Source organism: Luteibacter sp. (assembly GCF_035539195.1).
Lineage (GTDB): Bacteria > Pseudomonadota > Gammaproteobacteria > Xanthomonadales > Rhodanobacteraceae > Luteibacter.
The window spans coordinates 229,482-285,046 of sequence record NZ_DATLIW010000040.1 but is presented as its reverse complement, the minus strand read 5'-3'; the positions used below and the strand labels follow the sequence as shown (position 1 = coordinate 285,046).

Genomic DNA, 55,565 nt, shown 5'->3' with positions numbered 1-55,565 from the left:
ATCGTTCATCAGCCCCGCGTGAGGGATCCGCGGCGAGCAACCGACTCAACGACAACCTCGCCCGCGCGGAAACTCGCGACGGGCGGGAACGCGACTCCTGCGCGCTTCGAGGCATCGCCATGCGCATCGACAATCCCAACGGCTCCTTCGATTCCTATCCCTACCGCGTTCGGTTCGACACGCTGCGCGATATGGAAAACGCCCGCCGCCACAATTGGTCGCCCGGCTACTACGACACCGCCGAGGGCACCTGGGGGCGCCGTCCGGGCGACTTGATCGATGTCCCGCTCGCCGACGGCGAGCCGGGACCGGACCAGGGCGACGAATCGGATCGCGAGCCGATCGAGACCAAACCGAGCGGTCGGGAGACCTCGGACGTCTATTGAGGCGATTTGTAGATCACCCCACCCTTCATGACGAAGGAGACATGCGCGAGCGTGGCGATGTCCTGTGTCGGGTCGCCGGGCACCGCGACGATGTCGGCGGCGAGCCCCGCCCTCAGCTGACCGATGCGATCCTGTTGGCGCAGCACCTTCGCGTCGACGGCGGTGGCGGCAAGCAGCGCGCGAGCCGGCGACATGCCGTCGCGGACCATCCACACGAGTTCCTTGTAGTTATCGCCGTGGGTGAACACGCCGACGTCGCTGCCGTTGCCGATGGTCACGCCGGCATTCATGGCCAGCTTGAATGCGTGTGCCGCTTTCTGCATGGATTCCGTCGGCGGGGCGCCCGGCTTCCAGCCACCGAAATACTCCGAGGTGGCCGCGCTGGCTTCGAGCGTGGGCATGTAGGCCACACCGTGCTGCTTCATCAGCGCGAAGACTTCCGGCGTGCCGTCGTAGCCGTGTTCGATGGTGTCGACACCGGCCAGCACCGAGCGGCGCATGCCCTCGGCCGTGGTCGAATGCACGGCCACGGGCAGCCCCATGGCATGGGCGGCATCGACGGCCGTCTTCAGTTCTTCCTCGGTCAAGGTCGGCGTCGAGCCCTTGGCCTTGCCGCAGTGGTAGTCCGCGTAGAGCTTGATCCAGTCCGCGCCGTGGGCAGCCTGGTCGCGAACGGCGTCGAGCATCCGCGCGGCCCCACTCACTGGAATGGCGCCCTGCGGCAGATCGAGATCGTCCCGAAAGCCGAGCGGACCGGGCCCGTAGCAATGCGCGGCGACCGTCGCGCGCGTCGCGACGAAAAGATGCGGCCCGGGAATCAGTCCCTTGTCGATCGCACGTTGCACGTCGACGTCGGCGTAACCGGCACCCTCGGTGCCCAGGTCGCGCAGTGCGGTGAAGCCGGCCATCAGCGTGTCGTTGGCGTGCTTCACCGCCTCGACGGTGCGGAAAGCCAGGGTTTCCTGCAGCACCTGCTCGTTCCAGGGCGTTTCGTTGTACGGATGCAGGAAAATGTGGGAATGCGCATCGATCAGGCCGGGCAACAACGTCGTCCCCGGCAGATCGACGACCCGCGCGCCGGCGGGCACCGCGACATCGCCTGGCGGGCCGACCGCGACGATGAGGCCGTCCTGCACCAGCACGACCCATCCGGGATGCACCTGTTCGCTGCGCGCGTCGAACACGCGATCGGCCTTCAGCAACAACGGCCCATCGACAGCCTTGGTACCCTGCGCATGGCCCGCGGCAAGGCAGGTCGCCGCAATGGCGCAGATGGCGCGATAACGTGTCCGTCGGTTCACTGGCATTCCCCCCGAATGGGCCATGAGGATGGGCACCGTAGCGCCCGCCTCCGTTTGGACCGACGTGCTCGGAAGCCGCGCGGCGGCGTCATTATGTGGTACGCGAAGCCGTCTCCACTATCCAAAAGACGAATGGAAGAAGATATCGTATCGACCGCATCACAAGAATCCCTACCAAAATGGGCCGCGAGTCTATCGGCGGACCACTTGAACGTATGTAGTCCTGCGAATGCAAAAACGGCAGCATGCTATCGAGGCGCCGTTGTCCTCTGATCTCAGTGCGACGCACCGGGATGGTAAACACGCTCGACGTGCCCCTGCCGTTCCTCGGGCCAGAAGTACACGGTTCGCAGGTTGCCCGTGGTGTACCGCTCGGCTTCGTCGTTGAAGTGCTTCGACGACGGATCGCCGCTTTCGCCGCCCGCCGTGATAGCCCGGGCGCGAACCTTGTCGCCGAACTCCACCACCGCCACGAAGCTGTTTCCGCTGGTGCCGTAGTAGCGCTTCGTCCCCGGCCAGCGGTGCGCACCGAACGATGCGAGCGAACCCCAGCGCGACGAGGTGAACGGCACCGGGATACTCGGTTTGCTGTCGTCGAACGACTGCACGATGGCACCGTCGAACCGCTGGAAGCGATTGACCTCGCCCCAGGGCACACCCCAGCTGCCGAAGTCGTGCGCAAGGCGGTCGACCGCCTCGGCAAGCGCGTTCAAACGTAGCTGCGGGCCCGCCTTCTCGGCCATGACGTCATATATCGACAGGCCTTCCTGCGTATCGAACTTGCTGGCCTTGTCCCACAGGATGTCGCCCCAGAACACAGCCAATGAGGTCGGCATCGAGGCGATGCCCCAGCGGTAGTCCCAGCTACGCAACATGGCGACCGGGCCGGCGAGCGTCCGCTTCAGCGGATCGTCCGGGGACAACGCGTCGTAGTCGGCAATGAGCACAGGCAATTGCCGCGCGAACGCAGGCAGGTAAGGATCGAACGCCACGTCGATAAGCGACGCCAGGGTGAAGTCACGGCGTCCGGTTAGCACACGCGTCGCGTGCAGGCCACGGGGATTCTCGCCGACCGCGTCCATATAACGAGGAAAATCCGCCTGCTTCGGACTGTCGGGTCCGGCCGCGGAATACGGCCAGTCATTCGTATTGAATATCCAACCGGTCGGGGGATTGAGCAGGCGCGGTGCCTTGTCCAGCGGCAAGAGCCCTTGCCAATCGGTTGCCGGATCGCTTCCATCGACCGGCTTCGTATAGTCGAAACGGTCGTCGCGCTTCGGGATGAACTGCGGGTGCAGATAGGCGATGTTGCCTTTGTCGTCGGCGTAGATCGTATTGTTCGACGAGTTGGCCTTGAAGTCGGCCACCTTCATGAAGCTCGCGTAGTTATCCGCCTTGGTCCGTAGCCAGCTCTGCTGTAATGCTTCGAGCGGCTTGTTCATCAGCGCGACGGCGATCCACTTGCCGCCCTCGGTGCGCACGATGGGCCCGTGATGCGTCGCATACGTGGTGAAGTGGCGTGCCATGCGCGAACCATCGGCGGCCCGGTACGCCACGACGATCTCCCGCGACGTCACCGGCCTCAGCGCGTCGCCATAGCGATACGCAAGCTGGCCGCCTTTGTCGACGACGGTTTCGGCGAACTCATCCACCACATCGGCGCCAGTGGAGGTATGCATCCAGCCGATGTGCCTGTTGAATCCCTGGTAGATGAAGCATTGCCCCCAGGTCACGGCGCCATAGGCATCGAGGCCTTCGTCGCTCGACATCTGCAGCTCGGAGCGGAAGAAGAACGACGTGTGCGGATTGATCAGCAGCAAGGCGTGACCGTCGGCCGCGAGCTTCGGCGCGATGGCGATGCCGTTCGAACCGGTCGGCTCTTCCCAGCTGGACGGTGGCGTGAACTGCGCGAGCGCGCCTTGCGGATCCTTGCCGTAGAAAGCCTGCAGGCCCTTCGTCGAGACCCGCTCGATGTCGCCACCGATGCTGCCCTCGCTGAAGCTCAAGGCCATCCAGGGCTCGAAGTGGGTAATCACCCGTGGATGCACGTCCGGGTGCGTGGCGAGATAATAGTTGAGGCCGTCGGCCCAGCCGTCCATCAATGCGACCAGCCAGCGAGGGCTGCGTGCGTACATCGCCTGCAGCTGGACGGGATCGATGAAGAGCTTCTGGCGCAGGTCCTGCCAGAGAGCCGATTCCCCTTCGGCTTCGGCCAGGCGACCCAGTGACGTCAGGTAATTCGTCTCGATGCGATTGAAGTCGTCTTCGGCCTGCGCATAAGCCATGCCGAACACTGCCTCGGCATCGGTATGCCCGTGGACGTGGGCGATGCCCCAGTCGTCGCGCTCGATGGTCACGGCCTGGGCTTCGTGCCGCTGGCGCGTTGCATCGTCCGACGCATGAGCCGAGGGCACAGCGAATGCAACAAGCCATGCAGCGAGCGCGAACCTGCGCGACGACGAGCGGAATGCGCGCATCCGATCTCCCCTGGCAACCGACGATGACGTGCCTTGGGCACGCGATTTATGAGTATAGCCACTCAAAGAGTAATGATTCATCGTGGTTATCGGGGGCGGGCGCTGGGCATGCCGGGCCTTCTTTCGCATCTCGCACTTCGCCCAGGGCTCGCCTTCGGCCTCGCGGGGCTCGGCTGCGCCGTCGCTCTCTACACTTCGGCGTCTCGCGGGGAGACCTTGGCGCCCACCCTCGCTGCTCAGACAGGTCCTCCGCGTTCGGTGCGGAAGGCCGCTGCGCGGCCCATGTATCTATTTGGCCTACGGCCGCTCCACTTGTGCGGAACTCGCCTCGAGGGTGGACGCCAAGGTCTCTCACGACGACACGGTCAGCTGGCAGGAGAGCCGTTGTGTCGTGCCGTCGTCGGCCACGGCCGCGCCCGCAACTCCAGGTTGATGCGGAAGCGTGCTGGCACAGGTTGCCGATCACGCCCTTCCTCCTGTGCCGGCATGCCTGTCGACTATGCCGCCGCGCGCTTTGGCTCGACCCACGCGAGCCTCACGGTTCGGGAGAGTCTTCGGTGCCCACCCTCGAGGCGAGTTCCGCACAAGTGGAGCGGCCGTAGGCCATATTAAGACACCGGCCGCGAAGCGGCCTTCCGCACCGAACGCGGAGGACCTGTCTGAGCAGCGAGGGTGGGCACCGAAGGCTCTGCGCCGCCACATCCGAGCCCGCCGCGGCATGAGCCGTTGAACCGATGCCCTCAGCGCACCGGGACTTCCGCGATGAACCAAAATAGTGCCTGGCTGCCGGGAATGCGTACAGAAACCGTGCCGGCCGCCGCAGCCATATCGACTACCATCGAACACCCGGCAATGGATGCTGCCCGGATTTTCTCACTAATGATTAGTCAATCGATTGGCGTGTCTGTGATTGTTCCCGCCTTGAACGAAGAAGTGGTGATTCGCGCAACGATCGGTGCCTTGCTGGCTAGCGATGTCGTTCCGCTGGAGGTCATCGCAGTCGACGATGGATCCAGTGACGGCACAGCCGCCGTCCTCGGCCAGATGGCTCTTGAAGACCCTCGCGTGAAATGCATACGACTTCCATGCACGATGGGTAAGGCCAACGCGCTTAATGAAGGGGTCGCGGCGGCAGGTCACGAGCTTGTCGTGACCGTGGATGCCGATACCATCGTCGATTCCGGCTTCATTCGCGCCATCCTCGCTCCGCTCCGAGAGGGCCGCGCCGATGCAGTGGCCGGCAACATCAAGGTCGGCAATCGAAGGCATTTCGAAAGGCTGGCACAAGCTCGATCGCACGGGAGAGGTCGCTTCCAGCATCGCTCCGGGGAGGGCATGCCAACGCGTCCAGCGACCTTAGTTACGGCTTAGCGGTCGCGCGCGCCGTGAAGGACACGAAACCTGCGCGAAACCAATCCAGCGTACGTTCGCACCTCCAGGCTCGATCCTTCAAGAAACCGTGGATGCAAGATGCGGATCCATTACGTTGTGACGAGTCTCGAAAGCGGCGGCGCGGAGTTCAGCATTCCGGACATCGCCAACGTCATCCGGGGCCTCGGACACGACTTCCACGTCTTTGCCTGTGAACCTCGCGACCGTATGGCCGAGCCGCGACTGATCGAGGCCGGCGTGGCCTACACGTTGATGGCCGAACGCAAGGCCTCGAAGCCCGCGAGCATCTACAGATATGCGAGGGCCGTCAGGGCGTCGCCTCCCGACCTGATCTGGACCTCGCTGAGCCACGCAACCCTGGTCGGCCAGGTCGTCGGCGCGATGTTCGGCATCCCCGTGGTGAGCTGGAAGCACAGTGCCGATGCGAAATCCTACGTTCGCTGGTTGCAGCGCCGCAGCCAGTTGTGGATCGCGGACTCGCAGGATGTCGCGATGTACCTGCGGGAGTCGATGGGTGTCGAATCGGCCAGGGTAGCGACATGGCCCTTGTTCAGCCCGGCGTTTCCCGATGCGCCCGTGTCTCGCTGGGATGGCACGGGCCCCCTGCACGTGGGCAGTTCGGGTCGGCTTCATCCACAGAAGAACTACGACCTGCTCATTCACGCGCTGGATCGTCTTCGTAGCGAAGACCCCGAAACGTACGCGAGGATCGACGTATCGATCGCCGGCGACGGACCGCTCCGTCACGAGCTGCAGAACCTTATCGCGTCACTCGGCCTGCAGGACAAGATCAAACTCATGGGCTGGGTGTCCGACGTGCCGGCGTACCTGCGTGGCCTACACCTTTACGTTCAGCCGTCCGCGTATGAAGGCATGTGCATCGCGGCCCACGAAGCCATGGCGGCCGGTCTTCCGATCGTCGCCACGCCGGTCGGCGAGCTGCGCCGAAGCGTCCAGCCCGGCCACACCGGCATGTTGCTCGAGGGCGACATCGTCACCGCTATCGGCACGGCGATACGCCAGTTCGTCGCGCGACCGCAAACACTCGAAGACTACGGCGAGAATGCGAGGTCGTATGTGGAGCGGACCATGGGCGAAGGTGCGTTCGCCCGGAATGGGCGCAACGTGCTCGAACGAATAGAGAGTGACGTACTGAAAGGTCGATTCGGGCGGCCGCCCCCGCGCACGATCGACTCCGCCGTCCATTGATCGGCGGCGCCTGGCGTCAGTCCTCGCCGCACGCCAACGCGTGATCGAACGCCGCGCGCACCGCTGCCACCTGCGCATCGTTGCATTGTCGCGGTGTGGCACGCGGGCTATCCGGGTAGACCTCGGTAGTGGTCACGTAACGTGCGTCGGTGATGCCGGCACACAGGCCCAGCTTCTTGACGTCGTATTCGATCACGCCGTGCGCGACGACCGGCGATCCGATGATCTCGCCGTGCTCGTCCGCAGGTGCGATATGCGTCACCTTGGCGACCGCCTCGATGATCGCTTCCTGGAATTCCGGTTGCCGGTTGAACGAATCGTCGACGAGATAGAAGCCATCGGGTATCTCGCCGGGCTCGTACTCCTTGCCGTCGCGCGCGGCCACGGCCGGTCGAAACTCCGACTCGTCCGAGTCGGTGGTCTCATGCAGGTCGACATGCACCAGGATGCGATCGCTCAGCGGTGCCAGCAAGCCCACCAGCGCTGCCGATTCCGCTGCGGGGCTGCCTTCGCGGAAGTTGCGGTTCGGATCGATCGCGTCCGGATTCCAACGCTGGATACGCTCATAGGCCCAGGGGCTGACGCAGGGCGCGACGAGCAGGTTCGCCCGCCCGGCATAGTCGTCCGCATGGTCGCGAAAGAATTGCAGCGCACCCTCTACGCCGCTCGTCTCGTAGCCATGCACGCCACCGGTGACGAGCAGGACGGGAAGGTCATCGCGCCAGTGGCGGCTGCGGATGGCGAGCAGCGGGTACTGCCCCTCCGCGTAGTCCAGCGCGCCGTATTCGGCCACGTCGAAGCGTTCGCGCAGCGCGTCGATCGCGGTCAGGACATCGACGGCGTAGCTGCGGGTCTTCACCTGGCGCGCACGCCACTGGGCGACTTCCGACGCGCCCCAGGGTTGTCCGGGGGTGCCAATGGGGTAGGACGAGGATGTAGTCATAGGCCAGATAGTAGCCGGGAAGATCAGGCGTCCGTAAGGTTTTCATCCTAGGCTCGAACCATGGCGGCATGCCTGCCGCCGTCAGGAGGAGACGGGGCCATGGCACTACGAACGTGGGCATGCCTGTGCGCGCTGACCGTTTCGGCGCCGGCGTTCGCCGGAGGCGGACCGCTCGGCATCGATCATCGTCTCCACTACGACAACAGCGGCATCTGGAAACGCAGCAACCAGCAGGTTCTCGCCTACGGAACCGTCGTGACCATCGTTGGCGGCGCCGTCTTGCTGGGCGACGACAACAAGCTTGGCGACACCTTCTGGCGCACCGTGGACGCCGTGGTCGTCGGCAGTCTCGCCAGCGACGTCCTCAAGGTGAGCTTTCAGCGAAAGCGTCCAACCGACACGAACGACCCCAACAAGTTCTTCGCCGGCACGAAGAACAAGAGTTTCCCCAGCGGCGAGGTGACGCTCATATCGGCGGCGGTCACACCTTTCATCGTCAACTACGGCGGAGACCACCCCTTGGTCTACGCGCTCGCCTTACTGCCAGCCTACGACGCGGTCGCACGCATGAAGACCCGGGGCCACTGGCAAACCGACGTCCTGGCCGGCGCAGCCATTGGCACCGGCTTCGGCATCTGGGCTTCGCACCGGAAGTCTCCGCTCATACTGAGCTTTCTACCGGGCGGCTTCCAGGTGGGGTACATCCATCACTTCGACTAATCGGCAGGCGGCGTGTCGGCCCCTACTCGATGTTCTGCACCTGCTCGCGCATCTGCTCGATCAATACCTTCAGTTCGACGGCGGCATTGGTCGTACGCGAATCGACCGACTTCGAGCCCAGCGTGTTCGCCTCGCGGTTGAACTCCTGCATGAGGAAGTCGAGGCGACGGCCAACCGGCTCCTTCAGCGCCAGCACGCGGCGTGCTTCCGAGATATGGGTGGCGAGGCGATCGAGTTCCTCGTCCACGTCGATGCGGGTGATCTGCAGGACCAGCTCCTGCTCGAGGCGGCCCGGATCGACCGGCTGGCGGATATCGGCGAGGCGGCCCTCCAGGCGCAGGCGCAACGCGGCGCGGATCTCGGGCAGCCAGCCACGTACGTCGCCGACGATCCTCTCGATACCATCCAGGCGTTCGACCAGCATCTCGCCCAGCTTGGCGCCTTCACGGCCGCGGGTGTCGTTGAGCGCGACCAGGGCACGATCGAGCGCCGCGATCAGCGCCGCCTGGAGGGCGTCGGCGTCCGTTTCCGTCTGGCGCAGCACGCCAGGGAAGCGGAGCAACTCGGTGAACTCGATCGACATGCGCGGGAACCGGTGTTCGAGGTCCAGCGCCAACTCCGACAGGCGCGCCAGCATCTGGGCGTTGACCTGCAGGCCTTCGCTGGAGCCGGTCTCGCTGCGCAGGCGCACGGTGAGGTCCACCTTGCCCCGCGACAGATGGGCGCCGATCCGCTCGCGCAGGGCGCTCTCGAAGCTACGCAGCTCCTCGGGCAGCCGCGGGCTGATCTCGAGGTAGCGGTGGTTCACGGTGCGCAGTTCGCAGGTGAGGGTGCCAGTGGGGCCAGCGCTCTCGGCGGAGGCGTAGGCGGTCATGCTGCGGATCATGGATGGCTCGCTTGCGCGGCGGGAAAGACCGCAATGGTAAACTGACCCACCGTCCGCGCCCAAATCAGGTTATCCATGACTTTTTCCCGTCCGAGCGGCCGCGCCGCCGACCAGCTGCGCGCCGTCAGCATCGAACGCCACTACACCCGCCACGCGGAAGGTTCCGTCCTGGTGTCCTTTGGCGATACCAAGGTGCTGTGCACGGCTTCGGTCGAAGAGCGCGTCCCACCGTGGTTGCGCGGCAAGGGCGAGGGCTGGGTCACGGCCGAGTACGGCATGCTGCCGCGGGCCACCACCGACCGCACCCAGCGCGAAGCCGCGCGCGGCGGCCAGGGCGGCCGCACCATGGAGATCCAGCGCCTGATCGGCCGTTCCCTGCGCGCCTGCGTGGACCGCGCCGCCCTCGGCGAGCGGGTCATCACGCTGGACTGCGATGTGATCCAGGCCGACGGCGGCACGCGCACGGCCGCCATCACCGGCGCCTATGTCGCCCTGGTCGACGCCGTGGCGACGCTGACCAAGCGCAACGCCATCAAGCGCAACCCCATCCTGGGCGCCATCGCGGCGGTCTCGGTCGGCGTCTACAACGGCGTGCCGGTGCTCGACCTCGACTACGCCGAGGACTCCAACTGCGACACCGACATGAACGTCGTCATGAACGACGGCGGCGGCTTCATCGAGGTGCAGGGCACCGCGGAAGGCCACGCCTTCCGCCGCGAGGAAATGGACGCCTTGCTCGACCTCGCCGCCAAGGGCATCGACGAACTGGTGATCGCCCAGCGCGCGGCGCTGGAGAGCGCGCCGTGACCGAGGTCCGCCCTGCCACCGCCGGGGATCTCGACGCCATCGTCGCGATCCATCGCGCCGCGTTCGGCCGCGATGCGGAGGCGGACCTCGTCCGTCGCCTTGTCGCGGCGGGCCGCGCGACGATCTCGCTGGTCGCGGTGGACGAGGACGATGCCGTGCTCGGTCATGTGCTGTTTTCGCCGGTCACGATCGAAGAAGGCGACGACGGCAAGTCGCTCGGCCTGGCGCCCGTCGCGGTCCATCCGGATCACCAGCGCCAGGGCATCGGCCACGACCTGGTCGAGGAAGGTATCGGTGCCTGCTTCGTGCAGGACGCGCGGGCGGTCTTCGTCCTGGGCTCGCCGGCGTATTACACGCAGTTCGGCTTCGCCAAGGCATCCGCCCACGGTCTACGCGACGCCTACGAAGGCGGCAACGCCTTCCAGGTACTCGCGCTCACCATCGAGGGCCTGGCCGGGTACGGCGGCCGCGTCGACTACGCGCCCGAATTTGCCGGGAAGGGGGTCTGACCGATGCGTGTGGTACTGGCTTCGGGTAACGCGGGCAAGGTCGTCGAGCTGGAGCAGCTGCTTGCCGGCACCGGCGTGCAACTGGTGCCGCAGACGACGCTTGGCGTCAGCGATGCCGAGGAAACCGGCCTGACTTTCGTCGAGAACGCACTGCTCAAGGCGCGCCATGCGGCGCGCCTCACCGGCTTGCCCGCTCTCGCCGACGATTCGGGCATCTGCGTCGACGCCCTCGGCGGCGCGCCCGGCTTGTATGCGGCGCGTTACGCCGGCAAGCACGGCGACAGCGCGGCGAACAACGCCAAGCTGCTGCACGAACTCGCCGGCGTGCCGGCTGAAAAACGCAGTGCGTACTTCATCGCCGTGCTGGTCGTGCTGCGCCATGCGGACGATCCCGCACCGCTGATCGCGGAGGGCCGCTGGCACGGACGCATTCTCGACACGCCACGCGGCGAGGGTGGATTCGGTTACGACCCGCTCTTCCTTCCCGCCGGCCACGAACTCGGTGCCGCCGAGATGGATCCGGCCCTGAAGAACCGCCTCAGCCACCGCGGCCAGGCGCTCGACGTGCTCAAGGCGCGCTTCGCCGAACTCTCATGATCCTGGTCCCGCCACCGCTGTCGCTCTACGTCCACATGCCGTGGTGCGTGCGCAAATGCCCGTACTGCGATTTCAACTCGCACGGCGTACGTGGCACACCGGCGTATGCGGAGTACGTGGATGTCCTGCTGGCCGATCTGGACGCCGACCTGCGCGATGTCGGCGAGGCCATCGGCAACCGTCCGGTGGAGACCGTGTTCTTCGGCGGCGGCACACCGAGCCTGTTCGCCCCCGAGCTGGTCGGCCGCTTCCTGGCAGGTGCCCGTGAGCGGCTGGCCTTCGCCCCCGGCGCGGAAATCACCCTGGAGACGAACCCCGGCACGGTCGAGCACGGGCGTTTCGACGGCTATCTCGCCGCGGGCGTGAATCGCATCTCGTTCGGCGTGCAGAGCTTCGACAACGACAAGCTGCATCGCCTTGGCCGCATCCACTCCGCCCACGAGGCGGAAGACGCCGTTCGCCAGGCGCGCGACGCGGGCATCGACAACATCAATATCGACCTGATGTACGCCTTGCCCGAGCAGACACTCGAAGGCGCGCTGGATGACGTGCGCCGGGCCATGGCCCTGGCACCGACGCATATCTCGCACTACCAGCTCACGCTGGAGCCGAACACGGCCTTTGCCGCCAACCCACCGCCGCTGCCCGACGACGACGCGGCGTGGGCCATCCAGGAAGCCTGCGAGGAGAGTCTTGCCGCCGGCGGATACGGACAGTACGAGGTGTCGGCGTATGCGGCACCGGGGCGCCGCTGTGCGCACAACCTGAACTACTGGCGCTTCGGCGATTACCTGGGCATCGGCGCCGGTGCCCACGGCAAGATCACCGGCGCAACCGGTGTGCGCCGCCGCTGGAAGACCCGGCTCCCCGCCGCTTACCTCGCCTCCTCCGGGCAACCGGCCCGGATCGGCGGCGACCATCTGGTTGGCGCGGACGACCTGCCCTTCGAATACATGCTCAATGCCCTGCGCCTGATCGATGGCGTACCCGCGGCCGACTTCGCCGAACGGACCGGCCTGCCCGCACAGACGATCGCTCCGGCCCGGGCGAGCTGCATCGCGCGCGGCTGGCTGGTGGACGATCCGGCCGTCCTGCGCACCACGGCGCTGGGCCAGCGCTTCCTCAACGATGTGATCGAAGCCTTCATGGCCTGATTCCTGCCAATACCGCTCCTAGTCCATAAGCCCTAAGCCGTAAGCCTGCCGCTCAGCCGCTGGCGCCCGTAGGGTACGGACGCCTAAACTCGGTCTCAGGCAGGGGAGATCCGAGTCACATGAGCGCAGGTATGCAGCCTCCACACGGCAGGATGGAACAGGTCCCCGTTGTCTTGTCGCCGCGCGCGGAGCGCGAGGCGCAGCAGGGCCTGTCGTTGTGCCTGACCTGGCTCGACATGCCTTTGCGCGAATCGCTGCGCGATTTCAGCCAGCGCCTGTTCGCAACGGCCGAAAGCACCCGCAACCACCTCGAACAGCAGGAATGCTTCGAAAGCCGGAACATCATCGAGCGCGAAGGCCCGGCCTTCCGCCAGCGCTTCGCCGCGCACCTGTCGGAGCGCTTCCGTCACCTCGGTGAGTGCGCGGACGGCAAATCCGCGGCGGGCGAATCGCCCACCCTGGGCATGAACCTGGCCCTGGTGGACCCCGAGGAACAGGAACAGACCGGTGCCCTGAGCAGCATGGCTGCTCGCGGCGAAGCACGCAGCGCCAGCAGCCTGTTCGAGCTCGGCTACCGCATGGCGGTGCTCGCCGGTACGCCCCCCCTGGAGGGGGACGCGTTGCCCGCCGGGCCGCGCGCGCTCACCGCCGCACTCGAGGCGGCGGTCACGCCGCTGCCGCTGACCAGTGCGCATCGCCTGTTGCTTTTCCACGCCGTCGATACCCACGTGCTCGGTCATAGCGAAGCCTTCTACGGCGCGCTCAACGAGCATTACCGTACGCGCGGGATCCTCCCCGGCTTCCGCGTCTATCCCCATGTGCGGCTCTCCACGCCCGCCGCCGCCGAGCGCCGTGGCCGCCCCGGCGACGCAGCTTCAACAGGGGTCACGGCCGGCGGCGCCGGCGCGGGTCATGAAGCTACCCCGGTCGGGACGGCCAGCGAAGGCCACATCGGCGTGCTCGAAAGCCTGCGCGACCTCCTGGCCAGTCGCGTCGCGACCCAGGGCCGCGGTGCCGGCTTCGCGCCCGACCGCCTGGTTTCCGAGGACGAGCTGCAGACCGCCCTGTTCGCCCTGCAAGGCCATGTCTCCGAAGTCGCCGATGCCGCGCAGCGGGAAATCCGCAGCGCGCAGGCGTTGCGCGACGAACTGCTCAGCCAGCTCAACCGCGGCCGCCCGGTCGGCTCGCCGCCTGCCGAACTCACCCTGGAACAGGGCGACACGGTGGAACTCACGGCCATGCTGTTCCAGAACCTCGGCCAGCAACTGGGCGCCACCAGTCCCGGCCGCGCCGTGCTCGGCGGCCTGCAATGGCCGATGCTGCGCGCGGCCGTGAACGATCGCGGCTTCTTCGACCGTCCGGAGCATCCGGCGCGCCAGCTGCTCGATACCGTGAGCGAAGCCGCGCACCACTGGCTCGATCCGGCGGAAGGCGAGCCGGATGCCGCCCTGATCGACCGCCTGGAACGACTCGTCGTCGAGGCCAGCCACGCGCAGGTGATCGATCCCGCCTGGCGTTCGGAAATCGAACAACAGATCGCCCAGCTGTCGCGTAAAGCCCACGTGGCCGAGCGCCGCCAGATCGAAGCGATGGAAGGTCGCGACCGCCTCGAGCGCGCACGCCAGCGCGCCACCGAGATCATGGGCGAGCGCCTCGGCAAGGCCGCCGCGCCGCGTGGGGTGCTGCGCATCCTGCTGGAACGGACATGGGCGGATGTCCTGGCCCTGCATATTCTGCGTGGCGGCGAAACGGGCGAAGCCTTCCTGCACTGCCTCGGCGTCACCGACCAGCTCCTCGGCCGCCGCCCGATCAACGACGTGCAGAAGCTGCGCGTGGAAGTCGAGCGCGGCCTCGAACATCTGGGCATGCATCCGTCCGAAGCGGCCCAGGTCGCCGCCGGCCTGTTCGAAACGCCGGCCGTGCAGACCGACCAGGCGCTGACGCCGACCGATGTGGCCCTGCGCCTGAAGCAGCGCCCCCGGTTGGGCGAAGGCACCGCACACGGGGAAACGGTCGCGCCCGTCGAGCCGACACCACTCGATTCCGCCGCGCGCGCCGTCTACGAAGGCTTCGCCACGCTGCGTTTCGGCACCTGGTTCGAGTTCGTCCACGACGACGGCAACCTCAGCCGACGCAAACTGGCCTGGTTCTCGCCGACGACGGGACGCTGCCTGTTCGTCAACCAGCGGGGCGCCCGTACCGACGACATCGACCTCACGCGCCTGGCCCGGCTCATCGCCACCGGCGAAGCCCGGGAGTGGCGCGACCAGCGCCTGTCCTTCATCGACCGTGCCTGGCAAGCCGTGGCGCGCAGCCTGCGTCGCGACAGCCTGGGCGATACGCGCATGGCGGGCCACGCATGAGCCGCGAATTCGAACAACGCCGCGCCCCGCGCAAGCGGGTCACCTCGCCCATGCCCATCGTCGACGCCATGACCGAGCGCGTCATAGGCCAGCTCGGCAATCTTTCCGCCACCGGCATGATGGTGCTGGCCACACATGCACCGCGCAGCGGCGCCGTGCACCAGGTCAGCTTCATGCTGCCGGATGCCCAGCACCGCGAGCATCGTGTCGAGATCGGCATTCAGGAGCAGTGGCACGAACCCGCCGCGTCCGCCGGGCAGTTCTGGGCGGGCTACCGCATCGTCGCCGCCAGCGACGAGGATGTCCGCGCCATCGACGAGTGGATCGGTCCGCCGCCGGACTGAACGGAAGGTCGCGCCCATGCTTTACGACGCACCACACTGGGGCTCACCATCCCCCACCATGAGCGATGCCACCACCATTCTCGTCGACACCGACCTGGAACGCGACGACGCCGCGGCCGCCGCCACCGGCCTGTATCTGCGACTGGTCGGCGACGGCACCATCTCGCCGGCCTACGACGTGGAGAGCGAACCACGCTTCCGCGTGCTCGACGCGCGCCTCACCCAGGAAACCGGCGTGTACGCGATCGGCCTGCACGCCAGCAGCCACCGCTGGCGCGACGACGAACAAGGCGGCTCGCGACTGGTCGAGGGTGGCCCCGAAAACGGCATTTTCTGTCGCTACGACGGTAGTTTCACCATCCGCTGCCCGGAGTGCCGGCAACCGCTGGCCCCGGGCGACGAAGGCAGCGAGGCGCTGGAAGAAGCCCTCGCGGTCTGGTGCGACGCGCCCAACTCCGCCTACGTGGCCTGCCCCGGCTGCGCGGCCTGGACGCCGCTGACGCTATGGCGCTCGCCGGCTCACGACTTCGCGGTCGGCCACTTCGCCATCACCCTCTACGGCACGCATCTGCGCAGCCTGACCGACAACGACCACGATCATGCCGCCACCCTGCTCCGCCATCGCCTGGGCGACGTCGCAGGCGATTTCGCGGTGGTCTACGCCAGGGCCTGACTCGCCTCCGGCAGCGCTGCGCCCCCGTGGGAGCCGCTTCAGCGGCGAATGGGTGCTTGCGAGAACCCGGCCCGCTGCCGCGGGATCGCCGCTGAAGCGGCTCCCGCTAGAATCCTCACGACCTGGTTTCCACTCGGATCCTCAAGGCTTGGTTCTCCGGCCTCGGAGGCGCACCATTGGCGTTTGCCTTACTCCCCCCATCCCCGGAGATCGACGATGAACGATGCGCTGGCCGCGCTCTACCCTCAGCACCTTGCCACCTTGCGCGAGCGCACCGACACCGCGCTGGCGCGCGGCGGTTTCGAACACCTCGTCGTCCCGGCCGGCCGACCGATCACCAAGTTCCTGGACGACCAGGACTATCCGTTCATCGCCAATCCTCATTTCAAGCACTGGCTGCCGCTGGTCGACGCCCCGGGCAGCTGGCTGGTCTACACGCCCGGCGAGAAGCCCAAGCTGGTCTTCCTGCAGCCGCGCGACTACTGGCACGTGGTGCCGGAAGCGCCGTCGGGCTACTGGGTCGACCACTTCGACATCGTCATCGTGCGCAAGCCCGCCGATGCGATCGCGGAACTGCCGCAGTCGCTGGCCCGCTCGGCGATCATCGGCGACCAGTACTGCGCGCTGGACGAGGTCTGCGCGAACAATCCGCCAGCCGTGGTCGATCACCTGCATTACCACCGCGCCTTCAAGACGCCATACGAGATCGAGCTGATGCGCGAGGCGAGCCGTCGTGGCACGCGGGGTCACCGCGCAGCCGAACAGGCTTTCCGCCACGGTGAGAGCGAGCTCGGCATCCACTTCGCCTACCTCAAGGCCGTCGGCCAGATCGATGCCGAACTGCCGTACGCCAGCATCGTCGGCCTGAACGAGCACGGCGCCGTGCTGCATTACACGAACTTCGATCGCAAGGCGCCGGCCGAGAGCCGCTCCTTCCTGATCGACGCGGGTGCGAGCGCATCCGGCTACGCGAGCGATATCACGCGTACCTATGCCGGCAAGAACGTCGGTGAATTCCAGGCGCTGATCGATTCCGTCGATGCGGCCGAGCAGTCGTTCGTCGCGAAGGTGCGCGCTGGCCAGAGCTATCCCGAGCTGCACGTGCATGCCCATCACGTACTGGCGGGCGTGCTGCGCGAGCACGGCTTTATTCGCATGAGTGCCGAGAGCGCCGTGGAGTCCGGTGTGTCCTCGGCCTTCTTCCCGCACGGCCTCGGCCACGGCATCGGCCTGCAGGTGCACGACGTCGCCGGCTTTGCCGCCGGTGAAACCGGCGGCACCATCGCCAAGCCGGAAGGCCATCCGTACCTGCGTCTCACACGCAACCTCGAAGCCGGCATGGTGGTGACGATCGAGCCAGGCATCTACTTCATCGACATGCTGCTGGCGGAGTTGAAGAACAAGCCGTTCTCCAACGACATCGACTGGGCCAAGGTCGATGCGTTCCGCAAGTACGGCGGCATCCGCATCGAAGACGATGTGGTCTGCACCACGGGCGAACCGGAAAACCTCACGCGCGATGCGTTTGCGCTTATCTGAGCCGATCCTGTGTTGTGGGAGCCGATTCATCGGCGATCCCGCGGTAGCGGGCCAGGTTGGGGCAAGCACCCAATCGCCGCTGAAGCGGCTCCCACACGAACATCACTCTGTGACTCCGTTCAGGGCCCTTCGTGCTTCGGCATCGGGTCCCGCTTCAGTGTCGCTTCGTCGTCCGAGTGCACCTCGTACCACATCGCATTGAGGATGCCGAAGGCGGCGGCGAGGCCGAGGCCGAGGATCCAGGCGAAATACCACATGGCTGTTGCTCCTTCAGTACATGTTGTGCGATTTGCGCACGTGTTCGAGGGTGACCCGGCCGCGCATCACCCGGTAGACCCAGCCGGTGTAGAGCAGGATCAATGGGATGAAGACGACGGTCACGCCAAGCATGATCAGCAACGTGCCGCGGCTGGACGACGCGTCCCACACGGTGAGGCTCGAGGTCGGGTCGGCCGCTGACGGCATGAGGAACGGGAACAGCGCGAAGCCTGCGGAGAGAATGGTGCCGGCCACCGCCAGGCAGCTGCAGAAGAAACCCATGAAGCCGCGCTTGCCGACGAACAGCTGCAGACCGAGCGCTCCCAGAAAAGCCACCACCGGACCCGCCCAGAAGTAGGGATGCGTGAGATAGCTGGCGAACCACGACCCGCCGACAGCCACCTGCTTGCTCATCGGATTGGACAAGGCGTCCGTCACGACCGGGCCCGACACCGCATAACCGGGAATGCCATAGGCCAGCCAGATACCCGCCAGCACGAACAATACGATGTACACCGCCGAGGCGATGCGCGACACCTTGGCCGCACGTTCTGCGATCAGGTGATCGGCCTTCATCGCCGCCCAACTCGCCCCGTGCGCCAGCAGCATGCTCAGGCTGATCAACCCGGAGAGCAGCGCGAACGGGCGGAACAGCTGGAAGAAGCTGCCATCCCAGGTCATCCGCAAGTCGCCGTCGTAATGGAACGGCAGGCCGAGGAAGAGGTTGCCGAAAGCGACACCGCAGACCAGCATGACGATGACACCGGAGGCGATCAGGCAGGTATCCCAGACCGCACGCCAGCGTGGGTCGTCGACCTTCTCACGAAAGTTGAAGCCGACCGGGCGGATGATGAAAGCGACGAGCAGCACGAACATCGCCACGTAGAGGCCGGAGAACGAAGCGGCGTACAGCAGCGGCCACGCGGCGAACACGGCACCGCCGCCGAGGATGAACCACACCTGGTTGCCTTCCCAGGTCGGCTCGATCGTTTCCAGCAGCACGATGCGTTCGTGCTCGTCGCGACCGAGGATGCGCAGCAGCGCCGCGACCCCGAAATCGAAGCCGTCCATGATCGCAAAGCCGATCAGCAGGATGCCGATGAGGGCCCACCAGATCACCCGCAGTGTTTCGTAATCGAACATGGCGTTCTCCTCAGACCGTCTGCGCGGTGACGGGAATGGCGTCGGGCCGCTTCGGCCACATGCCCAGGCCATCCGGCCCCTTGCGTGCGAATTTGAGCATCAGGAAGCCGTCGACAAACGCCAGGGCCGTGTAGAACAACACGAAGCCGCTAAGCGATATCCAGATCTGCCCCGCCGTGAGCGACGAAGCGCCCAGGGCCGTTGGCAACACGCCTTCGATCGCCCAGGGCTGGCGCCCGTACTCGGCGACGATCCAGCCCAGTTCCGCTGCGACCCACGGCAGCGGCAGGCTCCACAGCGCCACCTTGAGGAAGCCGCGACCATCCAGTTGCCGTTTGCTCGAACGCCAGAACGCATAGGCGAAGAGGAAAATGAAGTACATGCCGCAGGCGACCATGATGCGGAACGACCAGAACAGCACGGGGACGTTCGGGATGGTGCTGTCCGCCGCACGCTGGATGTCCGCTGGCGTCGCCTTGCGCGGATCGTCCATGAACCGCTTCAACAACAGCGCGTAACCCATGTCCTTGTCATGCGCGGCGAGGATCGCCTTGGCCTGCTCGTCGCCCTTGTTCTCGCGCAACACGAGCATGGCGTCATAGGCCTTGATGCCGTCGGCGATGCGCAGCTTGGCATCGTCGACGAGCGCGGCGATACCGGGGATCGGCTGATCGATGGAGCGGGTGCCGATCAGGCCCATCACCCAGGGCACGCGGATGGCCGCGTGCGTTTCACGCGCCTTGGTATCGGGCAGACCGAACAGCGTGAACGACGCGGGCGCAGGCTCGGTCTCCCACATGGCCTCGATCGCCGCCATCTTCATTTTCTGGTTTTCGGACACGGTGTAACCGGACTCGTCGCCCAGGACCACGACCGACAACGACGCGGCGAGACCGAAGCTGGCAGCGACGGTGATCGAGCGCTTGGCGAAGTCCACGTTACGACCACGCAGCAGATACCAGGCGCTGATCGAAAGCACGAACATCGCGCCCATCGTGTAGCCGGCGCTCACCGTGTGCACGAACTTGGATTGCGCGACCGGGTTGAAGATGACCTCCTTGAACGAGGTGACCTCCATGCGCATCGTCTGCGGGTTGAAGGCGGCGCCGACCGGATTCTGCATCCATGCGTTGGCGATGAGGATCCACAAGGCGGAAAGGCTGGTCGCCAGGGCGAGGAACCAGGTCACCAGCATGTGCTTGAGCGGCGAGATGCGATCCCAGCCGAAGAAGAACAAGCCGACCAGGGTGCCTTCGAGGAAGAAGGCCATCATCCCTTCGATCGCCAGCGGCGCACCGAAGATATCGCCGACGTAGTGCGAGTAGTAAGCCCAGTTCGTACCGAACTGGAACTCCATGGTCACGCCGGTGGCCACGCCCATGGCGAAGTTGATGCCGAACAGCACGCCCCAGAACTGGGTCATGCGTTTCCATACCTCGCGACGTGTCATCACGTACACGCTTTCCATGATGGCGAGCATGAAGGCGAGACCGAGGGTGAGCGGCACGAAGAGGAAGTGATACAGCGCCGTCAATGCGAACTGCAGGCGCGACAGGCCGACGACATCGGGGTCGACGATCATGGCTTGGATCCCTGGGTAGAGGCGGAAGCGGGCGCGAGCATCCGTCCGACACCGGCGGGCGACACGTCCGCGCGGGGCAAGGGCCGGATGGCCACGTACCAGATGAGCATGAGCAGGGCGAGCTTGGCGACGACGATGACCGACAGCTCGAGGACCAGCCTCGGCAGGGGTTTCTTGTCGCGCCAGCGACGGCGCCCGGGTAGAACGTCGACAACCATGGGTGCGACTCCCTCGATTCCCTGAACATCTGCCGGGCATCGTATGCCGGGCGAGCCAACCGCGATCCATGGCCGATTGTCGCAACCGGCTGACCGCGTATCCTTCGGTTTCCCCTTCTCGCCCAAGCCTACCTCCGGGATGACCCTGAATAAAGTGCGCTACGCCTCAGTCGATGTCATACGCGGATTGGCGGTGGCGGCCATGATCCAGGTCAACAATCCAGGCGATTGGGGCCATGTGTGGTGGCCTCTTGAGCATGCCCAATGGAATGGCTGCACGCCTACCGACCTGATTTTTCCCCTGTTCCTCTTCGTCGTGGGCGTGTCGGTGTCGTTGGCCATCGTGCCACGTATCGAGGCCGGCGCAGAACATGCGCCTATTCGGCATGCGGCGTTGCGCCGCGCCGCCCGTATCGCCGGGTTGGGCCTGTTGTTGAACCTGATGGCCTGGATCGCGATACCCGAAGCACACCTGCGCCTTCCCGGCGTCCTGCAGAGAATCGGTATCTGTTTCGCCGCGGCGGCGTTACTTGCCATCGATACGCGGCCGCGTACGCGTGATGTCATCGGCGTGCTGCTCCTGACCGGCTACGGCGCACTGCTTCTCGCCGGTGGCTCGCTCGATCCCTGGGTCAACATCGTCAGTCGCGTGGATACCGCGGTGCTCGGCAACGTCGTCTACACCACGGACCCCGCGACCGGAAGGGGCCACGACCCCGAGGGCCTGCTCGCCACGCTGCCCGCGTTGGCGACCACTCTGCTCGGCATGCGCGCCGGGACATGGCTCCGTGCCGGCGACACGCGCCGCCTGCTCGTCGCAGCCGTCGTCTGCGCTGTGGCCGGTTGGCTGCTCCAGCCCCTTTGGCCGTTCAACAAGAATCTGTGGACGCCGAGTTATGTACTGTGGAGCGGCGGCTGGTCTTTCGCCCTGTTGGCACTCTTCCATGTGCTGATCGACAAACGTGGCTGGAAGCTTCCAGGTCGCGCTTTCGGCGTCAACGCCGTCGCGGCGTATGCGGGGTCCGGCCTGATGGTCTACCTGTTGATCTGGCTCGGCATCGCCGCACCGCTTTACCAGTTGGCCTTCGCTTCATGGATGACGCCGCTGTTCGGGCCCTATGTGCCTTCGGCCGCGTGGGGCGTGGTCTTCGTCGCGATCTGGTTGCTCATCGTCCGCTGGATGGACAAACGCGGGATCTACCTCAAAGTCTGACGAGATGGACTTGCGAGCGGCTGTGGGGGGCGGGGGCCACCCCGCTTTCGTCAGCGCTCGAGCGCCTCGGGGGACTTCGGCACCATCGCCGTCAGCACATCCGGCGCGCCCTTGGTGACGGCGACATCGTCTTCGATGCGGATGCCGATGCCACGCCAGCGTTCGTCGACGGTCTTGTCGCCCGGCGGCACGTAGATACCGGGTTCGACGGTGACGACCATACCTTCCTCGAGCACGCGGGGCTCGCCGTCGATGCGATAGTCGCCGACATCGTGCACATCCAGACCCAGCCAGTGGCCGGTCTTGCTGGGGAAGTAGGCCTTGTAGCTGCCCTCGGCGATCGCACGCCCGGCGCCACCCTTGAGGATGCCGACGGCGCAGAGACCCTCGGCAATCACGCGGACGGCGGCGTCATGCGCGTCGCCAAAGGAGCGGCCGGGACGCACCGCGTCGATCGCGGCCAGTTGCGCGTCGTGAACGATGTCGTAGAGCGCGCGCTGGGCGGTACTGAAACGACCACCCACCGGGAAGGTGCGGGTAATGTCCGAGGCGTAGCATTCGACCTCGGCACCGGCGTCGATCAGGAGCAGGTCGCCGTCTTTCAGCGTGGCGCGGTTCGCCTGGTAGTGCATGATGCAGGCGTTGGCACCGCCGGCGATGGTTGGCGGGAACGCCGGTACCGCACCCTGACTGCGGATGCTGCGCAGGATCTCGCCTTCGATCTCGTATTCGGCCACGCCGGGGCGAGCCAGCGCCATGGCGGCCAGATGCGCCGCGCCGGCCACCTCGCCCGCCCGACGCATCAGCGCGAGTTCGTCGCGCGACTTGAACAGGCGCAGGTCGTGCAGCAGGTGGCCGAGGGCGACCAGGTCCTTCGGCACGACACCACCGCCGCGCGCCGTGCGCAGGCGGCGCATCCAGCCCAGCAGCCGCGCATCGAAGTCCGGCTCCTGGCCGAAGTGGCAGTAGACCCGCGCCCTGCCCTCGATCATGCCGGGCAGGATGTCGTCGATATCGTCGATGGGAAAGGCGTCGTCGAGGCGCAACTCGCGCGCGGCGCGGTCGGTGCCCATGCGCTCGCCATCCCAACGCTCCCGCTCGGCGTCGCGTTCCCGGCAGAAGAGCACGGTTTCGCCATGGGCCCGACCGGGCAGCAGGGCGAGCACGGCCTCGGGCTCGCCGAAGCCCGTAAGGTAATGGAAATCGGAATCCTGCCGGTAGGGCCACGGGGCGTCGGCATTGCGCATGCGCTCGGGAGCCGCCGCGAGGATCAGGACCGACTCCTCGCCAGCCATGCGCATCAGCTCCCGGCGGCGCCGGGCGTACTCGGCAGCGGCGATCAATGCAGGGTGTCGCTGGCCGGTCGTGATACGCGACTGAATTCGGCGTGCAGCAGCAACGCGCCGGTGCGGACGTACTCTTCGATCTCGGTCAGGTTCTCGTCGTTGACGTCGTCGTCCTTGTCGAACTCGAACTCCGTCGTGGCGATGCCGGCCATGTCGGTAAGCACTTCGCGCGCTTCCTCGCTCATGGTCTTGTTGGCTTCCGCCGAACCGCCCAGGCCGAAACCACCGAGGAAACCCTCGGCCCACTCGCTCAGGCCCTCCGCACGCTCGCGAATCGGGGCGTCGTCGTCCGGCAACCACGGCGAGAAGGTCAGCTCGGGATCGGCCAGCCATTCCTCGGTCTGGTGACGGAGGCGGTTGAGCATGCCCTGCTCGTCCGCCGTCGGCGCCTGGTCCGGCTCGAGTTCGAGCGCCGCCAGCACCGACCCGTGCGGGAAACGGCCCCCGGCACTGATGTAACCCACCAGGGCGCCATGGAATTCGCTTACCGACATGGCCAGCTTGCACCGCCCGATGAGTTCGGCGACCTCTTCGGGATCGACGGTCTGATTGGCCGACATGGGGGTACTCCTCGAGAACGTTGCCCCGCAGTCTAATGCAGGTGCCTTCACGCCGTCCTTGGCCTCGATCGTCACCCCCTGCCGACAAGCGCGAACGTCCTGTTATAGTCCGCGCATGACGAACCCGGATGCCTTCAAAGCCGAAGTGGATGCCCTGAGCGCGACGCTCGACCGGCTCGTCGATACCGTTCGCCGTCTCAACGAGGAAAACCGCAGCCTGCGGCACAGCCAGGAACAGCTGGCGAACGAACGTGCGGGACTCATGGCGCGCAACGAACAGGCGCGCGGCCGTGTCGAAGCGATGATCCAGCGCCTCAAGGCGCTCGAGAACACGGGCTGATCTGTCACATGAATGCCACCGCCAGCGAACCGGTATCCCTCCGCCTTCTCGACCGCGAATTCCATATCGCGTGCGCACCGGAGGAACGGGCCGGCCTGATCGCCGCCGCCCAGTTCCTCGACGGCAAGATGCGCGAACTCAAATCCAATGCCAAGGTGCCCGGTTTCGACCGGATCGCCGTCCTGACGGCCGTCAGCATCGCCCACGAGCTGCTTTCGCTGAGAAAGGAGCACGAGTCGCAGGAACGGGTGCTGACCGACGGACTGGCTTCCCTTCGCAAGAAGCTTGATGGTCTGCTCGACGCACCGGTAAAATAGCCGCAGGCGTTCCCTGCGGTGTTCGCCAGCGCACTTTACATTTGCCTTGTTCCTACATACGACCCCGGGTCGGCTTTTCGTGGCTGTTGTGCATGTCCGCCTTCGTGCGGAAAGCCTGGATGCCGCGTAGCTCTCCCACCTGATCCTTTGGATCAAGGTCGTTTGGTGCGCAGCGGCATCGCGGAGAACGCCTCTCCTTAATCAGCCGATCGGCCCCCAGGCCGGTCAGCGCCCCTGTCGCGGCACCGGCTGGGGCGGCTCGACGGCAACCTTCGACCGTGCCGTTCAGCTGGGCTCCCCATGTCAAAGCTTCCCGAGAGACGCGAACTTCGAGCCGACCTCGTCCAGCGCCGACGCCAGCTGAAGCCGGCCGAGCGCGTTGCGGCGGCCCAGGGCCTGCGCCGTTCGCTCGAACAACTGCCCGAGTTCCTCACCGATAAACACGTGGCCGGCTACTGGGCCACGGGCGGCGAGCTGCCGCTCAACCTGGCCATCGCGCCGCTCGCCGAGCGCGGCCAGACCTTCTACCTGCCTATCGTGACCAAGTCGGGCGGCAAGCGCCGGCTGACCTTCGCCCCGTGGACCACGGGCGAGGACGTCGAATCCAACGACATGGGCATCCCCGAGCCCAGGGCCTCGGAGCGTACCGTCGAGGCCAGCAAGCTCGACCTCGTACTGGTCCCCCTGCTCGGCTTCGACCGCAAGGGCAATCGCCTCGGTTTCGGTGGCGGCTATTACGACCGCAGCTTCGAGTTCCTGCATGGCCAGGCGCGTCCGGCGCAGCCCCTGCTGGTCGGCGTGGGTTATCACTTCCAGGAACTCGACGCGATCACGACGGCCGAATGGGACATCTCGCTCGACTACATCGCGACGGACAAAGAACTGATCGACTGCACCGGTGGCGCCGTATGAAGTATTGGCTCATGAAATCCGAGCCGGATGCTTTCTCCATCGATGACCTCAAGCGCAAAGGCACCGAACCCTGGGATGGCGTGCGCAACTACCAGGCGCGCAACTTCATGCGCGACGGCATGAAGGTCGGCGACAAGATCTTCTTCTACCATTCGAACACCGAGATTCCGGGCATCGTCGGCATCGCTACCGTTGCCTCGCCGGCTTACCCGGACGAGAGCCAGTTCAACAAGAAATCCAAGTACTACGACGAGAAAGCGACCCGCGAGGAACCGCGCTGGGTGCTGATCGACGTGAAGTTCGAGCGCAAGCTCGCGCGTACCATTTCGCTCGAAGAACTGAAGAACCGCGACGAACTCGTCGACATGCCGTTGGTGCGCAAAGGAAACCGCCTGTCGGTCATGCCGGTCGCCAAGAGCGACTGGGATTTCATCCTCACGCTGGAAAAGCCATGAGCCAGGACAACGAGAAGCGTCTCGCCGCCGAGACCGCGGCGCATCGTTACGTCGAGAACGGTACGTTCAAGGGCGGCATCATCGGCGTGGGCACGGGTTCCACGGTGAATTTCTTCATCGATGCGCTCGCCCCCTTCCGCGACAAGATCAAGGCCGCGGTGTCCAGTTCGGAAGCCTCGAGCGATCGGCTGCGCAAGCTCGGCATCGACGTACTCGACCTCAACGCCGCTGGCCGCCTGGATCTCTACGTGGATGGCGCCGACGAGTGCGACCCGCAGAAACGCCTGATCAAGGGCGGTGGTGCGGCGCTCACGCGCGAAAAGATCGTTGCTGCCGCATCGGACAAGTTCGTCTGCATCGTCGACTCCACCAAGATGGTGGACGTCCTGGGCAAGTTTCCCCTGCCGATCGAAGTGATCCCGATGGCGCGCAGCCTCGTCGCCCGCGAAATCGTCGCCCTCGGTGGCCAGCCCGTGTGGCGCGACGGCGTCGTCACCGACAACGGCAACTGGATCCTCGACGTGCACAACTGGCGCATCACCCAGCCAGTGGAGCTCGAGGCCACGCTCAACCAGATCGTCGGCGTGGTGGCCGTCGGCCTGTTCGCGAAGCGCCCGGCCGATGTCGTGATCGTGGGCAATCGCGAGATCTGAAAAGCCATGGGGGAGCCGCTTCAGCGGCGAAAAGCCAGCAGGGCGGTTTAGCGAACGGCCCCCATCGCCGGCATAGCCGGCTCCCACACAAGCCGGTGTACCCTCTCGCCCCATGACGTTCGAATCCATTCTCCTCATTGTCCTGCTGGTGCTCGCACTGGCTTGTCTGGGCCTGTTGGTGCTCCTGCTTTCCCGCGGCAAGCAGGACGACGGCAACGCCGGTCGCCTCGACGCCCTGCGCGAAGACAGCCGCCGCCTGGAAGGCGTGCTCCGCGACGAACAACGTGCCGGCCGTGGCGAGCTGGGCGACAGCTTCAGCCAGTTTCGCGGCCACGTGCAGGAACAGATGCAGCTTGCCGCCGAACGGCAGCACGAGCGCATCGAAGGCTTCGGGCGCCGCCTCGACCAGCTCACCGAACGCACCGACATCGGCCTGCAGACCCTGCGCCAGGGCCTGGCCGACGATGCGCGCAAGACCCGCGAGGAATCCGCGCTCACCCTCAAGCACTTCGGCGAACTGCTCGACCAGCGCTTCGCCGCACTGACGACCGATAACGAGAAACGCCTCGGCGAGATCCGCGCCACGCTGGAAACCCGGCTGGCGGCAATCCAGCAGGACAACGCGGCCAAGCTCGAGCAGATGCGCGCCACGGTGGACGAGAAGCTCCAGTCCACCCTCGAAACCCGCCTGGGCCAGTCGTTCCAGCTGGTGTCCGAGCGCCTGGAGGCTGTCCAGCGTGGGCTCGGCGAAATGCAGGCCCTTGCCGCCGGCGTGGGCGACCTCAAGCGCGTGCTGACCAACGTGAAGACCCGCGGCACCTTCGGCGAGGTTCAGCTTGGCGCCCTGCTGGAACAGATCCTCGTGGCCGAACAGTACGCGGCCAACGTCGCTACCGTACCCGGCTCGGCCGACCGCGTGGAGTATGCGATCCGCCTGCCCGGCACCGAGGACGGCACCCCGGTGTGGCTGCCGATCGACGCCAAATACCCGATCGAGGACTACCAGCGCCTGCTCGACTTCCAGGACGCCGCCGATGCCGATGGCGTCCTCGTCGCCGGTAAAGCCCTGGAACTGCGCGTCCGCGAGGAGGCCAAGCGGATCCACAGCAAGTACGTGGCCCCGCCGCACACCACCGACTTCGCCATCCTGTTCCTGCCCACCGAAGGCCTCTACGCCGAGGTGATTCGCCGGCCGGGCCTGTCCGACCAGCTGCAGCGCGAGTACCGCGTCACCATCGCCGGCCCGACCACGCTCACCGCCCTGCTCAACAGCCTGCAGATGGGTTTTCGCACCCTGGCCATCGAGAAGCGCTCTTCCGAGGTGTGGCAGGTGCTCGGCGCGGTCAAGAACGAGTTCAGCAAGTTCGGCACGGTGCTGGAACGGACGCGCAAGCAACTGGACACGGTGCGCAACAGCATCGACAGCGCCGGCACCCGTACCCGGGCCATCGAGCGCAAGCTGCGGGGGGTGGAGTCACTGACCGGCGACCAGTCCCAGGCCCTGCTGGAGCTGCCGGCGGACCTCGACGAGACGGAAGCCGAGGCCTCGCCGGATCAGTCCGAGGACTAACACCGGGGCCGGCTTTGTGTGGGCGTGTGTCGGCGGTGGGGTCGGCGGCCAAACCGCTTTGTGGGCTTTTCGCCGCTGAAGCGGCTCCCACATTCCTTATACAATAGGCGTTTGATCCCCGAGGAATCCCCCGATGAGCGACGACGCCAAGTCCCGCCCGGTCACCCGCGAACAGGCGGAAGAAGCGGTACGCACGCTCCTGATGTGGGCGGGTGAGGATCCCAAACGCGAGGGTCTGCTGGATACGCCCAAGCGCGTGGTCAAGGCGTACTCGGACTGGTTCAAGGGTTACGACGAAGATCCGGCCGAATACCTGCGCCGTACCTTCAAGGAAGTCGACGGCTACGACGAAATGATCGTCCTGCGCGACATCGAATTCGAAAGCCATTGCGAACACCACATGGCGCCGATCATCGGCCGCGCGCATGTCGGCTACGTGCCGACCGACCGCGTCGTCGGCATCAGCAAGCTGGCCCGCGTGGTCGACGGCTTCGCGCGTCGCTTCCAGGTGCAGGAAAAGCTCACCGCGCAGATCGCCCACTGCATCGAAGACACCTTGCGTCCCCGCGGCGTCGGCGTCGTGATCGATGCCAGCCACGAATGCATGACCACCCGCGGCGTGCACAAGCGCGGCGTGTCCATGGTCACCAGCCAGATGCTCGGCAGCTTCCGCGAAGATCCCCGCACGCGCAGCGAGTTCCTTCGCTTCGTCGGCGTCGACCGTCGCTGACGTTGAGCGGACCGACCGACACCACCCTCCACGACGAACGCCTGCAGGATCTCTTCCGCGACGGCTTCGTCGCCGAGGACCTCCCCGCCGTCTTCCCGCTGCTGCGCGGGCGTGGGTTGCTGCGTGCGTTCTCGGCGCTCTTCCATGGCGGCGAAGCCCAGGTCCTGCTGCGCCTGCTGGTGCTGCGCACGCTGGGCGCACGCGCGCATGCCCCGGAGTGGACACCGCAGGAGATCCGCGATCACCTGGCCTTCGTCGACACGGTGAAGCTGGAAACCGTGGTGCAGCGCCTGAAGGACCACGAACTCCTCGTCTACGACAACGAAACGCAGCGTTATCGTGTCGGCCCGCTTGGCCGCAAGGCACTTGGCGCGCTCGCCGTGATGCTGGAGTTCGAGAACGACGATGACGACGGCCTCGGCTATCTCACCGCGCAGCTGGCCGCCGGCCAGGCCGTCGGCCGGGTGTCGGTGGACGAACTCGGTCACCTGCTCTCGCGCCTGAGCGAGCTGAAGGAAGACTTCGATCGCGCCGTCCTCTCCGGTTCCGAACATCGCATCCGTCGCGCCGCCGAGCGTCTGGATTCGGTATGGACCTGGGTGGAAAAAGGCACCGAGGTCGTCGCCGGCATCACGGAAAAGGAAGAGCTCGAACCGGCGGCACACCGCCTCGCCCAGGCGGTCGGCCGTGCGCAAAGCGCCCTGCTGCGCCAGGCCGGCATCTTCCAGCGCGAGCTCAACAAGATCGACCAGCATCGCGTGCATCTGGGCCGTACCGGCCTGTCGTCATCCGATCTGGTCGGCTGGTTGCGCGCGCTCGATGTCGACGCCCTGGCCGCGTTCGAGGACGGCCAACTGCTCATGCCGCTGCCGGCGCCCTTCATCCACGACCAGATCGCCCTCGATGTCGCCGAGTTCGAACTGCTCGAACGCGAGCGTCTCGCTGCCGAAAGCACCGCGCTTCCGGGCGCCGAAGAGCCACCGGACACCGCCGACCTGCCGATGGACGAGGAAGACTTGCGCTTCCTCGAGCACTGGCACAGCGAACTCGCCGCGATCGCGACGCCGCGCGAACTCGCCGACACCCTGATCGGCGACGACTATGCGCTGTCCGCCTACCGGCTCTCCCTGCTCGGCCTGCTCGGCGACCCCGAATCGGCCGCGCTGGAAGGCGGCACGGCCGAGCTCGCGCGGCTGCCGCTCACGCTGGAAATCGAGCCGATCCTGATCGAGACCGACCTGCCCCAGATCGCCCTGGTGAGTTCCGGACGACTGCGTCCGCGAACCGCCGCGAAGGACACTCCCGATGCATGATGAAACCGCCACCCTGGTCACCCGGCTGCTCGCCCAGCGCTGGCTGCCGCGCGACGATGTCCAGGCGCGCAAGGCCCTGCTCGACGAAGCCTTCCGCGAAGAACTCGACCGCCGTCTCGAAGCGGTCGGCCTGGAGCTGCGCGAACACCCCTACGCCGCGTATATCGGCCTGGCGGTGGCGCGAAAGAGCGAGCGCGCCGTCTTCGGCGGCAGCGACAGCTGGATCTCGAACACCTTGCAGCTGGACCGCGACGGGGTCGCGCTGCTCGTCGTCATCTGGGCGCTGATCGTGTTGCCGAAGCGGCAGCGCCAGGTCGAGCGCCAGGACGTCGAAGCGGCCGCCTCTCAGAGCCAGATGTTCGCCGAGCAGAAACCCATTCCACGCGACCCGACGATGTCGCCGGTGATCGCCGAGCGCACCCTGCTTGCCGACTTCGGCGAGAAGCTCGGCGGCAAGACGCGCGTCGGCTTCAATCTGGGCACGCTGAACCGGCTCGGCTTCATCGTCCGCCGCAAGGGCGACGTCGCCGAGGGCCCGCTGCTCGACCTCGCTTTCGATTACGAACGCACCGCACGGCGCATCCTCGATGGCGCCCTCGGCGACCTGCTCGCCGAAGCCGCCGCACGTCCGCCTGCGGCTCCGGCGGACGACAACGACATCGACGACGAACCGATGGACGAGACCGAGGAGAACGCCGATGTTTGATTTCCGCAGCCTCGAAGTCGTCCACTGGGATTACTGGCAACGCTTCATCCTGCCGCTGGACACCAACATCGTCACCGTCGTGGGCCCGAACGGCTCGGGCAAGACCACACTGCTCGACGCCTTGCGCACCCTGCTCACGATCGACTGTGCCGGCAACCGCGACTACAAGAGCTACCTGCGTCACAACGGCAAGCCCTTCGCGTGGTTGCGCGCCCGTGTGGGCAATACACCGGGACCCAGCGGCGAGCGTCCGTTCTTCCCGCTGATGGACCGCGAGGTCACCCTCGCCTGCCGCATCCAGAAGAAAGGCGGCGAGTGGACGCGGCAATACGCCGTCGTCGGCGGTGATGTGAGCGTCGAAGAGATCGAGGCGCGCAACGACTTCCTCGGCCTGCGCGAATACCGTGTGCGCCTGGAAGGCGCCGGCCTGTCGCAGGCGATCCGCCGCGTTCTGACGCTCGAGCAGGGCGCCACCGACAAACTCTGCCAGATGCCGCCGAAGGCGCTGCTCGACCTGGTCTTCGATGTGTTCGGCGACAAGGCCGTGCTCGACGATTACCAGCGCGCGCGCAACGAACAAAACGAAGCCGATCGCGAACAGCATGGCCTGGAGCATCAGCTTTCCCTCATCGGCGTCAGCCTGCAGGAGGCCGAGGCCCGTGCACGCTCGTTCCAGGAATGGAACGCGCTCAAGAGCGAGCGCGTGGATCTGGTCGCCGACATCCTGCCGCGCACCGAACTGGCCGAGCTCGTTGCGGGCATCCGCGGCGCGCGTCCGCCGCTGACCGGGGTGAAGCGTCGTGTCGGCGAGCTGGAGGCACGCGATGGCGAGCTGACGCGTCAGCTGGGCGAGTTCGACGCCAATGGCGACACCTTGCGCGGCGAACAGCACGAAGCGGACCTCGCCCGTCAGCAGACGCAGAAGAGCCTCGACGCCGCACGCGCCGAGCTCGCCCAGAACGACCTGCTGATCAAGCAGGAGTCGCGCCTGCGCGAGATGGTTGCCGCGCAGGGCGGGGCCGACCATGAGCGTCTGGCCGACGTGGCCCGCGACGCGCGCGCGCGGGTGAACGCGCTGCAGGGCGAAGAAACCACCCTGCGCCAGCAACTGGCCACCCTCACCAGCCAGCTATCGGCGTGGCGCAGTGGCCGCCGTTATACGCCCGACTTCGAAGCCGACTTCCGCCGCGCTCTCGAAGCCGCGGGTATCCGTCACAGCATGCTCAGCGAGATCGTCGAGATCGTCGAGCCGCGCTGGCAACCCGCCGTGGAAGCGGTGCTGGCCGGTTATCGCCATGTCGTCCTGCTCGACGATCCCCGCGACCGCGAGAAGGCCTGGAAGCTGGGCGAACAGCATCGCTACAAGCACTTCGTCGTCGCCGATCGCGCGCCGGCGGAAACCGCCACGCGCGGCTCCTTGCTCGAGGTGGTCGAGTTTTCCGCCGCAGCACCGGATTGGTTGCTGCGCAACCTGGACCGTATCCGTCGCGTCGAGGATATTTCCGACGGTTCGACGTTCGGCCGCGAACAGGACTGGATCACGCCACAGGGCTACTTTCGCGAGCGCCGCGGCGGCCGCCACCTCGGCGTCGACGACATGTACTTCGGTGCCGCCGCGCGCGATCGACAATTGCGCGACGGCGAGGCGAAGCTACGCGATATCGAAGGCCGCCTTCGCGATATCGCCGACGAACGCAAGCAAGTCCTTGCCCGGGCGACCGACGCCGAGGCCGTACTGCGTGGCGCCAGCGCCAGCAGCCAGTTGGCCGACCGCGCGGACGAGTTCAACGAAGCGCGCGAACAACAGGCACGGCTGCGCGAAGACGTCCAGCGCACCGCGGACAGTCACGTGGCGGCGGAGACCCACTACGAGGCGGTGCGCGAGAAGCGCCTGAAGACATCCAACGCGCGTGACAACGCCGCGCGCGAACAGCGCGCCGTGCAGAACCAGCTTGCCGACGCCGTGCGCCAGCACCACCAGTTGCGCAACGACCAGATCGAACGACTGAAGGCCTTCCGTGCGAAACGTGCGCATGTCGGCCTTGCCCAGCGCAGTCGCGCCGCGATGGCGGCGTTACGCGAACGCTACGAGTCGCCTGCGGCCGTGCGTCGTGAAATCGAGCGTATCGAGCGCCGCCTCGAAGAAGGTCACTGGGAACAGGACGCCAGCGTGGTCGCCCTGCGCGAGAAGCTCTGGACCGACCACGACGGCCTGAAACTGGATCTCGACAAGCGTCGTATCCACCTCGAGCGGGCATCGCGGATCACCCACGAGGCGCGCGGCGCGTACATCCAGGTCCTGCGCAACACCGTTCGTCGCTATGCCAAGAATCTCAAGGTGCTGGCCGAACTGGCCGGTATCGGTGTGGACGTCGACCTGCCCGAGCTAAGCAACGACGATCTCGCGCTGGCGTCGGCGGCGCTCCACGTGCGTTTCGAGTTCGACAAGAAGGGCTGGATCGGCATGGACGATGGCGAGGCATCGGGTGGCCAGCAGGTGATGAAGTCGCTGCTGCTCCTGGTCGCCCTGATGCGCGACGAGGATCGTCCCGGCGGTTTCGTCTTCATCGACGAGCCCTTCGCGCACCTGGACATCTTCAACATCGACAAGGTGGGCGCCTTCCTCAAGTCGACCCGCGCCCAGTACATCCTGACGACGCCGGCCACCCATAACGTCAATGTGTTCCAGCCTTCGGAGCTCACCCTGGTCACCAGCAAGCGGCGGCCCGGGGCGACCTGGGCGCAGCCGCTGGCGGTCTTACGCAGGCGGACGGCGGCAGCGTGACCCGGAGTGGACAGCTTTCGCCCTGGGGTAGCCCCGACGCCCGCGGCATCCGTGCGTGTTTCGACAGCAAGCGGACCAAAGGGCGGATGGAGCGAGCAGGAGGCACTTGACCTCATCGCCTGGTTTTGACGCTCGATACCTTGATCCGCTCGAAACGCCCCTTGGCTCCAACCGACCAGGGAACCAAGAATATGGCAGGGGGCTTCGTTGCCTCTGCTTGCTCGACGATTCGCGGCCACCACTGAACAAGTCGAGCGGCCTTATCGAAGAACGGCTGGCCTTGCCAACCCTTGGCGAGGACGAAGACGGCCATGCTGAGAGTCGCGATGGTATCGCGCTCGTTGGGACGTCGGTGGTGATGGTCCTGCGTAATATGAACGTGAACGCCCAACTTTGATGTTTCCAGCAGGAGTTCGACGTCCGGCGTCCCGCGGGGAACGACAGCCGTGACGTGAGTAACTGAGTGCCCATCGTCTTCGGCGAGACAATGCAGAGCACGAGCCAGAGCGGGAGGCAGGTTCTCGTCGAGCTGGGCTCTCACCTGAAACGCTCGGCCTCGAACTGCACTGCTCTTCTGACGCAAGATAGTGACACCTCGAAATAGCGAGCGACGCGCCTCTCGTCGCCGCCTTCGGCGACCACGGCAGTCGCGAGAGCTATCGTCGGCACGCCGGAGGCGCTCAAGATCGGCTTACCAAACCCCCTCGACGGATCCAGGACGACGGCCTTCGATCTCCTCAGCGGGTACCATCGAGTCGCTTCACCGCGTGAATCCAGCTCGACGCCCTCGCGAATCGAGGATCCGATGATCTTCTGAATGACTACGCGTTGCCGAGCGGGATCGGCGAGCGAACGTTCGCCGATCTCATCGACAGTCCTGAGAAAAATCTCTTTTCCGTCCGTTCGAAAGTGCGGGGACGTAAACGGATAGGGAGAAGACCGCTGCTGCCGTGCGATTTCGAACATCCTTCTTACAACGGCGAGCGAAACGCCCTCCGCCCGAAGTGCCCGGACAAACCGGAGTTCGATCAGGTCTTTGAACCCGATGCCGTCGACACCCGATCCAGCCAGTTGTGACCTCCAAAGCCTCCCGTTCATCCACCGACGCAGCTGATGAGACGGTGCGCCAATGTACGTTGCGGCTTCGGCAAAGGAATAGAGTCCGATACCTACGAGCGGGATTGAATTGCGAGCTTTGGTCATCCCCCAATTCTATCTGACGCAAATTATCGGAGTGCCGGGGCAGACTAACCGCCGCGGCCCGCTCTCTGCCATTTTGACTGTGAGCCATAGCGGACTTGAAGTCAGTAGAGCCCCGTCTCACCCGGCACCGGATAGTCTTCGCCGGCGCTATCGAGCGCATCGTCGTTCGCGTGGGTCGGACGGTAACGTGTCGGATCGTGCTCGTCGTACTCGTCCTGTGTGAGCGCCTTGCGACGAGCGAGCAGCCACGCCGTGGCTAACGCGCCGACGCCGAGACCGACGCCGATCGCGATGCCCAGACCCTTGCGGCCTCGCCCCGATCGGCCGTTGCGTGTCAGCGCCTTGGTCGAGGCCAGGGCCTGACTGGCCAGCGTGCCGGCACGCCCGGCATAGCCACGCGCCAGCTCGTACGCCTCGCGCGGTGGGTAGTCCTGGACAAGTTGCCGGGCATGCGCGAGGAGCTCCTCGCTGATGGTCTTGTGGCGCAGGAAGGTCATCGGTGGTCTCCTCTCAAGTGCAGGCCACCACCGTGACGTCCACGATGTGATGAGAACGCAGCGATCCCGTTCTGACCGGTTAACGGGACCGCCGCCACCCGGCAATCAGCCGAGGCTTTCCAGCCACTCGGTGTCCGAGCCTTCCTCGACACCTTCGAACAGGAAGGTCGACAGATAGCGCTCGCCGGTATCGGGAAGCATGGCGAGGATCACGCTGTCCTTGGCGGCGCCCTCGGCGAAGGCCAGGGCCGCGGCCACCGTCGCGCCGGCCGATACGCCGACGAACAACCCTTCCTCCTTGGCCAGCCGTCGCGCGGTGTCGCGGGCGAGCACCTCGTCGACTGGGAGATTGAGGTCGAAGATCGTCCGGTTGAGCACCTCGGGCACGAAGTCCGGTGTCCAGCCCTGGATCTTGTGCGGCGACCACGGCTTTTCCGCGAGCAGGGGGGCGGCCGTGGGTTCGGAGACGACGATCTTCACGTCGGGGCGGGCCAGTTTGAGCATCTCGCCCACGCCCGTCAGCGTGCCGCCGGTGCCCCAACCGGTGACGAAAGCATCCAGTCGGCGGCCGGCGAAGTCCTGGAGAATCTCCGCGGCGGTGGTGCTGCGGTGATACGCCGGGTTGGCCGGGTTGGCGAACTGGCGCGGCAGGAACCAGCCGTGCCGGGCGGCCAGCTCCTCGGCACGGCGGACCATGCCGCTGCCGCGTTCGGCGGCGGGGGTGAGAATGACCTTCGCGCCATAGGCGCGCATCAGCTTGCGGCGCTCGATGGAGAAGCTGTCCGCCATGGTCGCGACGAACTTGTAGCCCTTCGCCGCGCAGACCATCGCCAGCGCGACGCCGGTGTTTCCCGACGTGGCCTCGACGACGGTGTCGCCGGGCTTCAGCAGGCCCTTCTGCTCGGCATCGAGGATGACCGCGATGGCGAGGCGATCCTTCACCGAGCCGCCGGGATTGAACGACTCGACCTTGGCGTAAAGGGTGACGTGGGACGGCGCCAGGCGGTGGAGGCGGACGATGGGCGTGCGGCCGATCGTGTCGAGGATGCTGTCGTAGATCATCGGCGTTTCCCTTGTGGCGAGGGTAAGGCCTCAAAGGTACTCCCACGATGCATGGGGCGACAAACACGGGCCGATCGCGCAGACTGCCGCCCCATGAATCGACGTCCATACGCCATCGCGGTCTTCGCCTTCCTCGCCGGTGGCGCACTGGCCCAGGACTACCCGCGCACGCCAGCGGAGTACCTGCGGCGGATGGACACGAACGGGGACGGCCGGATCGACGAAGCCGAGTACGTCCGCTACATGAGCCAGGGCTTCCTGCGCATGGATGTGAATGGGGATGGCGTCATCGACGCCAACGACGGACCGACCCGGCCCGGCGGGCGCCCCATCCATCTCGACGAGTTCCAGCGCAACCTGATCCACCAGTTCCACAAGCTGGACCGGAACAAGGACGGCTACCTCGATGCGAAGGAGCTGGCGCAGCCACCGATGTGACGTCGCCGGCGCCAGCCGCTGCTCAGGCTTTCAGCTTGCGGCCGAGGAAGTCGCGGATGTAACCGGCGATCTCGTTCGCATGCGTCTCCAGCGCAAAGTGCCCCGTGTCCAGAAAATGCACTTCGGCCTCCGGAAGGTCGCGCTTGTAGGCCTCGGCGCCCGGCGGAAGGAAGAACGGATCGTGTTTGCCCCAGACCGCCAGCAGCGGTGGCTGGTGCTCGCGGAAATACGCCTGGAACGCCGGGTAGAGCGCCACGTTGCTGCGGTAGTCGAGGATGAGGTCGAGCTGGATCTCGTCGGCACCCGGTCGGCCCATGTAGGCGATGTCCAACGTATAGCCATCCGGCGATAACCGGCTCAGGTCGGTGCCCGTGCCGTACTGGATGTCACGGATGGTTTCCGGCGCCAGGGCGTCGCGGGTGGCTTCCCGATGCGCCGGCGTGGGCTCGCGCCAGTAGCGCTGCCAGGATTCCCAGCCCGCGCTGAAGCCATCGAGATAGGCGTTACCGTTCTGCGTGACGATCGCGGTCACCCGCTCCGGATGGGCGAGCGCCAGGCGCAGGCCGGTGGGCGCGCCGTAGTCGAAGATATAGAGCGCGTACCTGGTCAGGCCGATGGCGTCGACGAAGCCCTCGACCACCCTGGCCAGATTGTCGAAGGTGTAGTCGAAATCGCCCCGCTTCGGCGCCTTGGTCTGGCCGTAGCCCGGCAGGTCGGGTGCGATCACACGATAACGGTCGGCGAGCAACGGGATCAGGTCGCGGAACATGTGGCTGGAGGTCGGGAAACCATGCAGCAGCAGGATGACCGGCGCATCGGCTGGACCGGCCTCGCGATAGAAGACGTCGACATCGCCGACCCTCTGACGGCGGTATTGGACGGTAGGGAGGACGGGAGCGGGAGCGTTCATGGCGGGTCTCCGGGGGAATGAACTTCAGGAGCCGATCTGTTAAAATAGATCCGACCGGTCGGTAGTTTATGGAGAGTGTTCGATGAAAGCAAGCCTGGGTTCCATCGTGCGTGAGGCGCGGGAGCTGTTCCGTCATCACGGCTACGACGGCGCCTCCATGCAGGACCTGGCCACGAAGGTGGGCCTGAAGAAGGCCAGCCTCTATACCCGCTTCCCGACCAAGGAATCGCTGGTACCCGAGGTGCTGACCCTCACCAACGAGGAAGTGTTCGCCGAACTGCCGCAGGGCGATGGCCTCGCGGCCTATCGGATGGCGCTGGAACGGATCGCGCACGCCTTGTCGGAGCAGACCCGCTGCGTGGGACTGCATCTGGCATATGGCGCGTCGGGACCGGATACACCCGATGCGGCGGCGGCGGTGCGTGGATTCTTCACCGGGCAGCGGGACCGGCTGGCCACGCTGATCGAAGGGTCGGTGGGTCGCGTGCGGGCGCGCGAGCTGGCCGGGGATGCGATCGCGCGGCTGGAGGGGGCGACGGTGTGGACGGTGGTCGAGGGGGATGCCGCGCCGATGGGGCGGGCGTTGCGGCTGTCGTTGGACGAAGTGGCGAGCGCCATTCGCCGCTGAAGCCTTGGCCGGTGTTCGTGAACGTGTGCGGTCCTGTACGCTCTGCCGGGGTTTGGGGGAGAGCGGATGAGTACGACAGAACTGTTCCTGATCGCGATGACGATCATCCTTGGTGTGCCGTACCTGATCTGGCGGGTCTTTCGAACCGACTACTGGGCGCCCCTGGTGGTGGTGCAGATCCTCACCGGCATCCTGCTCGGGCCCGGTGTGCTCGGCAAGGTCTTCCCCGACTATTACGCGACGGTGTTCGCGCCGCCGGTGATCGCGGCCCTGAACGGCATCGCCTGGTGGGCGGTGATGGTGTTCGTCTGGATCGCCGGCATCGAGCTGGACTTGCGCGAGGTGTGGAAACAGCGCCGTGAATGCGGGACCACGGCTGCGTTCGCCCTCGGCGCGCCGCTGCTTACCGGATGCCTCGCCGCCGTCGGCATGCTGGCGTGGCGAGCGGGCTGGATGGGCGAGGCGGCAAGCACCTGGCAGTTCGTCCTCGGCATCGGCATGGCCTGCGCGGTGACCGCGTTACCCATCCTGATCCTGCTGATGGAAAAGATGGGCATCCTGCGCGAGCCACTCGGTCAACGTGTACTGCGGTATGCCAGCCTCGACGACCTTGCCATCTGGGCCGTGCTCGCGATCATCCTGCTGGACTGGCAACGCGTCGGCCACCAGCTCGCCTTTCTCGCCATCTTCGCTGTGGCGGCATGGCTGTTCCGTCGTCTCATGGCGCGCGTGCCGGAGATGGACCGTTACTTCATCGGCATGGTCTGGCTTGCCGCCTGCGGCTATGGCGCCGACTGGTGCGGCCTGCATTTCATGGTCGGCGCGTTCCTCGCCGGCGCCGTCATGGAGCGGGACTGGTTCCACCTGGAACGGCTCGACGGTCTGCGTCATAACGTGCTGCTCGTCGTCATGCCGGTCTACTTCCTTTCCACCGGACTGCGCACGAACTGGCAGATCGGTGGCGCCGCCGTCTTCATCGCCGCCGCCCTGTTGCTCGTCGCCTCGGTCGTCGGCAAGCTTGCCGGCGTCGGCGTGGCGGGCAAGCTGCTCGGCTGGAAGCGGGGCGATGCGTGGACGGTGGGCTGGCTGCTGCAGACGAAGGCCTTGATCATGATCATCTTCGTCAACGTCCTTCTCGACCGCCACATCATCACCAGCGAAACCTTTACCGCGCTGCTGCTCATGGCGGTGGCGAGCACCATGCTGACGACACCCATCGTGGCCCCCCGACTCAAACGCCTGACGACATGACCCCGCCTATTCCTGTCCGCCGCGCCGCCGTGATCTTTATCTTCGTCACGGTACTGATCGACATCCTCGCCTTCGGCATCATCATCCCGGTGCTCCCGCACCTGATCGAAACGATGACCGGTGGCACGGTATCGAACGCGGCATGGTGGGTGGGCATCTTCGGCACCGTGTTCGCCATCGTGCAGTTCGTCTGTTCGCCGATCCAGGGCGCGTTGTCGGATCGCTTCGGTCGCCGTCCCGTCGTCCTGCTGTCGAACCTGGGCCTCGGCCTGGATTTCGTGCTGATGGCGGTGGCGCCTTCGCTGTGGCTGCTTTTCGTCGGACGAATCATTTCCGGCATCACGGCGGCGAGCTTCACCACAGCCAATGCCTATATCGCCGATGTGACGCCGCCGGAGAAACGCGCAGGCGCGTTCGGCATGCTCGGCGGCGCGTTCGGCATCGGCTTCATCATCGGGCCGGCACTTGGCGGCTTTCTCGGCGGCATCGACCTGCGCCTGCCGTTCTGGGTCGCCGCGGGCCTGGCGCTGGCCAACTTCACCTACGGCTTTTTCATCCTGCCCGAATCGCTGCCGCCGGAAAAACGCGCGGCGCGCTTCGAGCCACGCTCCGCGCACCCGCTCGGCGCCCTGAAGATGCTGCGGCGTCACCGCGAAGTGCTCGGCCTTTCCGTGGTGATGTTCATGTTCTACCTGGCGCACTACGTCCTGCAGACCGTCTTCGTCCTATACGCCGACTACCGGTATGCATGGGGTCCGCAACAAGTGGGCTACGTGCTCGCCCTGGTCGGCGCCTGCGACGGCATCGTGCAGGCCTTCCTCACCGGACGGCTGTCGACCCGCTTCGGCGAGCGGCGCGTCCTGCTCGCCGGCCTGGCCTTCGGCGCGGCTGCCTTCGTGGTGATGGGGCTGGCTCCGGTGGGCTGGGCCTTCCTGATCGGCATTCCGCTGATGTCGTTGTGGGGGCTGGCGGGACCGCCGATCCAGTCGATCATGACCCGCCACGTCGCGCCGGACGAGCAGGGTCGCCTGCAGGGCGCGGTGACCAGCCTGGGCAGCTTCGCGGGGATTTTCGGGCCTTACCTGTTCGCGCAGATCTTCGCGTTTGCGATCGCACCCGAACGCGGCTTGCATCTGCCGGGCGTTCCGTTCCTGCTCGCCGGGGTCCTCTTGCTCGCCGGACTGGTGGTTGCCGCGCGGGCGACACGGAACGAGCCGCAGCCCTTGCCTGCCACCGAATTGCCGAGCTAACCCCCGAGATTTCTCGTAGTATGGCGCACGTATTCGGCAGTCGACGACCGGTGGGGCGTGCGTTTGGACAACCATGTCTGGGAAAGCAAATATCACGAGGCCGTCGAACGGTTGAGTCGTGAGGAAGCCCAGTGGCGGACCGCCGAGTCCCTGCTGCGACAGCTCGTCGGTTGCCTGGGTCGCGCCGCCCACGGCGCCCACGATCAGGTCGATCCGCATATCGAACGCCTTTCCGGTGCCCTGCAGGGTCCGATGGATGCGATGACGCTCGAGCCCCTGGTCAACGGGCTGACCGAAGCGATGAACAACCTGGGAGCACGCCCGCGCGGCACGCATGCCGAGCGCTCGATCGCGATCACCCGGCCGACGCGTACCGAGCACGGTTCGTCCGTACAGTCGGCGTTGAGCCGCCTGGTCGATCGCATCATCGTCCTTCCGCGTCTGGCGGACCGGGCTAACGACCTGCGCCACGCCGTGGCCGACGCCGGCGATCTTGTCGCCCTCGCCTCCTGCGGCGATCGCCTGGCCGATCTCATCAACGAACAACGCCTTGGCCTGCAGCGCGAGATCGACGCCTTGCAGGCCGTGCTTCGCCACGTGACCAGCCGGCTCGACGAACTGAGCCAGTACATGTCACGCGAGCTGGCCGACCAGTCCACCGGCGAAGCCAACGGCCAGGCGCTGGATGCCTCGGTCGCCCACGAGATGCGTCTGCTCAGCGAGGCCGCGCTCGAGTACGACGACGTGCACGACCTGCGCGAGCGGGTGAACAGCTGCCTGGAGACCATCGCGCAGTGCTTCAGCGAATTCCGTGAGCGCGAAGGCTCGCGCCTGACCGCCTACCGCGAACGCGCCGAGAAGATGCGCCAGCGCATCGAGCAGTTGGAAACCGAACGCAACACCTTGCAGCGATCGCTGGAGCGCGAACACGAGCTGGCGCAGACCGACACCATGATCGGCATGCCCAACCGCCTCGCCTACGAGAAGCGCATCGAAGCGGCCTTCGAGAGCTGGCAGACCACGACCCGCCCGCTGAGCATCGCCGCGATCGACATCGATCACTTCAAGAGCATCAACGACACCTACGGCCACACCGCGGGCGACGCGGTGTTACGGATCATCGGCCAGGCCCTGGTCAAGCATGTGCGACCCTGCGATTTCGTCGCCCGTTACGGTGGCGAAGAGTTCATCGTGCTGTTCGACGGGGCGGACGAAGCCGAATCCATGCAGGTGTGCGAACGCCTGCGCGGCAAGATCCAGCACCTGGCGTTTCATGCGAGTCGTCAGCCAGTGCGTGTCACCGCGTCCATCGGCCTTGCGCAATTCCAGCCGGGCGACACGCCACAGACCGTTTTCGATCGCGCGGACCTCGCCCTTTACACAGCGAAGAACGGCGGACGTAACCGCTGCGTCGCGGGTTAGGATCCGGCCGGCACCACCGTTCAGACGGCGACGCTGAAGATCCGACCGACCGCCGCCGACACCGCCATCGCCAGCGCACCCCAGAACACGACGCGGGCGACGCTGCGTGCCACGCCCGCGCCGCCGAGTCGCGCCGAGATCGCGCCGAGAACCGCAAGCGCCAGCAGCGAGGCGCCTATCGTGATCGGCGCCACCTGTGCTCTGGGCGACCACACCGCGGCGAGGATCGGCAGGACCGCGCCGGAGGCGAAACTCACCGCCGACGCGCCCGCCGCCTGGAGTGGCTTTGCCGACATCGTGACGGACAGACCGAGTTCGTCACGCGCGTGGGCTTCCAGGGCATCGTGCTTCATGAGCTGCTCGGCCACGTCGTGGGCCAGGGCCCGGTCCAGGCCGCGTCGCACGTAGATCTCGGTAAGCTCCTTGTGCTCGCCGGTCGGGTCGTCGCGCAGCTCACGCGACTCCATGTCCAGCTCGGCTTGCTCGCTATCGGCCTGCGAGCGCACGGAGACATATTCGCCGGCGGCCATCGACATCGCCCCGGCAGCCAGCCCGGCGACGCCGGCCAGTAAGATGCTTGCCGATGTCGCCTGGGCGGACGCGACGCCTACCAGCAGGCTGGCCGTCGAGAGGATGCCGTCGTTGGCCCCCAGTACCGCCGCACGGAGCCAGCCGATGCGATCCAGCTTGTGGTGTTCGCGGTGCTTGGGCCTGGCCATCGGGCGCTTCCTGGAGAACTCGTGGGGACATCGTACCCGCAGACCCCGTCGACGTGTCGCCAACGAAGCCGCAAACTACGCCGCCGCGGCCATCCGGCCGCCCTCCGCCCACATCCACGACAAGAGCCCCATCATGTCCATCTCGATGTACCAGACCTGCGTGCCCGTCCTCGTGCGCGCGCTCAACAATCTCTCCGGCGTGCTCGCCAAGGGCGCCGCCCATGCCGCCGAGCGCAACATCGCCCCGGAGGTCCTGCTGCACACGCGCATCACCCCCGACATGTTCCCGCTGATCCGCCAAGTGCAGATCGCGACGGACATGGCCAAGGGTGCGGGTGCCCGCCTGGCCGGTGTCGAGCCGCCGAAGATGGAAGACAACGAGACCACCTTCGACGAACTGCAGGCGCGCATCGCCACCGTGATCAAGCAGCTGCAGGCGTATACGCCGGCGCAGATCGACGGCAGCGAAGACCGCCAGGTGGTGCTGAAGACCCGTGGCGGCGAGCAGACCTTCCGCGGCCAGGATTACCTGCTCGGCTTCGTGCTGCCGAACGTCTACTTCCACAGCACCACGGCCTACGCGATCCTGCGCGGCGTGGGCGTCGTGCTGGGCAAGGCCGACTTCATCGGCAAGCCGTAAGCCTGCTCACTGTGGGAGCCGCTTCAGCGGCGATGGGGCCTGCGTAAGCCGGCTCACTGTGGGAGCCGCTTCAGCGGCGATGGGGCCTGCATAAGCCGGCCCACTGTGGGAGCCGCTTCAGCGGCGATGGGGCCTGCGTCGTGCTGGCTATCGCCGCTGAAGCGGCTCCCACAGGAGCAGCGGCTCCATCAGTCCCACGTCGGGACGTCGGGACGTCGGGACTTCAGGACTTCGGGACTTCAGGACTTCAGTTTCCAGCCGGTGCGGAAGATCCACCAGACCACGCCGAGGCAGACCAGCAGGAAGCCGACCGTCGCCCCCGCGCTCACCAGCACGTTCACGTCCGCCTGTCCGTAGAAGCTCCAGCGGAACCCGTTCACCAGGTACACCACCGGATTGAACAGGGTGATCTTCTGCCATACCGGGGGCAGCATGGAGATGGAATAGAAGCTGCCACCGAGGAAGGTCAGCGGGGTGATCACCATCAGGGGCACCACCTGCAGTTTCTGGAAGTCGTCGGCCCACAAACCGATGATGAAACCGAACAGGCTGAAGGTCACCGCGGTGAGAATGAGGAAGGCGAGCATCCAGAAAGGATGCTGGATCTCGTAGGCGACGAAGAAGCGCGCCGTCAACAGGATCAGCAGGCCGAGGATCACCGACTTGGTGGCCGCCGCACCGACATAACCGATCACCACTTCCACGTACGACACCGGTGCCGACAGCAGCTCGTAGATCGTCCCCGCCCACTTCGGCATGTAGATGCCGAACGAGGCATTGGAGATGCTCTCGTTGAGCAAGGACAGCATGATCAGGCCGGGAATGATGAAGGCGCCGTAGCTCACGCCACCGATCGCGCCCATGCGCGAGCCGATCGCCGCACCGAAGACCACGAAGTAAAGCGAGGTCGACAGCACCGGCGAGGCGATGCTCTGCATCAACGTGCGGAAGGTACGGGCCATTTCGAAGCGATAGATGGCGCGGATCGCATGGATGTTCATACGCCACCCCTTACCAGGCTGACGAAAATATCCTCGAGCGAACTCTCGCTGGAGTGCAGGTCCTTGAAGTCGATGCCGAGTTCGCCGAGCTTGCGCAGCAGCATGGCGATGCCGGTGTCGTTGCCCTGGGTGTCGAAGGTATAGGTCAGGCACTGGCCGTCGCCGGACAACTCCAGCGGCCATTCACGCAGGCCTTCGGGCACCGATGCGAGCGGACTCTGCAGCGACAGCGTGAGTTGCTTCTTGCCAAGCTTCTGCATCAGGGTGTGCTTCTCTTCGACCAACACGATCTCGCCGCGATTGATCACGCCGATGCGGTCCGCCATCTGCTCGGCTTCCTCGATGTAATGCGTGGTGAGGATGATCGTGACGCCCGACTCGCGCAGGCGACGCACCATTTCCCACATGTCGTGGCGCAGTTCCACGTCGACGCCGGCGGTCGGCTCGTCGAGGAAGAGCACGCGCGGCTCGTGTGCCAGCGCCTTGGCGATCAGCACCCGGCGCTTCATGCCGCCGGAGAGCGCCATGATCTTCGAATCCTTCTTCTCCCACAGCGACAGGTCGCGCAGGATGCGTTCCAGGTGCACCGGGTTCGGTGCCTTGCCGAACAGGCCGCGACTGAACTTCACCGTGGCCCATACCGTTTCGAAGGCGTCGGTGGACAGTTCCTGCGGCACCAGGCCGATCAGGCCGCGGGCTGCGCGGTAGTCGCGCACGATGTCGTGGCCGTCCACATGCACGCTGCCTTCGCTGCCATTGACGATGCCGCAGATGATGCTGATCAACGTGGTCTTGCCGGCACCGTTGGGACCGAGCAGGGCGAAGATCTCGCCACGACGGATCTCCAGGTCGACGTTGTTGAGCGCTCGCAATCCGCTCTTGTAGTGTTTGGATAGCCCGCGCACCGAAACGATGGCGTCGGGCGAGGAAGTGGGGGCGTCGAGTGGCGACATGGGGACCCGCGGATCGATGGGTAAGGCGGCCGATGGTAGACCGATTGGACGAAGACTGCCTGCCTTGTCCGCAGGCTTCGCCACCCCCAGATCGAACCGGTTACCCCACCCAAAGGCCTCGACGACCATGTCCCTTTCCACGTACGACGCTTCCGTACCCGTCTTCGTCCGCGGCTTCCGCGTGCTGACCGAACTGCTGGACAAGGCCGAGGCCCAGGCCGACGGCGCCAACCTCATCGAGGCCCGCCTCGCCCCCGACATGCTGAACCTCGCCGGACAGGTACAGCGCGCCAGCGACACGGCCAAGTTCGCCATCGCCCGGATCGCCGAGGTGCAGCCGCCGTCGTTCGACGATAACGAGACGACGTTCGCGGACCTGCGCAAGCGCATCGACGGCACGGTAGCCTGGATCGAATCGGTGGACCGGGCACGCATCGAAGCGGGCGAGGCGCGCCCCCTGTCGCGCAAGTTCAAGGACACCGAGCACCACTTCACCGCCGCCTCGTACCTGCTGACCTTCGCCATCCCGAACTTCTTTTTCCATGTGACGACGGCGTACGACATCCTCCGCCACAACGGCGTGGCCATTGGCAAACTGGATTACCTCGGTTTCAACGCGTGACCGATGGCAAGACCCGCTGCGCCTGGGGCGAGTCCGACGAGCTCATGCGCGCCTACCACGACACCGAATGGGGCGTGCCTGAGCGCGACGGCCGCAAGCTCTGGGAAAAGCTGATCCTGGACGGCTTCCAGGCGGGGCTTTCATGGCGGACGATCCTGGCCCGCCGCGATGGCTTCCGGCGCGCCTTCGACGGCTTCGACCCCGAGCGTGTGGCGGCCTATGGCCCCGACGATGTCACCCGCCTGCTCGGCGACCCGGGCATCATCCGCTCGCGCAGCAAGATCGCCGCGACCATCAACAATGCGCAGGCTTACCTCGCCATGCGTGATGCCGGCGAGGACTTTGCCCGCTTCTGCTGGGACGCCGTCGGCGGCCAGCCGATTCCCTGGGAAGGTCCGGTGCCGCCGAACAGCCCGCTCTCCGGGCAGATCTCGACCTCCCTGCGCCAGCGCGGCTTCACTTTCGTCGGGCCGACCATCGTCTTCGCCTGGCTGGAGGCCACGGGCCTGATCAACTCGCATGCCCCGGATTGCTTCCGGCGCCGGGAAGTCACCCGCAAGACCTTGCGCGACAAGGATTAACGGGTTTTTTAGCCGGGCCGGCGTAGCGTGGACTCACCGCCCGCCGGCGGACGTCCCATCCGGTCTACCCATCTCGGGTCTACGCACCGATAGCGAGGGTTTCCATGGCTTCGAGCTCCGCCCAACTGTTTGTTCCGTACAGCGAATCGACACAGGGACCGTGGATCGTACGCCGTGCCTCCATGCCGCTTGGCCGCTACGCGTCGCAGTCCATGGCCATCGCCGCCGCCGAAGCACTGGCACCCGGGCTGTCCGACAGCCTCGGCCGCCCGGTGGAGATCCATGTCCAGCAGGCCGATGGCACGTGGGAAGAGCATACCTACGTCGTCGCCGGTCTCGTTGCCGCCAATCCGGTCCCACCGGTCGGAATGAACCGCCACGCCTGAGCGTCCTGGAGTGAGACGGGTATGAGGTAACCTTGGTCGGTTGCCCTCCCCGATCTGCGCCCTCATCGATGCTCACCGACGACACCAAAGCCGCGATCCGCGCCGCCTATGCGCGGCTGAAGGACGGCCTTGCGGGGTTTCGTGGGCGTGCCTCGCAGCTGAAGATGATCGCCGAGGTGGCCAAGGCCCTGGCCGAGCCCGGCGGCGCCGCCGTCATCGAGGCGCCGACCGGCACGGGTAAGTCCATGGCCTATCTGATCGCGGGGCTAGAAGTCGCCCGCACACAGAAGAAAAAGCTGGTGATCGCCACCGCGACCGTCGCCTTGCAGGAACAGCTGGTCCAGCGCGATATCCCCCAGTACCTCACCCTCTGCGGCGTCGAGGCCAAGGTGGCCCTGGCCAAGGGCCGCGCCCGTTATCTTTGCCCGCGCAACCTGCGCATGGCCGGCGCCGAGCCGACCGCCCAGGGCGGCTTCGAGTTCGATGCCGACGTGGCGCTATGGGCGCGCCCGCCCGCCGAACGCGACACCAAGGCGATCACGAAACTCAGCGAGGCGTTCGAATCGCGCGAGTGGAATGGCGACATCGATACCAGCCCCGAGCCGCTGTCCGATCTGGTGCGCGGCATGGTGACGACGAGCGCCGGCGGTTGCACGGGGCGCAAGTGCGGCGCGTTCGCCGCCTGCCCGTTCTTCGTCGCGCGGCGACTCATCGGCGAGGCCGATATCGTCGTCGCCAACCAGGACCTCGTGCTCGCCGACCTGACCATGCCCCGTGACGAAGACACCTTCGGTGGCGTGATCCTGCCCAAGCCGGAAGACACCCTCTACATCTTCGACGAGGCACATCACGTGCCGGCCAAGGCGATCGATCGTGGCGCCGCCGACGTGCACCTCGCCACCGCCGTGCGACGCATCGGTCGCCTGCAGAACCAGATCCATGCCGCGTACTCGCTGACCGACAAGGAAAGCATCGGCAACCTCTCGCTCGAAGCGGGCGACGAGAAACTCGCGTTGATGTCGGGATCGCTCGAAGAGATCGAGCGCGAGATCCGCCTGTCGTGGACGCCATCATCCAGTGAGACCGAGCCCGTGTTCCGCGCCTCGTTGGGGCAACTTCCGGAAAACTGGAAGATGCACGCGGAGCATCTGCACCTGGTCACCAAGGATATCCAGCGCTGGCTGCGCACCGTGCGCCGTACCGTGGTGGAAATGGAAGCCGGCGGCCCCACGCAGGAGGCGCTCTCGCGCGAACTCGGCGTGGCGCTGGAGCGCCTGGATCGACAGGTGCGCACCTGGTACGCGTGGTCGTCCGACGATCGTGAGAACGCGCCGCCGCTCGCACGCTGGGTCACCATGACACCCGAGCAGCAACTGGTCTGTCATGCGTCCTCGGTGTCCGCCGGCGGCCTGCTGCGTACCGTGCTCTGGGACAACGCTTCGGCCGTGGTGATGACCTCGGCCACGCTGAGCGCCGGTGGCAATTTCCGTGGCTTCGCCGATTCGGTCGGCCTGCCCAATGACGCGGTGACGCTCAGCCTGCCCTCGCCGTTCGACCTGGAACGACAGGCCACGCTCACCGTGCCCGCCTTGACGACGATGCCGGACGATCGCGAAGGCCATGCACGCGAGGTGTCGGGCTGGCTGGCAAGCAACCTCGACTGGAACGCGGGCAACCTCGTGTTGTTCACCTCGCGGGCCAAGCTCGACCGCGTCTTGCAGATCCTGCCGATCGAGTTCGTGCGCAAGGTGCGCGCGCAGGGCTCGCTGTCGAAGGCCCAGTTGATCGCCGAACATCGCGAAGACATCGAGGCCGGCAAGGGCAGCACCCTGTTCGGCCTGGCCTCGTTCGGCGAAGGTCTCGACCTGCCGGGGAAGCTCTGCGAAACCGTGGTGGTCACGCAGCTGCCCTTCGCCGTGCCGACCGATCCGGTCGGCGCCACCTACGCCGAGTGGCTGGAGTCGCGCGGGCGCAATCCCTTCATCGAAGTGAGCGTGCCCGATGCCACGCGCATCCTCACGCAGTACTGCGGCCGACTCATTCGTACCGAAACCGACACCGGCCGTATCGTGCTGCTCGATCGTCGGGTGATCACCAAACGCTACGGCACGGGCATGCTCCGCGCCTTGCCGCCCTTTGCCCGGAATATCGAGCGCGTCGCATGACCATCGTTCCCTTCGCCGAACTGAAAGCCGTGCCGTGGAAGAACGGCCTGGGCATCACTCGCGAGATCGCGGTGGCACCGCCCGGTGCGCCGATGGACAGCTTCGTCTGGCGGGTGAGTATCGCCGACGTCGACACGGCGTCGCCGTTCTCGCGTTTTCCAGGGATCGATCGCGTCATCGTCCTGCTCGAAGGCGATGGCTTCACGATGCGGCTGGATGGCGGTGGCGCGCATGCGTTGACCACGCCGCACGCGCCCTTCGCCTTCGCCGGCGAGGCGACCGTCGAGGTCAGGCTTGCCGGTGGCGCAACGCGCGATTTCAACCTGATGGTCCGTCGTGACGCCGCGCGCGGTGCGGTCAAGGTCGTGCAGGGCCCGGCCACCCTGGATATCGACGCGGATACCGCGTTGGTCTACCTCGCCCAGGGCGAGGCGCTGAGCGACGGCGTGCCGGTGCATGCCGGTGACAGCGTCATCGGTGCCGCCCACGTCGTCCTGGCGGAAGGGGCGACGGCGCTGCTGGCCCGCGTTACGCCAGCGGCGCGCTGAGCGGCTCGTCGATCCCGGGCCGTTTCCAAAGCTCCACCGAGGTCAGCTGGAAGCGCACCGGCGGCACGGCTCCCTCCCATCCTTCGATCCCGGGGAAGTACTCCCGCATCACCGTGACCATCGCGGCGAAGCCGGAGTCCAGCTCGGATACCGCAAGCACCGCTTCGCCATCGACATGGAAGAACAGGAAGACCGTGTCGGCCGCAAGGTTGTCGCGATTGCCCGCCTCGATGCGCCGGATGCGCTCCATCGGCACCTCCCGGGTCCGGAACGGGCCCAGATGAACCACGACGACGCCCGACTCCCGGTCGAAATGGACCTTCGGCCGCCAGGTGAGTTGTTCACGCAAGCGGGTCCATAGGGGGCGGGGCGTTGACTTGGGGCCCATGGTGGCGATGTCTCCGATCAGTCGCCCCCTTTATCGGCCGCCAGTCTGCAGGATTTAGCAGGATTTATTCCTAGTTCACCGCCAGTGGGCATCGTAGGGGGTCCGCTACACAGGATGCTTCGCCATGCGCGAACTGATTGCCGCCCTTTCCATGGCCATGGCCGCGGCCTCCCATGCCGCCACGGTGCCGCTCGCGCCGGTGCCCGATCTGGATCTGGCCCGCTACGCCGGCACCTGGCACGAGATCGCCCGGCTGCCCATGTGGTTCCAGCGCAAGTGCGAGCGCGACGTGACCGCGCACTACGAACCCAGGCCCGACGGCACCGTCGCCGTCCACAACGCGTGCGTGACCGCCGAGGGCAGGACCATCGCCAGCGACGGCGTGGCGCGCCGCCCCGACGCCTTCGCGCGCGGCAAGCTGGAGGTCCGCTTCGCACCGGCCTGGCTGTCCTGGCTGCCGCTCGTCTGGGCCGACTACTGGGTACTGGCCCTGGACGACGACTACCGGTGGGCCCTCGTCGGCCAGCCCGGCCGGAAATATCTTTGGATTCTCTCGCGCGAACCGAGCATGGACCGCGCCACCTTCGAAGCGTTGAAGAGACAGGCCACGGCCATGGGCTACGACCTGACGCCGCTTATCGTCTCGGGCAAGGTCGAGTGATGGCCGCCCCTTCCCCATGCCCCTGCGGATCCGGTGCCGGCCTGACGACGTGCTGCGGCCGCTGGCATGCCGGCGAGCCGGCGCCGACGGCCGAGGCGCTGATGCGCTCCCGCTACAGCGCCTATGTGCTCGGCCTCGAGGACTACCTGCTGGCAACCTGGCACGAGAGCTCGCGGCCCGAAGCGCTCGGCCTGGCGACGCAGTCGCCCCGCCCGACCTGGCTCGGCCTCAGCGTAAAGCGCCACGAAAACCCGACACCGGAGACGGCGATCGTGGAGTTCGTGGCGCGGTTGCGCATGGGTGGCAACAGTGCGGAGCGCATGCACGAGACCAGCCGGTTCGTGCATGCGGACGGGCGCTGGTATTACCTCGACGGCGAACTCAGATGATCGAGCGGGTCACGCCACCATCGACGCGGATCGCCGCGCCGGTCGTACCCGACGCCTGCTCCGAGGCCAGGTAGACCGAGACGTTCGCCACTTCCTCGACGCTCAGCAGGCGCTTGATCAGCGACGTCGGGCGGTGGGTCTGGATGAAGTCGCGCTCGACCTCTTCCAGCGACTTGCCCTGGTCCTTGGCGATCTTGCCGAAGAACTCGCTGACGCCTTCGGACAGGGTGGGACCCGGCAGGATCGCGTTCACGGTGACGCCGGTGCCCGACATCACTTCGGCCAGGCCGCGCGAAACGCCGAGCTGCGCCGTCTTGGTGACGCCGTAATGGACCATCTCGGCCGGTACCTGCACCGCCGACTCGCTCGAGATGAACTGCACGCGACCCCAGCCGCGCTGGGCCATGCCCTTGGCGTAATGCCGGGAGAGGCGCACCCCGGAATTCACGTTCACTTCGAAGAAGCGCGTCCACTCCGCGTCGTCGATGTCGAAAAAGCCCTTCGGCTCGAAGATGCCGAGGTTGTTGACCAGGATGTCGGTCTCCGGCACGGCCTCGATCAGGGTCGCGGCGCCTGCGGCGGTACCCAGGTCGGCGGCGACGCCCTTGAGCCTGGCGTCCGGGAGGATCTTGCGGATGGCGGCCAGGGCTTCGTCGACGCGGGCCTGGGTACGGCCGGTGACGACCACCTCGGCGCCGGCGGCGGCGAGACCGGTGGCGATGGCCAGGCCGATGCCGGCGGTCGAGCCACTGACGATGGCGCTGCGCTTGCTGAGATCGATATTCATGAGGGTGCTCCGTGGGAAGAGGGATCGTTATGCGACCCACTCATCGTCGGGGCTGGCCACCGCGGGATCAATCGCTGTTCAGGCAAAAGACTCTCGCCGCCACGCCAAGAACGACAGCGATCAGGTGCCGGCGATCTCGAACCGGCTTTCGCCCTGCGCCAGCCCATGCGGACCGAAGCGCCGCTCGGCGATGAACGCGCGATCCGCGTGGTCGACCAGGATGACCGTGCTGGCGCGGGTCCCGTAGGTTTCGCCGGCGATGAAGGCGCTGGAGAGGAAACGCTCGCGCTCGATACCGATGCCCGTATCGGGGAGTACGTCGTCGGGCCATTCGCCCTTGTCGGCGAGCAGGGCGAACAGGCTGTCCACGTTGCTGTCCGTATCCTTGGCCACCCAGGCGCCCAGATGGTCGACGAGTGCCCGGGTCTTCGGCCACGGCGCGTTGAAGTCCGCGTTGCTCAGGCCATGGACGCCCGGCTCGACGCGCTGGGCCCGCGCGTGCGGATGATTGCCGAGGTAATAGGCGTCGTCGTGGTCGAAGGTCAGCAGGTTGAAGGGGCGGTAGCCCTTCGCGCTCGACATCAGCTCGATGGCATGCGAGCGCGCGGGCACGTTGGAGCCGAGATAGTCAGCGACCAGCAGCCCACGCGACAGGCCGCTATGGTCGGCGGTCATGTCACGCACGTTGGTGATCACGCTGACCCGGCCATGCGGCGCCACGCCGGCCCAGGTCCCGCCCGCCTCGAGATCGCGTCCGGCAACGATGTCGGGCGCCTCGTCCCAGGGCGCAAGCGGCGCCGTCGGGCGCGCATGGAATTCGTCGCGGTTGCCGACGAGCACCAGCCGCCAGCGCGGATGGACATGCCAGGCGAAGGCGATCAGGCACATGGGCGGGAAATGGCTCGAAGGAGCATGGGCGTATTGTGCCCTACCCGCCGTCGCAAGGTTTTGCAGAAACGGCGCTGCCCCGAAAGGACGGGTTAAACCGCCACCTTCAGGGCCAGCTTCGCGTTGGCCAGCATGAGTGCGATGGAACCGGCGGCTTCGCGGCCGTCGTAGACCGCACGCACGACGAGGTCCGCCCCACGGACATTGTCTCCACCGGCGAAAATCCGCGGGTTGCTCGTCTGCAACGGGAGCCGCCCTTCACCGCCGGCCACGATGCGCCCACTCCGGTCGCGTGCCACACCGAAGGCGTCGCACCAGTCCGGCGGGCTCGGCTGGAAGCCGAAGGCCTGGATGACGACGTCGGCGCGCAGGTCGACCTCGCTGCCGGCGACGTTCTGCGGACGGGGACGTCCGTCACCGTCGTCGACGAGCTGGGTTTCGACGACGCGCACCGCGGTGACCTTGCCGCCTTCGCCGACCAGGGCGATGGGCTGCTGCTGGAAGAGGAAGCGCACGCCTTCCTCGCGGCTGTAGCCGACTTCGCGACGGGAGCCGGGCATGCTCGCCTCGTCGCGACGATAAACGCAGGTGACCGACGCGGCGCCGAGGCGGATCGCGGTGCGGTTGCAATCCATGCCGGTATCGCCGCCGCCGAGCACGACGACGTGCTTGCCGGCGAGGTCGTAGGCCGCTGCCGGTTCTTCATCGCGCAGGAGGCGCTCGACGTTGGCGATCAGGAAGGGCAGCGCATCGTGCACACCGTCGAGGTCGCGACCCTTGAGCTGGCCATCGACATAGGTGTACGCGCCGGTGCCGACGAAGACGGCATCGTAGTCGGCGAGCAGTTCCTCGAAGGCGATGTCGCGACCGATCTCCACGCCCAGATGGAAGCGCACGCCCATGCCTTCGAGCACCATGCGCCGCGTGCGCACGACGGACTTGTCGAGCTTGAACGGCGGGATGCCGAAGGTGAGCAGACCACCGATTTCATGCTGGCTGTCGTAGACATCGGCAGCGATGCCCGCACGGCGCAGGCGGTCGGCGCAGGACAACCCGGCCGGACCCGCACCGACGATGGCGACACGCTGGCCGGTCTCGCGAACGCGCGAGAGGTCGGGGCGCCAACCCTGGCGAATCGCTTCGTCCGTCACCCAGCGTTCGACGCTGCCGATCGTCACCGCGCCGAAATCGCCCTGCTCCAGCGTGCATGCGCCTTCACACAGACGGTCCTGGGGACATACGCGGCCGCAGATCTCGGGCAGTGGATTGGTCTCGTGCATCAGCGTGGCGGCTTCGAACAGCCGGCCGTCCTGGACCAGCTTCAGCCAGTTCGGAATGTAGTTGTGCACCGGGCAGGCGTGCTCGCAGTACGGGTTGCCGCAGTCGATGCAGCGCTCCGATTGCGCGGCGGCTTCCGACGGCGCGAACTCGCCGGAGATCTCGCCATAGCCGAGCACACGCACCGCCACGGGCACCGTGCGTGGGGTCTGCCGGGGCACCTCGAGGAAACGAAAGTCCTTTGCGCTCATGCCGCACTCCGCAGTTCTTCGGCCAGGGCGTCCAGGCTGGCGGCCTTCGGCTTCACCAGCCAGAAGCGCTGCAGCAGGCCACGGAAGTCGCCGAGTACCTTGCGACCCCAGGCGGAGTCGGTCAGTTCGGCGTGACGTGCGATGAGCTGGCGCAGGTGCTGCATGTAGTGTTCCATGCCTTCGTGCGAGATACGCACGATGTCGACGAGTTCGTGGTTGTAGCAATCGACGAAGTTGCGATCGATGTCGAGCACATAGGCGAAGCCGCCCGTCATGCCGGCGCCGAAGTTGAGACCGGTGCGCCCGAGGACGGCGACGACACCACCGGTCATGTATTCGCAGCAATGGTCGCCCGCGCCTTCGACGACGGCGAGCGCGCCGGAGTTGCGCACCGCGAAGCGCTCGCCGGCCTGGCCGGCAGCGAACAGTTCGCCGCCGGTCGCGCCATACAGGCAGGTATTGCCGATGATCGAGGCATCCTGGCTGGCGAACGGCGAATCCGCGGGCGGCCGGATGATGAGCCGCCCCCCAGCCATGCCCTTGCCGACGCCATCGTTCGCTTCGCCGATCAGGTCGATGTGTACGCCCGAGGCGTTCCACGCACCGAGACTCTGCCCGGCCGACCCGGTCAGGTGCAGGTGTACCGGTTTCTCGACCATGCCGACATCGCCCCAGCGACGCGCGACGTCGCCGGACAACCGTGCGCCGATGGCGCGGTCGGTGTTCGCGATGTCGTAGCGGAAGGTACCGCCGAGCGCATCGGCGACCGCGGCACGCGTGTCCGCCGAGATCCGACTGGCCAGGGTGCCCGGATCGCGCATGGGATTGCGCGCGAACGTACAGGCGAAATCGACTTTCTCGCCCATGCCGTCTTCGCCGATGAGCGGGCTGAGGTCGAGGCGGTCCTGCACGGCCGTGACACCGTCGCGTTGCTCGAGACGACCGCTCTGGCCGACGAGTTCTTCCAGCGAACGCACGCCGAGCCGCGCCAGATGGCGACGGACATCTTCCGCGACGAAGCGGAAATAGTTCATCACCATGTCCGGCAGGCCGAGGAAATGCTTCTGGCGCAGCACGGGGTGCTGGGTGGCGACACCGGTGGCACAGTTGTTGAGATGGCAGATGCGCAGGTACTTGCAACCCAGCGCGACCATCGGGCCGGTACCGAAGCCGAAGCTCTCCGCGCCGAGCATCGCCGCCTTGATCACGTCCAGGCCGGTCTTCAGGCCACCATCGGTCTGTAGGC

The 55,565-nt window shown here is 66.3% G+C and carries 59 protein-coding genes and 1 other RNA gene (1 of these 60 only partly in view); 37 read left to right on the top strand and 23 right to left on the bottom strand.

What is annotated here, in order from left to right; all coding sequences use genetic code 11:
• Nucleotides 1–119: 119 nt before the first annotated feature.
• Nucleotides 120–386, top strand: a complete 267-nt coding sequence (locus tag VM621_RS18555; protein ID WP_325470444.1) for a hypothetical protein — start codon at nt 120–122, stop codon at nt 384–386.
• Here VM621_RS18555 and VM621_RS18550 read toward each other — a convergent pair.
• Together VM621_RS18550 and VM621_RS18545 are read right to left on the bottom strand one after the other, a co-directional pair.
• A complete protein-coding gene (locus VM621_RS18550) occupies nt 380–1,687 on the bottom strand; it encodes an amidohydrolase family protein (protein ID WP_325470443.1) in 1,308 nt (435 codons plus the stop codon). The genes VM621_RS18555 and VM621_RS18550 overlap by 7 nt on opposite strands.
• Nucleotides 1,688–1,962: 275 nt before the next feature.
• The gene (locus VM621_RS18545) at nt 1,963–4,164 is read right to left on the bottom strand and encodes a penicillin acylase family protein (protein ID WP_325470442.1); all 2,202 of its coding nucleotides are present in this window, start codon (nt 4,162–4,164) and stop codon (nt 1,963–1,965) included.
• A 762-nt stretch (nt 4,165–4,926) separates the two neighbouring features.
• Here VM621_RS18545 and VM621_RS18540 point away from each other — a divergent pair.
• The gene (locus VM621_RS18540) at nt 4,927–5,535 is read left to right on the top strand and encodes a glycosyltransferase family 2 protein (RefSeq protein ID WP_325470441.1); all 609 of its coding nucleotides are present in this window, start codon (nt 4,927–4,929) and stop codon (nt 5,533–5,535) included.
• Nucleotides 5,536–5,634: 99 nt separating this feature from the next.
• Nucleotides 5,635–6,765 carry a glycosyltransferase gene (locus tag VM621_RS18535; protein ID WP_325470440.1) on the top strand — a complete coding sequence of 377 codons (1,131 nt, stop codon included), beginning with the start codon at nt 5,635–5,637 and terminating at the stop codon, nt 6,763–6,765.
• 16 nt (nt 6,766–6,781) lie between these two features.
• Here the strand turns inward: VM621_RS18535 and VM621_RS18530 are convergent, their stop codons facing one another.
• Nucleotides 6,782–7,708: a M14 family metallocarboxypeptidase gene (locus VM621_RS18530; protein ID WP_325470439.1), complete on the bottom strand. Its 927-nt coding sequence runs from the start codon at nt 7,706–7,708 to the stop codon at nt 6,782–6,784.
• Between the two features lie 99 nt (nt 7,709–7,807).
• Between VM621_RS18530 and VM621_RS18525 the strand changes: the two genes are divergently transcribed.
• Complete coding sequence (locus VM621_RS18525; RefSeq protein WP_325470438.1) at nt 7,808–8,428, top strand: phosphatase PAP2 family protein; 621 nt, start codon at nt 7,808–7,810, stop codon at nt 8,426–8,428.
• 22 nt (nt 8,429–8,450) lie between these two features.
• On the opposite strand, the gene VM621_RS18520 is transcribed toward VM621_RS18525, so the two are convergent.
• Nucleotides 8,451–9,314, bottom strand: a complete 864-nt coding sequence (locus VM621_RS18520; protein WP_325470437.1) for a YicC/YloC family endoribonuclease — start codon at nt 9,312–9,314, stop codon at nt 8,451–8,453.
• A 75-nt stretch (nt 9,315–9,389) separates the two neighbouring features.
• Between VM621_RS18520 and rph the strand changes: the two genes are divergently transcribed.
• The 8 genes from rph to pepQ all read left to right on the top strand — a co-directional run bounded on the left by rph (nt 9,390) and on the right by pepQ (nt 17,300).
• Nucleotides 9,390–10,121 carry a ribonuclease PH gene (gene rph / locus VM621_RS18515; RefSeq protein ID WP_325470436.1) on the top strand — a complete coding sequence of 244 codons (732 nt, stop codon included), beginning with the start codon at nt 9,390–9,392 and terminating at the stop codon, nt 10,119–10,121.
• Nucleotides 10,118–10,630, top strand: coding sequence for an N-acetyltransferase (locus VM621_RS18510; protein WP_325470435.1), 513 nt, complete (start codon nt 10,118–10,120; stop codon nt 10,628–10,630). Before rph ends, VM621_RS18510 begins: the two co-directional genes overlap by 4 nt.
• 3 nt (nt 10,631–10,633) lie before the next feature.
• Nucleotides 10,634–11,227 (top strand): RdgB/HAM1 family non-canonical purine NTP pyrophosphatase, encoded by a 594-nt coding sequence (gene rdgB / locus VM621_RS18505; protein ID WP_325470434.1) that lies wholly within the window; start codon nt 10,634–10,636, stop codon nt 11,225–11,227.
• A complete protein-coding gene (hemW, locus tag VM621_RS18500; protein ID WP_325470433.1) occupies nt 11,224–12,381 on the top strand; it encodes a radical SAM family heme chaperone HemW in 1,158 nt (385 codons plus the stop codon). The genes rdgB and hemW overlap by 4 nt, the downstream gene beginning before the upstream one ends.
• Before the next feature lie 119 nt (nt 12,382–12,500).
• Entirely contained in the window at nt 12,501–14,744 is a 2,244-nt protein-coding gene (locus tag VM621_RS18495; protein ID WP_325470432.1) for a DUF1631 family protein, read from the top strand.
• Nucleotides 14,741–15,088: a PilZ domain-containing protein gene (locus VM621_RS18490; RefSeq protein WP_325470431.1), complete on the top strand. Its 348-nt coding sequence runs from the start codon at nt 14,741–14,743 to the stop codon at nt 15,086–15,088. Before VM621_RS18495 ends, VM621_RS18490 begins: the two co-directional genes overlap by 4 nt.
• Nucleotides 15,089–15,146: 58 nt before the next feature.
• Nucleotides 15,147–15,761 carry a hypothetical protein gene (locus VM621_RS18485; protein WP_325470430.1) on the top strand — a complete coding sequence of 205 codons (615 nt, stop codon included), beginning with the start codon at nt 15,147–15,149 and terminating at the stop codon, nt 15,759–15,761.
• Nucleotides 15,762–15,977: 216 nt separating this feature from the next.
• Nucleotides 15,978–17,300: a Xaa-Pro dipeptidase gene (pepQ, locus tag VM621_RS18480; RefSeq protein WP_325470429.1), complete on the top strand. Its 1,323-nt coding sequence runs from the start codon at nt 15,978–15,980 to the stop codon at nt 17,298–17,300.
• Nucleotides 17,301–17,419: 119 nt separating this feature from the next.
• Here the strand turns inward: pepQ and cydX are convergent, their stop codons facing one another.
• Genes cydX through cydP form a run of 4 tightly spaced genes read right to left on the bottom strand, consistent with a single transcriptional unit; the run spans nt 17,420 to nt 20,501 of the window.
• Nucleotides 17,420–17,557 (bottom strand): cytochrome bd-I oxidase subunit CydX, encoded by a 138-nt coding sequence (gene cydX / locus VM621_RS18475; RefSeq protein WP_063573149.1) that lies wholly within the window; start codon nt 17,555–17,557, stop codon nt 17,420–17,422.
• A 13-nt stretch (nt 17,558–17,570) separates the two neighbouring features.
• Entirely contained in the window at nt 17,571–18,701 is a 1,131-nt protein-coding gene (gene cydB, locus VM621_RS18470) for a cytochrome d ubiquinol oxidase subunit II (protein ID WP_325470428.1), read from the bottom strand.
• 10 nt (nt 18,702–18,711) lie between these two features.
• A complete protein-coding gene (locus tag VM621_RS18465) occupies nt 18,712–20,283 on the bottom strand; it encodes a cytochrome ubiquinol oxidase subunit I (RefSeq protein WP_345786048.1) in 1,572 nt (523 codons plus the stop codon).
• Nucleotides 20,280–20,501: a cytochrome oxidase putative small subunit CydP gene (cydP, locus tag VM621_RS18460; RefSeq protein ID WP_325470427.1), complete on the bottom strand. Its 222-nt coding sequence runs from the start codon at nt 20,499–20,501 to the stop codon at nt 20,280–20,282. The genes VM621_RS18465 and cydP overlap by 4 nt, the downstream gene beginning before the upstream one ends.
• 139 nt (nt 20,502–20,640) lie before the next feature.
• Between cydP and VM621_RS18455 the strand changes: the two genes are divergently transcribed.
• A complete protein-coding gene (locus VM621_RS18455) occupies nt 20,641–21,714 on the top strand; it encodes an acyltransferase family protein (protein ID WP_325470426.1) in 1,074 nt (357 codons plus the stop codon).
• 50 nt (nt 21,715–21,764) lie between these two features.
• Here VM621_RS18455 and VM621_RS18450 read toward each other — a convergent pair whose 3' ends face one another.
• A complete protein-coding gene (locus VM621_RS18450; RefSeq protein WP_325470425.1) occupies nt 21,765–23,057 on the bottom strand; it encodes an aminopeptidase P N-terminal domain-containing protein in 1,293 nt (430 codons plus the stop codon).
• Complete coding sequence (locus tag VM621_RS18445; protein ID WP_325470424.1) at nt 23,054–23,620, bottom strand: UPF0149 family protein; 567 nt, start codon at nt 23,618–23,620, stop codon at nt 23,054–23,056. Before VM621_RS18445 ends, VM621_RS18450 begins: the two co-directional genes overlap by 4 nt.
• 115 nt (nt 23,621–23,735) lie before the next feature.
• Between VM621_RS18445 and VM621_RS18440 the strand changes: the two genes are divergently transcribed.
• The 11 genes from VM621_RS18440 to VM621_RS18390 all read left to right on the top strand — a co-directional run bounded on the left by VM621_RS18440 (nt 23,736) and on the right by VM621_RS18390 (nt 33,401).
• Entirely contained in the window at nt 23,736–23,960 is a 225-nt protein-coding gene (locus VM621_RS18440; RefSeq protein ID WP_325470423.1) for a TIGR02449 family protein, read from the top strand.
• Between the two features lie 8 nt (nt 23,961–23,968).
• Complete coding sequence (locus VM621_RS18435) at nt 23,969–24,277, top strand: cell division protein ZapA (RefSeq protein ID WP_325470422.1); 309 nt, start codon at nt 23,969–23,971, stop codon at nt 24,275–24,277.
• Between the two features lie 7 nt (nt 24,278–24,284).
• A non-coding RNA gene (ssrS, locus tag VM621_RS18430) (6S RNA) lies at nt 24,285–24,468 on the top strand.
• Nucleotides 24,469–24,577: 109 nt separating this feature from the next.
• The gene (locus tag VM621_RS18425; RefSeq protein ID WP_325470421.1) at nt 24,578–25,189 is read left to right on the top strand and encodes a 5-formyltetrahydrofolate cyclo-ligase; all 612 of its coding nucleotides are present in this window, start codon (nt 24,578–24,580) and stop codon (nt 25,187–25,189) included.
• Entirely contained in the window at nt 25,186–25,644 is a 459-nt protein-coding gene (locus VM621_RS18420; RefSeq protein ID WP_325470420.1) for an EVE domain-containing protein, read from the top strand. The genes VM621_RS18425 and VM621_RS18420 overlap by 4 nt, the downstream gene beginning before the upstream one ends.
• Complete coding sequence (rpiA, locus tag VM621_RS18415) at nt 25,641–26,297, top strand: ribose-5-phosphate isomerase RpiA (RefSeq protein ID WP_325470419.1); 657 nt, start codon at nt 25,641–25,643, stop codon at nt 26,295–26,297. Before VM621_RS18420 ends, rpiA begins: the two co-directional genes overlap by 4 nt.
• 112 nt (nt 26,298–26,409) lie before the next feature.
• A complete protein-coding gene (locus tag VM621_RS18410) occupies nt 26,410–27,867 on the top strand; it encodes a DNA recombination protein RmuC (RefSeq protein ID WP_325470418.1) in 1,458 nt (485 codons plus the stop codon).
• Nucleotides 27,868–28,000: 133 nt separating this feature from the next.
• Entirely contained in the window at nt 28,001–28,597 is a 597-nt protein-coding gene (gene folE, locus VM621_RS18405; protein ID WP_325470417.1) for a GTP cyclohydrolase I FolE, read from the top strand.
• 2 nt (nt 28,598–28,599) lie between these two features.
• A complete protein-coding gene (locus VM621_RS18400; protein WP_325470416.1) occupies nt 28,600–29,910 on the top strand; it encodes a hypothetical protein in 1,311 nt (436 codons plus the stop codon).
• Nucleotides 29,903–30,616, top strand: a complete 714-nt coding sequence (locus tag VM621_RS18395) for a hypothetical protein (RefSeq protein ID WP_325470415.1) — start codon at nt 29,903–29,905, stop codon at nt 30,614–30,616. Before VM621_RS18400 ends, VM621_RS18395 begins: the two co-directional genes overlap by 8 nt.
• On the top strand, nt 30,609–33,401 hold the full coding sequence (locus tag VM621_RS18390; protein WP_325470414.1) for an AAA family ATPase: 2,793 nt from the start codon (nt 30,609–30,611) through the stop codon (nt 33,399–33,401). The genes VM621_RS18395 and VM621_RS18390 overlap by 8 nt, the downstream gene beginning before the upstream one ends.
• Before the next feature lie 112 nt (nt 33,402–33,513).
• Here VM621_RS18390 and VM621_RS19670 read toward each other — a convergent pair whose 3' ends face one another.
• From VM621_RS19670 to cysK, 4 genes are all read right to left on the bottom strand, one after another.
• Nucleotides 33,514–33,942 (bottom strand): hypothetical protein, encoded by a 429-nt coding sequence (locus tag VM621_RS19670; RefSeq protein WP_414674574.1) that lies wholly within the window; start codon nt 33,940–33,942, stop codon nt 33,514–33,516.
• Nucleotides 33,939–34,604, bottom strand: a complete 666-nt coding sequence (locus tag VM621_RS18380; RefSeq protein WP_325470412.1) for a MerR family transcriptional regulator — start codon at nt 34,602–34,604, stop codon at nt 33,939–33,941. Before VM621_RS18380 ends, VM621_RS19670 begins: the two co-directional genes overlap by 4 nt.
• Before the next feature lie 101 nt (nt 34,605–34,705).
• Nucleotides 34,706–35,101 carry a hypothetical protein gene (locus tag VM621_RS18375; RefSeq protein ID WP_325470411.1) on the bottom strand — a complete coding sequence of 132 codons (396 nt, stop codon included), beginning with the start codon at nt 35,099–35,101 and terminating at the stop codon, nt 34,706–34,708.
• Nucleotides 35,102–35,206: 105 nt separating this feature from the next.
• Nucleotides 35,207–36,163, bottom strand: coding sequence for a cysteine synthase A (gene cysK, locus VM621_RS18370; RefSeq protein ID WP_325470410.1), 957 nt, complete (start codon nt 36,161–36,163; stop codon nt 35,207–35,209).
• A gap of 93 nt (nt 36,164–36,256) precedes the next feature.
• Here cysK and VM621_RS18365 point away from each other — a divergent pair, with 93 nt between their 5' ends.
• Nucleotides 36,257–36,601, top strand: coding sequence for a hypothetical protein (locus VM621_RS18365; protein ID WP_325470409.1), 345 nt, complete (start codon nt 36,257–36,259; stop codon nt 36,599–36,601).
• A 22-nt stretch (nt 36,602–36,623) separates the two neighbouring features.
• On the opposite strand, the gene VM621_RS18360 is transcribed toward VM621_RS18365, so the two are convergent.
• The gene (locus tag VM621_RS18360) at nt 36,624–37,511 is read right to left on the bottom strand and encodes an alpha/beta hydrolase (RefSeq protein WP_325470408.1); all 888 of its coding nucleotides are present in this window, start codon (nt 37,509–37,511) and stop codon (nt 36,624–36,626) included.
• Between the two features lie 82 nt (nt 37,512–37,593).
• On the opposite strand from VM621_RS18360, the gene VM621_RS18355 reads away from it, so the two are divergent.
• The 4 genes from VM621_RS18355 to VM621_RS18340 all read left to right on the top strand — a co-directional run bounded on the left by VM621_RS18355 (nt 37,594) and on the right by VM621_RS18340 (nt 42,062).
• Nucleotides 37,594–38,139, top strand: a complete 546-nt coding sequence (locus VM621_RS18355; RefSeq protein ID WP_325470407.1) for a helix-turn-helix domain-containing protein — start codon at nt 37,594–37,596, stop codon at nt 38,137–38,139.
• Nucleotides 38,140–38,205: 66 nt separating this feature from the next.
• Nucleotides 38,206–39,390: a cation:proton antiporter gene (locus tag VM621_RS18350; RefSeq protein ID WP_325470406.1), complete on the top strand. Its 1,185-nt coding sequence runs from the start codon at nt 38,206–38,208 to the stop codon at nt 39,388–39,390.
• Nucleotides 39,387–40,640 (top strand): TCR/Tet family MFS transporter, encoded by a 1,254-nt coding sequence (locus VM621_RS18345; RefSeq protein ID WP_325470405.1) that lies wholly within the window; start codon nt 39,387–39,389, stop codon nt 40,638–40,640. Before VM621_RS18350 ends, VM621_RS18345 begins: the two co-directional genes overlap by 4 nt.
• A gap of 57 nt (nt 40,641–40,697) precedes the next feature.
• Nucleotides 40,698–42,062: a diguanylate cyclase gene (locus tag VM621_RS18340; RefSeq protein WP_325470404.1), complete on the top strand. Its 1,365-nt coding sequence runs from the start codon at nt 40,698–40,700 to the stop codon at nt 42,060–42,062.
• A 20-nt stretch (nt 42,063–42,082) separates the two neighbouring features.
• Here the strand turns inward: VM621_RS18340 and VM621_RS18335 are convergent, their stop codons facing one another.
• Complete coding sequence (locus tag VM621_RS18335; protein ID WP_325470403.1) at nt 42,083–42,781, bottom strand: VIT family protein; 699 nt, start codon at nt 42,779–42,781, stop codon at nt 42,083–42,085.
• A gap of 133 nt (nt 42,782–42,914) precedes the next feature.
• On the opposite strand from VM621_RS18335, the gene VM621_RS18330 reads away from it, so the two are divergent.
• Nucleotides 42,915–43,421: a DUF1993 domain-containing protein gene (locus tag VM621_RS18330; protein WP_325470402.1), complete on the top strand. Its 507-nt coding sequence runs from the start codon at nt 42,915–42,917 to the stop codon at nt 43,419–43,421.
• A gap of 239 nt (nt 43,422–43,660) precedes the next feature.
• Here VM621_RS18330 and VM621_RS18325 read toward each other — a convergent pair whose 3' ends face one another.
• Both VM621_RS18325 and VM621_RS18320 read right to left on the bottom strand, forming a co-directional pair.
• Nucleotides 43,661–44,422, bottom strand: coding sequence for an ABC transporter permease (locus VM621_RS18325; protein ID WP_325470401.1), 762 nt, complete (start codon nt 44,420–44,422; stop codon nt 43,661–43,663).
• Nucleotides 44,419–45,375, bottom strand: coding sequence for an ABC transporter ATP-binding protein (locus VM621_RS18320; RefSeq protein WP_325470400.1), 957 nt, complete (start codon nt 45,373–45,375; stop codon nt 44,419–44,421). The genes VM621_RS18325 and VM621_RS18320 overlap by 4 nt, the downstream gene beginning before the upstream one ends.
• A 127-nt stretch (nt 45,376–45,502) precedes the next feature.
• On the opposite strand from VM621_RS18320, the gene VM621_RS18315 reads away from it, so the two are divergent.
• The 5 genes from VM621_RS18315 (at nt 45,503) to VM621_RS18295 (ending at nt 49,677) form a co-directional block, all read left to right on the top strand.
• Nucleotides 45,503–45,997 carry a DUF1993 domain-containing protein gene (locus VM621_RS18315; protein ID WP_325470399.1) on the top strand — a complete coding sequence of 165 codons (495 nt, stop codon included), beginning with the start codon at nt 45,503–45,505 and terminating at the stop codon, nt 45,995–45,997.
• The gene (locus VM621_RS18310) at nt 45,994–46,578 is read left to right on the top strand and encodes a DNA-3-methyladenine glycosylase I (protein ID WP_325470398.1); all 585 of its coding nucleotides are present in this window, start codon (nt 45,994–45,996) and stop codon (nt 46,576–46,578) included. The genes VM621_RS18315 and VM621_RS18310 overlap by 4 nt, the downstream gene beginning before the upstream one ends.
• A gap of 104 nt (nt 46,579–46,682) precedes the next feature.
• The gene (locus tag VM621_RS18305) at nt 46,683–46,964 is read left to right on the top strand and encodes a DUF2188 domain-containing protein (protein WP_325470397.1); all 282 of its coding nucleotides are present in this window, start codon (nt 46,683–46,685) and stop codon (nt 46,962–46,964) included.
• A 68-nt stretch (nt 46,965–47,032) separates the two neighbouring features.
• Nucleotides 47,033–49,129, top strand: coding sequence for an ATP-dependent DNA helicase DinG (dinG, locus tag VM621_RS18300; RefSeq protein WP_325470396.1), 2,097 nt, complete (start codon nt 47,033–47,035; stop codon nt 49,127–49,129).
• Nucleotides 49,126–49,677, top strand: a complete 552-nt coding sequence (locus VM621_RS18295; protein WP_325470395.1) for a HutD family protein — start codon at nt 49,126–49,128, stop codon at nt 49,675–49,677. The genes dinG and VM621_RS18295 overlap by 4 nt, the downstream gene beginning before the upstream one ends.
• Here VM621_RS18295 and VM621_RS18290 read toward each other — a convergent pair.
• Nucleotides 49,658–50,026, bottom strand: a complete 369-nt coding sequence (locus VM621_RS18290) for a hypothetical protein (RefSeq protein WP_325470394.1) — start codon at nt 50,024–50,026, stop codon at nt 49,658–49,660. The genes VM621_RS18295 and VM621_RS18290 overlap by 20 nt on opposite strands.
• Before the next feature lie 190 nt (nt 50,027–50,216).
• Here VM621_RS18290 and VM621_RS18285 point away from each other — a divergent pair, with 190 nt between their 5' ends.
• Both VM621_RS18285 and VM621_RS18280 read left to right on the top strand, forming a co-directional pair.
• Nucleotides 50,217–50,726, top strand: coding sequence for a lipocalin family protein (locus VM621_RS18285; protein WP_325470473.1), 510 nt, complete (start codon nt 50,217–50,219; stop codon nt 50,724–50,726).
• On the top strand, nt 50,726–51,115 hold the full coding sequence (locus VM621_RS18280; protein WP_325470393.1) for a YchJ family protein: 390 nt from the start codon (nt 50,726–50,728) through the stop codon (nt 51,113–51,115). Before VM621_RS18285 ends, VM621_RS18280 begins: the two co-directional genes overlap by 1 nt.
• Here the strand turns inward: VM621_RS18280 and VM621_RS18275 are convergent.
• From VM621_RS18275 to gltB, 4 genes are all read right to left on the bottom strand, one after another.
• On the bottom strand, nt 51,108–51,902 hold the full coding sequence (locus VM621_RS18275) for an SDR family NAD(P)-dependent oxidoreductase (RefSeq protein ID WP_325470392.1): 795 nt from the start codon (nt 51,900–51,902) through the stop codon (nt 51,108–51,110). The genes VM621_RS18280 and VM621_RS18275 overlap by 8 nt on opposite strands.
• A 120-nt stretch (nt 51,903–52,022) precedes the next feature.
• Nucleotides 52,023–52,790, bottom strand: coding sequence for an NRDE family protein (locus tag VM621_RS18270; protein WP_325470391.1), 768 nt, complete (start codon nt 52,788–52,790; stop codon nt 52,023–52,025).
• Nucleotides 52,791–52,882: 92 nt separating this feature from the next.
• Entirely contained in the window at nt 52,883–54,319 is a 1,437-nt protein-coding gene (locus tag VM621_RS18265) for an FAD-dependent oxidoreductase (RefSeq protein WP_325470390.1), read from the bottom strand.
• Nucleotides 54,316–55,565, bottom strand: partial view of a glutamate synthase large subunit gene (gene gltB / locus VM621_RS18260; protein WP_325470389.1) — the end only. Its footprint extends 3,202 nt past the window's final position; the window shows 1,250 of its 4,452 coding nt (coding positions 3,203–4,452); the start codon falls outside the window, past its right edge; it ends in the stop codon at nt 54,316–54,318. The genes VM621_RS18265 and gltB overlap by 4 nt, the downstream gene beginning before the upstream one ends.

Coding starts and splice junctions, on each gene's coding strand:
- VM621_RS18555 (WP_325470444.1), top strand. CDS start 120: ATGCGCATCGACAATCCCAACGGCTCCTTCGATTCCTATCCCTACCGC.
- VM621_RS18545 (WP_325470442.1), bottom strand. CDS start 4,164: ATGCGCGCATTCCGCTCGTCGTCGCGCAGGTTCGCGCTCGCTGCATGG.
- VM621_RS18540 (WP_325470441.1), top strand. CDS start 4,927: ATGAACCAAAATAGTGCCTGGCTGCCGGGAATGCGTACAGAAACCGTG.
- VM621_RS18535 (WP_325470440.1), top strand. CDS start 5,635: ATGCGGATCCATTACGTTGTGACGAGTCTCGAAAGCGGCGGCGCGGAG.
- VM621_RS18530 (WP_325470439.1), bottom strand. CDS start 7,708: ATGACTACATCCTCGTCCTACCCCATTGGCACCCCCGGACAACCCTGG.
- VM621_RS18525 (WP_325470438.1), top strand. CDS start 7,808: ATGGCACTACGAACGTGGGCATGCCTGTGCGCGCTGACCGTTTCGGCG.
- VM621_RS18520 (WP_325470437.1), bottom strand. CDS start 9,314: ATGATCCGCAGCATGACCGCCTACGCCTCCGCCGAGAGCGCTGGCCCC.
- rph (WP_325470436.1), top strand. CDS start 9,390: ATGACTTTTTCCCGTCCGAGCGGCCGCGCCGCCGACCAGCTGCGCGCC.
- rdgB (WP_325470434.1), top strand. CDS start 10,634: ATGCGTGTGGTACTGGCTTCGGGTAACGCGGGCAAGGTCGTCGAGCTG.
- hemW (WP_325470433.1), top strand. CDS start 11,224: ATGATCCTGGTCCCGCCACCGCTGTCGCTCTACGTCCACATGCCGTGG.
- VM621_RS18495 (WP_325470432.1), top strand. CDS start 12,501: ATGAGCGCAGGTATGCAGCCTCCACACGGCAGGATGGAACAGGTCCCC.
- VM621_RS18490 (WP_325470431.1), top strand. CDS start 14,741: ATGAGCCGCGAATTCGAACAACGCCGCGCCCCGCGCAAGCGGGTCACC.
- VM621_RS18485 (WP_325470430.1), top strand. CDS start 15,147: ATGAGCGATGCCACCACCATTCTCGTCGACACCGACCTGGAACGCGAC.
- pepQ (WP_325470429.1), top strand. CDS start 15,978: ATGAACGATGCGCTGGCCGCGCTCTACCCTCAGCACCTTGCCACCTTG.
- cydX (WP_063573149.1), bottom strand. CDS start 17,557: ATGTGGTATTTCGCCTGGATCCTCGGCCTCGGCCTCGCCGCCGCCTTC.
- cydB (WP_325470428.1), bottom strand. CDS start 18,701: ATGTTCGATTACGAAACACTGCGGGTGATCTGGTGGGCCCTCATCGGC.
- VM621_RS18465 (WP_345786048.1), bottom strand. CDS start 20,283: ATGATCGTCGACCCCGATGTCGTCGGCCTGTCGCGCCTGCAGTTCGCA.
- cydP (WP_325470427.1), bottom strand. CDS start 20,501: ATGGTTGTCGACGTTCTACCCGGGCGCCGTCGCTGGCGCGACAAGAAA.
- VM621_RS18455 (WP_325470426.1), top strand. CDS start 20,641: ATGACCCTGAATAAAGTGCGCTACGCCTCAGTCGATGTCATACGCGGA.
- VM621_RS18445 (WP_325470424.1), bottom strand. CDS start 23,620: ATGTCGGCCAATCAGACCGTCGATCCCGAAGAGGTCGCCGAACTCATC.
- VM621_RS18440 (WP_325470423.1), top strand. CDS start 23,736: ATGACGAACCCGGATGCCTTCAAAGCCGAAGTGGATGCCCTGAGCGCG.
- VM621_RS18435 (WP_325470422.1), top strand. CDS start 23,969: ATGAATGCCACCGCCAGCGAACCGGTATCCCTCCGCCTTCTCGACCGC.
- VM621_RS18425 (WP_325470421.1), top strand. CDS start 24,578: ATGTCAAAGCTTCCCGAGAGACGCGAACTTCGAGCCGACCTCGTCCAG.
- VM621_RS18420 (WP_325470420.1), top strand. CDS start 25,186: ATGAAGTATTGGCTCATGAAATCCGAGCCGGATGCTTTCTCCATCGAT.
- rpiA (WP_325470419.1), top strand. CDS start 25,641: ATGAGCCAGGACAACGAGAAGCGTCTCGCCGCCGAGACCGCGGCGCAT.
- VM621_RS18410 (WP_325470418.1), top strand. CDS start 26,410: ATGACGTTCGAATCCATTCTCCTCATTGTCCTGCTGGTGCTCGCACTG.
- folE (WP_325470417.1), top strand. CDS start 28,001: ATGAGCGACGACGCCAAGTCCCGCCCGGTCACCCGCGAACAGGCGGAA.
- VM621_RS18395 (WP_325470415.1), top strand. CDS start 29,903: ATGCATGATGAAACCGCCACCCTGGTCACCCGGCTGCTCGCCCAGCGC.
- VM621_RS18390 (WP_325470414.1), top strand. CDS start 30,609: ATGTTTGATTTCCGCAGCCTCGAAGTCGTCCACTGGGATTACTGGCAA.
- VM621_RS18380 (WP_325470412.1), bottom strand. CDS start 34,604: ATGACCAAAGCTCGCAATTCAATCCCGCTCGTAGGTATCGGACTCTAT.
- VM621_RS18375 (WP_325470411.1), bottom strand. CDS start 35,101: ATGACCTTCCTGCGCCACAAGACCATCAGCGAGGAGCTCCTCGCGCAT.
- cysK (WP_325470410.1), bottom strand. CDS start 36,163: ATGATCTACGACAGCATCCTCGACACGATCGGCCGCACGCCCATCGTC.
- VM621_RS18365 (WP_325470409.1), top strand. CDS start 36,257: ATGAATCGACGTCCATACGCCATCGCGGTCTTCGCCTTCCTCGCCGGT.
- VM621_RS18360 (WP_325470408.1), bottom strand. CDS start 37,511: ATGAACGCTCCCGCTCCCGTCCTCCCTACCGTCCAATACCGCCGTCAG.
- VM621_RS18355 (WP_325470407.1), top strand. CDS start 37,594: ATGAAAGCAAGCCTGGGTTCCATCGTGCGTGAGGCGCGGGAGCTGTTC.
- VM621_RS18350 (WP_325470406.1), top strand. CDS start 38,206: ATGAGTACGACAGAACTGTTCCTGATCGCGATGACGATCATCCTTGGT.
- VM621_RS18345 (WP_325470405.1), top strand. CDS start 39,387: ATGACCCCGCCTATTCCTGTCCGCCGCGCCGCCGTGATCTTTATCTTC.
- VM621_RS18335 (WP_325470403.1), bottom strand. CDS start 42,781: ATGGCCAGGCCCAAGCACCGCGAACACCACAAGCTGGATCGCATCGGC.
- VM621_RS18330 (WP_325470402.1), top strand. CDS start 42,915: ATGTCCATCTCGATGTACCAGACCTGCGTGCCCGTCCTCGTGCGCGCG.
- VM621_RS18325 (WP_325470401.1), bottom strand. CDS start 44,422: ATGAACATCCATGCGATCCGCGCCATCTATCGCTTCGAAATGGCCCGT.
- VM621_RS18320 (WP_325470400.1), bottom strand. CDS start 45,375: ATGTCGCCACTCGACGCCCCCACTTCCTCGCCCGACGCCATCGTTTCG.
- VM621_RS18315 (WP_325470399.1), top strand. CDS start 45,503: ATGTCCCTTTCCACGTACGACGCTTCCGTACCCGTCTTCGTCCGCGGC.
- VM621_RS18305 (WP_325470397.1), top strand. CDS start 46,683: ATGGCTTCGAGCTCCGCCCAACTGTTTGTTCCGTACAGCGAATCGACA.
- dinG (WP_325470396.1), top strand. CDS start 47,033: ATGCTCACCGACGACACCAAAGCCGCGATCCGCGCCGCCTATGCGCGG.
- VM621_RS18295 (WP_325470395.1), top strand. CDS start 49,126: ATGACCATCGTTCCCTTCGCCGAACTGAAAGCCGTGCCGTGGAAGAAC.
- VM621_RS18285 (WP_325470473.1), top strand. CDS start 50,217: ATGGCCATGGCCGCGGCCTCCCATGCCGCCACGGTGCCGCTCGCGCCG.
- VM621_RS18280 (WP_325470393.1), top strand. CDS start 50,726: ATGGCCGCCCCTTCCCCATGCCCCTGCGGATCCGGTGCCGGCCTGACG.
- VM621_RS18275 (WP_325470392.1), bottom strand. CDS start 51,902: ATGAATATCGATCTCAGCAAGCGCAGCGCCATCGTCAGTGGCTCGACC.
- VM621_RS18270 (WP_325470391.1), bottom strand. CDS start 52,790: ATGTGCCTGATCGCCTTCGCCTGGCATGTCCATCCGCGCTGGCGGCTG.
- VM621_RS18265 (WP_325470390.1), bottom strand. CDS start 54,319: ATGAGCGCAAAGGACTTTCGTTTCCTCGAGGTGCCCCGGCAGACCCCA.